This window comes from Micromonospora sp. NPDC048999, assembly GCF_040649295.1.
Lineage (GTDB): Bacteria > Actinomycetota > Actinomycetes > Mycobacteriales > Micromonosporaceae > Micromonospora.
In genome coordinates this window covers 1-56510 of record NZ_JBEZFI010000031.1, presented here as the reverse complement: position 1 = coordinate 56510, position 56510 = coordinate 1, and the positions used below count along the sequence as shown (strand labels likewise).

Here is a 56510-nt window from a genome sequence, read left to right as displayed (position 1 = left end):
GGCGCGGTCCGGCTGCGCGGCCGGGAGCTGCTCACCCTGCCCAGCAAGCAGCGCGAGCGGATCAGCGGCGAGGAGATCGGCATGGTCTTCCAGGACGCGATGGCCGCGCTCAACCCGGTCTTCACCGTCGGGAACCAGATCACCGAGGTGCTGCGAGCCCGCCGGGGGATGTCCCGGGCGGATGCCCGCCGGCGCGCCGTGGAGCTGGTGGACCGGGTCCGCATCCCGGCCGCCAAGGACCGGATCCGCGACTACCCGCACCAGTTCTCCGGCGGTATGCGCCAGCGCATCATGATCGCGCTGGCGATCGCGCTGGAGCCGGACCTGCTGATCGCCGACGAGCCGACCACCGCCCTCGACGTGACCGTGCAGGCACAGGTCATGGAGTTGCTCGCGGAGATCCAGCGGGACAGCGGGATGGGCCTGCTGCTGATCACCCACGACCTGGGGGTGGTGGCCGAGGTCGCCGACGACGTGGCCGTGATGTACGCCGGCCGGATCGTCGAGCGTGGCACGGTCGAGCAGATCTTCGACGGCCCGGCGCACCCGTACACCAGGGGGCTGCTCGCCTCGATGCCCCGGGTGGACCGACGCGACGAGGTGCTCTACGCCATCCCGGGCGCCCCGCCCAACCCGGCCCGGCTGCCCACCGGCTGCCCTTTCCACCTGCGTTGCCCCCGGGCCACCGACGAGTGCCGCGTGGCCCTGCCGCCGTTGACGGTGCTGCCCGGCGGCCGGGCCAGCGCCTGCCATCACCACGAGGAGGTGCTCGGTGCCATCAGCCGGTGACGACGTGGTGCTGCGGGTCGAGAACCTGGTCAGGCACTTCCCACTCAAGGGGCGGGTGCCGTTCACCTCCGGCGGCGTGGTCAAGGCCGTCGACGGGGTCTCCTTCGACCTGCGCCGGGGCGAGACCCTCGGCGTGGTGGGCGAGTCCGGTTGCGGCAAGAGCACGCTGGCCCGGATGCTGGTCGGGCTGGAGCAGCCGACCTCCGGCGCGGTCCGCTTCGGCGAGTCGGTGGTGCACGAGGCCAGGGGGCGCGAGCTGCGCGCCCTGCGGCGGCGGATCCAGATCGTGCTCCAGGACCCGTACACCTCGCTGAACCCGCGCCGCACCGTCCGGGAGATCCTGCTCCAGCCGTTCGAGATCCACCCGGACGTGCTGGACCGGCACCGCCGGCTGGACCGGGTCCGGGAGCTGCTGGAACTGGTCGGCCTCGACCCGAGCCTGCACCTGGACCGCTACCCGCACCAGTTCTCCGGCGGGCAGCGCCAACGCATCGGCATCGCCCGGGCGCTGGCCCTGCGGCCGGACGTGATTGTCTGCGACGAGCCGGTCTCCGCGCTGGACGTGTCGGTCCAGGCCCAGGTGGTCAACCTGTTGGAACGGCTCCAGGACGAGCTGGGCGTGGCGTACGTGTTCATCGCCCACGACCTGTCCGTGGTCCGGCACATCTCCGACCGGGTGGCCGTGATGTACCTCGGCAAGCTGGTGGAGACCGGTCCCGAGGCGAGCCTGTACGACACGCCCCGGCACCCGTACACCAGGGCGCTGCTCTCGGCCGTGCCGGTGCCCGAGCCGGCCGGCCAGGGAAAACGCAAGCGCATCCTGCTCGCCGGTGACCCACCCAGCCCGGTGAACCCGCCGTCGGGCTGCCGGTTCCGTACCCGCTGCTGGCAGGCGACCGAGACCTGCGCCACCACCGAACCGCCGCTGGCCACCGGCGAACACCCGGTTGCCTGCCACTACCCGCTGGCCGCGTGAGGCCGGCGAACGTTTCCCTAAGGAGAAGGTGTCTTGCTGCAACAACCCGCCCCCCGGTACGAGGGTCACAGGTCCTACTCGTACCTGGACCCTCACTCGGACTACCGGGTGTTCAACCTCGCGGAGGAGATCGGCCGGGTACCGGAGCACGACCTCGGCCTGTCCGACGCCCAGCGGGAGCGGGTGGCCCGGCTGCTCACCGAGCACGTCGCGATCTCGCTGCACGAGCACCCGGTGGTCCTGCCCGAGGACGTCCGCGAGCTGCGCGCCTACAACCGCACCGCCCGCCAGCGGACCGGCTACGAAGGGCTGGCCCGCTCCGGGCTGACCGTTGTGTTCGACAACTTCATGGCCGGAGCGTCCTGCGTGACCAGCGAGAACGGCTGGAAGTGGAATGACCTCATCTACGCCCTCGGGATGCGGATGAGCGACTTCTACAAGCAGGACCACGTCTTCCTGGCGACCTCGGTGGCCGACATCCACGCCGCCAAGCGGGACGGCCGGCTGGCACTGGTCGCGGGCCTGGAGTGCAGCAGCCCGATCGAGAACGAGCTGGACCGGATCGACATCCTCTACGGCTTCGGCGTACGCCAGCTCGGCATCGCGTACAGCCAGGCCAACATGCTCGGCGGCGGTCTCTCCGAGCGACACGACGGCGGCCTGACCCACTTCGGGCGGCGCGCGGTGGACCGGATGAACAAGCTCGGCATCGCCATCGACATCTCACACTCCGGTGACCAGACCTCGCTGGACGTGATCGAGGCGAGTCGGGTACCGGTGTTCATCACCCACGCCGGTGCCCGTTCGGTCTGGGACACCTCTCGGATGAAGCCGGACGAGGTGATCCGGGCCTGCGCCGAGCGGGGTGGCGTGATCGGCATCGAGGCCGCTCCGCACACCACGCTCTCGGCGGACCACCCGCACCACTCGATCGAGTCGGTGATGGACCACTTCACCCACTGCGTGGACCTGGTCGGCATCGACCATGTCAGCTTCGGGCCGGACACCATGTTCGGCGACCACGTGGGCGTGCACAACACGTACGCGGGCAACTACGCCCACGACGCCGGCAACCGGCCGGAGCACCCTCGGGTGGAGTACGTCTCCGGGCTGGAGAACCCGGGTGAGGCGTTCGGGAACATCGTCGGCTGGCTGGTCAAGCACGACTACTCCGACGACGAGATCGCCAAGGTGATCGGCGGCAACACCCTCCGGGTGCTGGAGCAGGTCTGGTAACGCCGCTCGGCCGATCGGCGTACGGAGGGAGCGAGGAACTACACTCCGTACGCCGCGGCCGGCGGCGAGAAGCGAAGAGGTGAGAGCGGATGGCTCGGCGCGAGACCGCGCTTCAGACCGCGCACGGTCGGCTGCGGGAGCTGATCGGCAGCGAGTTCCGGTCGGGTGACAAGCTGCCCAACGAGCGGGAACTCGCCGAGCGGCTGGAGGTCAGCCGGGCGACGGTGCGTGAGGTGCTCGGCCAACTCGCCGCCGAGGGGGTGGTGACCCGCACCTGGGGCATCGGCACGTTCGTGCACGACGGTGCCGAGCGGGTGCCGGTGTCAATCGGCGACGTCACCGCGCTCCGGGACCGGATCACCGCCTCCGGCCACCGGCCGACGCTGCAGGACGCCGCGGTCAGCCGGGCGAAGTGCCCGGCCGACTGCGCCACGGTGCTCGGGCTTCAGCCAGACTCGCAGGTGTGGCGGGTCGACCGGCTGTTCGCCGTGGACGGGGTCTCGGCGGCCTGGATCCGCGACCACCTGCCGCTGCGTTTCGACGGCCGGGACCTCGACCCGTCCGGCCTGGTCAGCATCGACCTGGACATGTTCGAGTTCCTGGCCGGCGCGACCGGCATGCCGGTCCGCCGGGCGGAGATCGAGTTCGCCGCCGTGCTCGCCGACGAGGAGGCCACCACCCGGCTCGGGGTGGCGGCCGGGCACCCGTTGATCACCGGGACCCAGATCGGCTACGGGGCCAACGGCGCGCCCTTGTTCCACGGGCATCTCACCGTCCGCACCGACGTGCTGACCCTGCGGATCAGCCGGGGAGAGTAGCCCCAGCCAGCGCGGTGAGCGCGGCGGCGTACCGCGGCGGGACGAAGTTCGGGCCGCCGGGGGTGAAGACGTCGGAGGTGGCCGCCGCCGACCAGGCGGCGCCCGGCAGGGCGTCCACCAGGGCGCGGACCACCGGGGCGTCGCGCCACTGCTCCTGCTGGGCGAGCAGGCTCAACGCCACCACCGACTCCTCCACCTCGCCGACGCACTCGAACGGCTTGTGCCCGTCCACGCCGAGCAGCTCCCGGTAGCCGGGGATCTGGGTGGTGTCGGCGAGCAGGTCGCCACCGAAGATGCGGGTGATCCGTTCCCGGGTCATGAACGGCGCCAGGGCCAGGAAGACGAACCGGCACTTGGGGCAGTCCCGACACCAGCGCTCGCTCGCGTCGCGCAGCTTGAACGCGGCGTTGCAGCTGGTCACCACCGCGTCGTACCGGTCGATCTCGGCGAAGAGCCGGGCAATGTGCAGCTCGGACAGCGACCGCAGCAGCGAGAAGTACGGCTCGGTGAGCCCGGCGTGCTCCGCCAGGGCCGCCCGCAGCAGCCCCTCCGCCTCGACGCCCTTGGACCACTGGTGGTTGATCTCGTGGCCGTTCCAGACCAGGTTCGGGTCGGACGCCGAGCGTTCGTTGGACATCACCACCGGGCCGAGCCCGTGCAGCACGGCGGTGGCGACCGCGATCAGCGAGTTGATCGCGGTGACCGGGATGTGCCCGTTGCGCGCGCCGGCCGCGTTGAGGTCGAACAGCACCGGGTCGATCCGCCGCCGGGCCGCGAGGGGCACCAGGTCGGACGCCTCGTTGACCGAGTCGATGACGTGGTTGGGGTTGACCGAGAAGGGCACCGGGTCGAAGCCGGCCCGGCGCAGCGCCTCCAGGCTGACGATCGAGTCCTTGCCCCCGCCGACGGCGGACAGCGGCCGGCGGTCCGAGTCGTCGTACACCCGGGGTGGGGCGACCTCGCCGGCGGGCACCTCGGGGCGCAGCTCCAGCACATGTGGGAGCTGGTTGCGGTACGCGTACTCGGCGAGGCCCTTGGTGTAAATGGCGGTGACCAGCTCGACGGCGGCCGCGTCCAGCGGCGCCGGCAGCACCAGTCGGCGCGGTGCGGCGGCCTTGTAGTAGCTGACCCCGGCGACGATGTGCAGCAGTTCGAGGACCCGGGTGACGGTGGCCGCCGTCTCGTCCGACACCGGGTCGGCCGGCAGCGGGAGGGTGATCACCTCGGTGAACCGCTGCTCGCCGTCCGGGCCGGTCAGGGCGTAGTCGAACAACACCTCGCCGGTGGCGAAGTCGATCGAGTAGGACGGGAAGGTGAAGGCGTCCATCCGCCGGAGCTGCTCGTTGGGCACGCGCAATACTAAGCCCTGGTTCGTCCGGCCGTGTCCGGCTGTGCCGGACCGTGCCCGCCGACCGCCGTAGCTACCCCTGAGGAGTGCCTGTGCGCCTGTCTGATCTGCGTGGACGTCATGTCGCCGTCTGGGGGGCCGGCCGGGAGGGCCGGGCCGCGGTGATCGCGATCGCCGCGCACGGCCCCGCCGGCCTGGTCGCCGTCGACGACAGCGCGAACTTCCTCAGCCTGCCCTGGGAGGGGCCGGTGGCCGCGGCCGCGCCGCTGGTGACCGGGGAGGACGGGTTCGCCCGGCTGGTCGCCGCCGACGTGGTGGTCCGGTCGCCGGGGGTGCCCAGCACCCACCCGTGGATGATCGAGCTGCGCCGGCGGGCCGTCCCGGTCACGCAGGGCAGCGCGCTGTGGATGGCCGACCACGGGCACCGGACGGTGGGGGTCACCGGCAGCAAGGGCAAGAGCACCACGGCCAGCCTGATCAGCCACCTGCTCGCCGCGATGGACCGGCCGAACGTCTTCGGCGGCAACATCGGCGTGCCGCTGCTCGACCTGCCCGAGGCCGAGCTGTACGTGCTGGAGCTGTCCAGCTACCAGTGCGCCGACCTGACCGAGTCGCCCCGGGTGGCGGTGGTCACCGCGCTCTTCCCCGAGCATCTCGACGCGCACGGCGGCGAGCGGGAGTACTACCGGGACAAGCTGAACCTGCTCGCGCACGGCCCGCACACGGTGGTGGTCAACGGCGCCGATCCGCGGCTCGCGGTGGAGTTGGGGGATCGGGCCGCGGTACGCGCCGGCCTGCCGGGCGCCACCCACGTCGCCTCCGGCCCGGACGGCACCCCGTGGTTCCACCTGCGGGACACGCCGCTCTTTCCGCGCGGGGTGCTGCCGCTGGTGGGCCGGCACAACGAGGGCAACCTGTGCGTGGCGCTCGCCGTGCTGGACGCGCTCGGCGTCGACGTGGTGGAGCGCAAGGACAGCCTTGCCGTGGCGGTCGCCGAGTTCCAGGGGCTGGCCCACCGGCTCACCGAGATCCCCGACCCGTCGGGTGTCACGTTCGTCGACGACACCCTCGCGACCAGCCCGTACGCGGCGATGCACGCGATCGACGCGTACGAGGGGCGGCCGCTGACCGTGATCGTCGGCGGGAACGACCGGGGGCTGGACTACACCCCGTTGCGCGAGCACCTGGCCGAGCGGGAGATCACCGTGATCGGCATCCCGGACAGCGGCCCCCGGATCGTCGAGGCGCTCGCCGGGCTGCCGGCGGTGCGCACCGAGCTCGCCGAGGACCTGGTCGCCGCGGTGGGGCTGTCCCGCAAGCTCACCCCGGCCGGCGGGGTGGTGCTGCTCTCCCCGGCCGCGCCGAGCTACGGCCGGTTCCGCAACTGGGAGCACCGCTCGGAGGTGTTCGCGCAGGCGGTCGCCGACACCGTCCGCTGAGCCCGGGCGCGGTTCCGCTGGGTCAGCGCCGGGGTGCCAGGGCAGCGATCAGGTCGGCCGCGTCGAGCGGGGTGACCCGCTCGGCGTCCAGGTCGGCCCGGTGCAGCGCGTACGCCTGCGCCCCGGCGGGCAGCGGGAGGTCGCCCCGGACCAGGGCGGCGAAGCGCGGCTGCGCGTCGGGCGGCACCTCGTCGGCCGGCCCCAACGCGGTCAGCCGTGCCGCGAAGGCCGCCGCCGACTCGCCGGCCGTGCGGCGGTAGCCGGTGAGCGCGCCGTCGCGGCCCCGGACCAGCACGGTGTCGGCCCGCCCGGCGGCGTGCCAGCAGGCCAGCTCCCACAGGCTGACCCGCCGCCCGGCGGCGAAGTGCTCGTCGGCGGCCACGGTGAGCCGCGCGAGGGTGCGCGAGTAGCGGGCCACCGAGTGCTCGCCGCCGGTGCCGGTCATGGTCGCGTCGATCCAGCGCAGCGCCCGGGAGCGCAGGTCCACCAGGAGCGGAGTGGCGACCTTGACCTGGCCGGTGAGGTCGAACCGCTGCTCGACCGCCTTCGGCTCGAACGGCGCCCCGTCGCCCGGGTCGCCCATGAACCCGGCGAAGGCGTCGGTCATCTCCTCCAACGGCACGTCGTTGTAGCTGAACACCACCATCGCCACGTACCGGATCCCGCGCCGGGTCAGGGCGGGGATGTCCAGATCGACGAATTCGCTCGCGCCCAGTGGGGCCGGCGCCGAGGTCAGGTCTCCGGAGTGGATCGCCGCCGTCCCGCCGAACCGCAGCCGGGTGTAGTCGCACCAGCCGACGAACCCACCGTCGTCGGCGATCATGGCGACCGAGAGGTCCAGGTCGACGCGGGTGCCGGCCGGTTCGGTCCAGTGCAGGAACAGCCGGACCCGTCGACCGTCCGGCAGCGGCCGGGCGCTGCCGCGCGGCAGGCGGACCAGCGCGTCCGAGGCGGTCCGCTCGGCGAACGGCGCGACCAGGTCGGCCAGCGCCGCGTCCAGCAGCGCCACGTCGACGCGGGGCAGCCGGGAGGCGCGGGCCCGCAGCTCCGTGACCAGCAGGTCCTCCAACTCGCCGCCGACGAGGGCGGGCAGCCGGGGGCGGTGATCCGGCTCGGCCCAGAGCCGGGCGCGACCGCCGCGTGGGAAGAAGAGCCGGGTGCCGGCCGGCCACGTCGCCGCGCGTACCGCGCCGAGGGCGGCGATCAGCACCCCGGGCGACACGGTACGGGCGGCCCCCGCCACCGCCGCGCGCAGTCGCTCGGGATCGCCGCCGCGGGCCGCCAGCGCGACGGTCCGGCGCAGCAGCTCACCCGGCCGGCGGGCGAGTAGTTCGACGGCGGTGTCGACGTCCCCGTCGCCCAGGGCGGCCTCGATCCGGGCGGCCGGGGAGGCGGCGACGAACCGCCCCGCCGACGGCCGGACCAGCGGCGCGTACGCGGCCACTACCTCGGCGACCACCCGCCCCAGCCGGCTGTCCGGCGCCACGGTGGTGTGGCGAAGCACAGCGAAGGCGGTGGCCGCCTCCGGGTGCCGGGCCGGCTGCTCGAACGGGTGCAGGTTCTCGGCGGTGGCGAGCCAGCGGTCCCGGTGCCGGGGCAGGTCCGCCAGCAGGGCGGGCAGCCCGAGCGCGTCCAGCCGGGCCAGCAGCGCCCGGCGCAGCGGGCGGGGAAGCGAGCCCCGCCGCTTCGGCGGCTCCACCAGCCCCGGATCGCCGCCGTCGCGGACGGCGATCAGCCGCAACACGTCGGTGGCGGTGTCCACGTACCGGTCCAGCAGGGCCGCCGCCCGGGCCGGGTCGACCGGCCCAGCCAGCAGCCGGCCCAACAGCAGCGCCCGGCTCTCCCGGACCGGCACCTCGTCGGGCAGCCAGGTCGGCTCGGCCGGGTCGGCGTGGTCGATCAGGGCCAGCAGGTCGCCCCGGTCGGTGGGGGAGAGCGGGGTACGCCGGGCCAGCAGCGCGCCGAGCGCGTGGTGCACCGCCCGGTCGATGTCGTCGGCGAGTTCCAGCAGCTCGGCCCGGCGGGGCAACGGCAGGTCACGACCGCCGCTCGGCGGCGCGACAACCGGCAGGAACGGCCCATCGCTGATCCGGCGGTGGCAGATCGGGCAGGCCGTGTAGCCCTCGTCCCAGCAGGCGACGCAGGTCAGGTGGGCGCAGGGCGACACCGGGTGCACGGTGCGGACCTGGCCGCAGAGCACGCAGGGCTGGTCCGGCTGCTGCAGGAGCAGCGCGAACATGCGCCGCACGTACAACTCCTGCGTGTCGGCGGGCACCCGGCGCGGGAAGTCCTTGAACAGCGGGACGTGCGGGGCGTCCGCGCCGACCGCCGCTTCCAGGGTGGCCAGCAGGCCGTGGCCGACCACGGCGAGCCGCTCGGTCGGCAGCGCGGTCAGCGCGGCGCGCAGCCGAGGGCCGATCAGCCAGCCGAGCGCGAGGACGTCCGCCTCCAGCGCCGTCACGCCTTCGGCGGTGCCGGCCGGCCGACGACCGGCGCGGCGGACCTTGCGGCCGCCGTGCAGCAGGCCGGTGGCGACCAGCCCGGCACGGCGGACCAGCGCCACCGCGACCGGGTGTACGCCGGAGGTCGTGGTCAGAACCGTCAGTCGCGTCATCGCCGTCACCCTCGTTGCGGAAAGCGGCGAGGACGGAGATTGGGCGCACTAGGGATCTGGAAAGGATTCAAGAAGGAAGCGCGCCCGGAGCCGTCCTCGCCGTGCCGGGAAGGCTACCCGGCCCAGAGCGCCGGACGCAGCCGGGTTTCCCGCCACCGGCTCCGCTCGGGCGGGGCCTCGCGGAGGCGGTGGAACGGGTAACTTCTGCCGGCACCAGGTCCCTCCTGATTGGAGAAACGATGCCCATCGCACGGCGACGTACCGTCCTCGCCGCCCTCGCCTCGGCGGCGGTTGCGACGCCAGCGCTGCTGGCGGCCCGGCCCACCTCGGCCCTCGCCGCCGACAGGTACGCCTCGAACACCCGGCTCTACGCCGACCCGACTCTGGTCGAGGGAACCGACTACGCCCGGCGTTACCGCCGTCAGCCCGCCTTCGACGACGCCCTCGCCACGAACACGCCCTACCCGCAGGTGGCGGTCATCGCGCCGCACGGCGGCGGGATCGAGGTCGGCACCTCCGAGCTCTGTCTCGCCATCGCCGGCTACCACCCGGCCACGCTGGCGCCCGCCACCGATGGACGGCTGTACGACTACTGGATGTTCGAGGGGCTGCGCAGCAGCGGCGGCAACGGCGAGCTGCATGTGACCTCGACCAACTGCGACGACCCGTACGCGGAGTCGACCTGCGGCGGGGCCCGGTACGCGGTCTCCCTGCACGGCTGCACGGAAGCCGACGCGGGCGTGGGGAAGGATGTCCAGGCGGTCTTGATCGGCGGTCTGGACGCAACGTTCCGGGAGCTGCTCCGTCAGGAGTACAACGAGGCGGGCATCACGCTGGCCGGGGGCGGGGGCGGCGAGATCGACGGCATCCATCCGCGCAACATCTGCAACCGGACCCTCACGGGGAAGGGAGCCCAGTTGGAGTTGACGACCGCGCTGCGCAACGCGATGTTCGGGGACAACACCCGGGCCGGCCGGAAGACCAGCACGCAGCCGATCTTCGGGGCGTTCGTCGAGGCCACTCGGAAGGCGATCGCCCGGCGCGTCGCCTGATCTGATCCGCTGCCCCGGGCCGGGAAACGACCCGGCCCGGGGCAGCTGCGTGTCCTTCATCGGCATACCTTGGTTGCCTGGCATTGGGGGCAATAGATTCGGGCGCCGCCTCGGAGCGCGACGCCCACACGGTGAAGTGCGGCTGCCCCCGTCGACCCCGGCGATCGGAGCGAACGTGTCGACCATCCCGATGGCGTTCCGCCTCGCCGTGATGCTCGTCTTCGGCGCGTTCGGCGTCGGGGCGATCGGGTGGCTGGCCGGGTTATGGCCCGGGGACGACGCCCGCGCCACCGTGGACCACTGCTACGTCACTTACGATCGGCAGGAACAGCGGCACAGCCGGTGCGTCGGCAACTGGACCCGCGGATCGCACGGCTACTCGGGGCCGGTCCACGGGGTCGCGGTGGGGGAGTCCTGGCAGGTTCTCACCGCCGAACCGAACTCGGCGTACGAGTGGGAGGTGGCCGTCCCCGCCGCGGAGCGTCAGCCACGGGTGCTCGCCGACACCACCGATGCGTGGACGTTCTCTCCGGGATCGGCCCGGTCCGCCCTGACACCGATGGCCGCCGGCGCGCTCGTCGTCGCCCTGGCCTGGGCGGTCGTTTCGGTGGTCACTGTCCCCCGGCGGGCACGGGTGGCCGAGCCGGACACGCCGGACGACGTACCGGCCCGATGAGGGCCGGCCGCCCCGCACGGGTGACCGGTCTGCTCATCGACCGCACTGACCACGGTTTGGATCCCGGCACGGGTCGCCGGTCAGCCGCGTGTGTCGAGCGGGACGTGCAGCGAGAGGTGCGGGGACAGGGCGCGGAGGAAGTCAGAGGCGTCAAAGACCGCGCCCGCGGAGGCGACGCCGGCGGTCCTGGTCCGGTGGGTGAGGATGCGGTCTACGGCCTCCACCGCGAGTGGTGCGCTGATGGCGTAGATGTCCTGACCGGTCGCGACCACGCGGCGTTCCGTGCTGCCGGAGCGGACGAGGACATCGACGACGAAGGTCTGCGCGGAGCGGCCGCGCTCGTCGACGGCGGTCGGTGCCGAGGCGTCGGGAGCGGACAGGTCCGCGGCAGCCTTGGCGGTCATGTAGGTGCGCACCTCCGGGACGGCCAGGTGGCTGGGAACGGTGACGACGTCGGCCATGGTGAACTCTCCGATGACGCTCTGGGGGCCGAGCGGTGCCGGGAAGGGCCATTCCAGGGTCGGCAGAGCGTCGTCGTGATACTCCAGCCGTCCGCCGGTGTAGCGGACACGGCGGCCACCCCGTCGCTGCCCCGAGATGGTGCCTGAAGTGAGCGTTCCGGCAGTGGGGTGCCAACTGCTCAGGCCGTAGGCGATGTGTGCCTCGTCCGCCGTCGTCCAGTCGCCCATCGCGGTGGTGACCAACAGGTCGCCGAGGCCGCCGAAGAAGGCCATCGCCGGGACCACCACGGTGCCTGCGGCGCGGGCGCGCTCCGCGAAGTGCGTGAACGTGTCAAGGTTCGCCTCGATCTCGGCCGCCACGTCGACATACGGGATGCCGGCGCGCAGCGCCGCCTCGACCAGCGGGGCGGCGGTCGTGGCGAAGGGCCCGGCGCAGTTGATGACGGCGACCGCGCCGTTCAGCGCGCGGTCGAGCGAGGCCGGGTCGTCGACCGACGCCTGCCGCGCATCCAGGCCCGGGTGGGCCAGCGCAAACGCCAACAGCTTGTCCTGGTCGCGACCGAGCAGCAGCGGGACGTATCCGCGCTCGCGCAACTCCGCGACCACGAACCGCCCGGTGTGCCCGTAGGCGCCGAACACCGCCACGTTCCGACCCGATCCCATGCCTGCTCCCGCGTGCTTGAAGTGATCCACTGCGGAAAATCCTGTCCGGGTTGGCCCATCGGTGCCAGTGTCCGAAACGACACGACGCATACAATTCCCGACATGAGCTCTGTCCCGCGCTCCGTCGCGGTCGCCGCTACCGACGGGATGCTGCACTTCGAGCTGGCCCTGGCATACGAGGTTTTCGGCTCCGCCCCGGCCACCCTGCCAGGCCCTTGGTACGACGTCAGGGTGTGCGGCACGCACGCCGTCCGGGTCGGCCGGTTCCTGCTGGAGCCGGACTGCGGGTTCGACCAGTTGGCGCACGCCGACACCGTGATCGTCCCCGCCCTGGCGGACGTCGACGAGGATCCGCCGGCCGACCTAGTCGAGGCGGTGCGCGCGGCACACGAGTCGGGCGCGCGGGTGGTCTCCTTGTGCACGGGCGTGTTCGTGCTCGCCGCCGCCGGCCTGCTGGACGGGCTGTGCGCGACCACGCACTGGGCCCACACCGAGGAACTGGCCGCGCGCTATCCCCGGGTGAAGGTCGACCCGGACGTGCTCTACGTCGACAACGGCAGCGTGCTCACGTCCGCGGGCAAGGCCGCGGCGATGGACCTGTGCCTGCATCTGGTCCGCCGCGACCACGGCTCGGTGATCGCCAACGTGGTCGCCCGCAGGCTGGTCGTGCCGCCCCACCGGGCCGGTGGCCAGGCCCAGTTCGTCACCACACCGGTGCCCGCTCAGGACAGCCATCCCCTGGCCGAGCTGTTCCCCTGGGTGATGCGGCGGCTGGATCAGCCGCTCACTGTGGAGGACCTGGCCCGCCAGGCGAACATGAGCTCCCGCCACCTGGCCCGCCACTTCCGCTCGGTGACCGGCACCACCCCGCTGCAGTGGCTGCTGACGCAGCGGATCCGCCGCGCGCAGGAGCTGCTGGAGACCACGGGCGACAGCGTCGACACCATCGCCTCGGCCGCGGGCATGGGTACGGCGACGACACTGCGCCGCCACTTCCACCGCACGATCGGCGTACCGCCGGACGCCTACCGCCGCACGTTCCGGGCGTGAGGCCGAGGTCTCGGCCGGAACTCAGCCGGCGGGCAGGGCGGCGTGCAGGGCGCGCATCGACCGGATCGCCGAGCGGATCTCCTGGAGGTAGCGGCCCGGGGTCAACGTCGGCTCGGGCACGCCGGCCAACGCGGCCGGCGCGGGGTCGACGCCGACGGTGTCGACCCCGCAGCCGTACGGCAGCGCCAGGGTGCGCAGCGCGTCGCAGTGCTGGAACGGCACGTAGATCTGCGCGGTCACCATCAGCACCGGGTCGCCGGCCCGCAGCCGGACGTGCTCGGCCCAGAATCGCTGGGTGTCGGCGGTGTGCGCCCGGCGTCGGTCGGGTTCGCTGGACGGGGCGGCGAGGACGCGGACCGGGGGCAGGCCGGCCGGGCGGTAGGTGCGCGAGGACCAGGCCGAGTGCGGGTGGTTCGCCTCCTCGCCGGTCTCTTCGCTGGGCGTGCTCACCCCGAACGCCGTGCGTACGCCCGCGTCGAGGGCGTCCACCTCGGTTGCGCAGTCGTGGACGCCGACGTCGGCGAGCGTCTGTGACTCGGCGGGGGAGAGCGTCCGGCAGCTGCCCAGCACCGCCACCTCGCCGGAGATGTCGGCGACCGTCTGCACCAGGTGCGCGGCGTACGCGGTGCGCCGCAGGCAGGCGTGCGCGAGCCCGCCGAGCACCAGCAGGTGGGTGTACCGGGGCAGGGCCGGCGGGACGGCCCGGACCAGGCCGAGCGCCGTCGCCGCGTCGCGTACCAGCCGGACCGTGGCCGGGTCGAAGGCCGGCTCCTGGGCGTCGGGGCGTTCCCGCCCTTGGCGGAAGTCCCAGTGTCGGGCGGAGAAGTCGTCCAGCGCGGCCAGCACCGTCGACAGGTCGCCGGTCGGCCAGCCGCCACCGAAGTGCCCGACCAGGCCGCGCAGCGGCGACGACTCCACCCAGGCCCGCACCCCCGCCGCGATTTGCCCGTCGATGGGTTCCGCCGCGCCGGCCGGCAGCGCCACCTCCGTCGTCCGCACCCGCCGGATGCTACCGCCCGTCGGTGCGTGCACACCGGCCGTTGTGGATCGTGGCTACCCTGTTGGGCACGACGGGATCGGAGGCAGCCGGTGACAGGTGACGTGGTGCGTCGACGGTCCAAGGGGCGAGCCGGCTCCGCGGATGGCCTTGCCCGGTTGGTCGCGCACACCGATCCGGTCGCGCTGGTCGGCATCGCGCTGTCGGTTTTCCTGTCCGTGACGCTGGACCTGACCAACGCGGCGACCGGGGTCGAGTCGCTGCTGGCCGGGCTGATGGGCATCACCATTTCGCTGGTGCTGGACTCGCTGGCCCGGGCTGAGCGCCGGTTCCACCTGCGGACGCTGCTGGACGGGCCGCCCTGGCTGGTGCGCACCACCCCGCAGGTCGCCGGCGCGGTCCGCGAGGCGGCCGAGCGGCACGCCGGCACCCGGGTAGCGGCGGAGGCGCAGCGCCGCTACGAGGAGTTTCGCCTGGAGGCCGAGCAGCTCGCCGCCGGCCGGATCGTCCGGCGTGGCGACGATGAGGAGGATCTGGTCGGTGCCACCCGGGACTGCAAGCGCGAGATGGTCGGGCTGACCAACGTGATGCCTCGGTTCAGCGGGGAGCTGAGCTGGTGGCGGGGGGACGTCGGCCGGCGTTACTGGGAGGCGAACCTGGCCGCCCTGGCGCGAGGCATCAGCATCACCCGGATCTTCCTGTACGCGACGCTCAGCGACGAACTGGCCGAGCTGGTCGAGACGCAGCGTCGGGCTGGCGTACGGGTGGGTCTGCTGCCGCACGGCGCGGTCGGCACGCACCTGCACGTCAACCTGGCGGTCTGGGACGGTTCGAGCTGCTGGGAGGCGAGGATGACCGCACACGGCGAGATCAGCGAGAATCAGTTCTCGGTCAATCGGTCGGACGTGGAGCGCCTGACCCGGATCTTCCGGCACTGCGCCGATGCCGCCACCTTCCATGGCTGAGAGTGGGCCGACCATGACGTGGAGCGCCGTGCTGCTGGTGACCGCCGTGGTCTGGGCGGTCAGCGTGATCCGTTCGGTCCGCGTGCGCGCGTTCGTCTACAGCCTGCCGCTGCCGATGACCCTAGCCCTGGTCACCACCGGCCACCGGGTGGACGGCGCGCAGCTGCTCGGGGTGGTCGGCCTCAACCTCTTCTTCGTTGCCGTCGCGGTCACCCACCGGCGGCTGCGCTGGCCGATCCTCCTCGCCGACGCGGCCGGGATCGCCGCGTACGTGGCGTTCAGCGCGGGCGTGCTGGCGGTCCGGGTGCCGTTCGAGGTGGCGGTGGTCGCCACCCTGCTGCTCTGGGCGGGGAGCATGGCGGTGCTGGCCCACCGGGCCCGTGCCCGAACCCGTAGGGCGCCCGCCCCGGCCGGGCCGCCCGAGGCGGAGCCGACGCCGGCCGCCGACGCCCGGCGGGACAGCCTGGCCCCGCCCGCCAAGCTGCTGGTGATCTTCGTCGGCGCGGTGCTCACCGGGCTCCTCGGCGAGCTGCTGCGCGGCATGGTGGTGACCTTCCCGTACGCCGGGGTGCTGGTCGCCGTGGAGGCGCGCCGCCAGCTGGTCGACTTCAGCCGGCACTTCGCCCGCAACAGCCTGGCTCTGATCGGGTTTCTCACCGGCTACCACTACCTCCAGGACGCCTCGCCGGTCGCCGCGCTGGCGGGTGGGTGGGCCGCGTTCGCGCTCGTCTCCGTCGCGCTGCACCTGCCGCGCCGTCGGCGCGCCCACCCGGCGCGGCAGCCCGGGTCGGCGGGCCGTCCGCGTCGCCCCCTCGCCGGTCCCCGGCAGCGCACGGTCACCTGACCAATGGTCCGGGCAGCGGTGGTCAGGCCGCCGCGACCAGCTCCGCGATCCGGGTGAGCGGCTCGGCGTACGCGGGCCAGTCCAGGCCGTCCACGCTCAGCTGCGCCCGACGGCGTACGCCGTCCACCGCGCCGGCTTTTTCGACGATCGCGGCCAGCACGTCGTACGACCACTCGGGGCGGAGCAGGTCGCGCAGGGCGACCACCTCGGGTCGTAGCAGCGCCAGCGCGCCGACCAGCGCGGCGGCCGCCCAGTTGGAGGTGCCGCCGACCAGCAGCGCCTCGCAGCCGACCACGCAGCGGATCCGCTCGCCCCGGTCGACCACCTGGGCCACCAGCTCGGCCGGCAGGCGGCCCATGCCCAGCTCGTTGCCGCCGTCGCCGATGCCGATCCGGAAGGCGGGACCGGCGTTGAAGAGCTGGTCGAGCGGGGCGGTGTGCGCGCCGATGTCCTCGCCGCGCATGTTCCGGGGCCGGCCGTCGGGAGCCGGGCCGACCCGCTCGCAGGCGATCACATGTGACAGTCGGGCGTACCGGGGTAGGACGTCGGCGGCCCACTGGTCGTATCCCGACAGGGGTGCCACGTCGAGCGGGACGCCGGGTGCGCCGGCGGCGATCGCGGCCGCGACCACCGGTGCGCAGGGCGCGTCGGTGGCCAGCCGGACCTGGCTGCCGAGCGCGCGTAGCGCGGCGGCGAGCTGCACCGCGCCGATCGGGCCGTCGGTTTCCGCGGCCGGTGATTCGGCGGCGGGGATGAAGAACCCGGTCAGCACAGCGGCGTCGGCCGTGGGCCGGCCGGCGAGTGACCGGGCGGCGGTGAGCAGGTCGCCCGTCGTCGGCACGGCGAGTGCCTCGCTGCCCCGGCCCGTCTCCCGCGCCGCGACCCGGGCCAGCTCGGCGACGATCTCCTCGACCCGCATTCGCGTTTCCTCCCCGACGACGGTGACCGGATCAGGGTAGGCGCGTCGGTCCACCGGGAGGGTGGTGCGGAAACCGCGGCCGGCGGTTGACGTGGTGTCAGGCGAGGGCGGGCGCTGCGCTACACAGTGACAGTTGTTCCCGTTGTCGGCGCGGTGAGAGCGTGCGAGGACCAACCGCCGCTGAAGGGTGCGACGATGACCTCCGACGACCTGCTGGCCCGGCACCGGGCCGTGCTTCCGTCCTGGATGCCGCTCTACTACGCCGAGCCGATCGAGCTGGTCTCCGGCTCCGGCCGCCGGGTGACCGACGCGCGGGGCCGCACCTACCTGGACTTTTTCGGTGGCGTGCTGACCAACATGATCGGGTACGACATCCCGGAGATCCGGGAGGCGGTCGAGCGGCAGTTGCGCACCGGGATCGTGCACAGCTCCACGCTTTATCTGATCCGGCAGCAGGTGGAGCTGGCCGAGAAGGTCGCTCGGGTCTCCGGCATCCCCGACGCGCGGGTCTTCTTCACCAACTCGGGCACGGAGGCGAACGAGGCGGCGCTGCTGGTCGCCACCAACTACCGCCGGTCCCACCAGATCCTGGCGGTGCGCAACAGCTATCACGGCCGGTCGTACGCGGCGATGGGCGTCACCGGCAACCGGGGCTGGTCGGCCAGCGCGCTCAACCCGCTGCAGGTGGCCTGGCTGCACTCCGGGGAGCGGCTGCGCGGCCTGCTGGCCCGGCTCGGCGAGGACGACCGGATCGACGCCGCGGTGGAGGACCTGCACGAGGTGCTGGCCACCCAGACCTCGGGTGACGTGGCCTGCCTGATCGCCGAGCCGATCCAGGGCGTCGGCGGGTTCGTGCACGGCCCGGACGGGCTCTTCGCGGCCTGGAAGAAGGTGCTCGACGAGCACGGCATCCTGCTGATCAGCGACGAGGTGCAGACCGGCTGGGGCCGCACCGGCGAGCACTTCTGGGGCTACCAGGCGCACGGCGTCACCCCGGACCTGCTCACCTTCGCCAAGGGCATCGGCAACGGGTTCGCCCTGGCCGGCGTCGTCGGACGCGCCGAGGTGCTGGAGTCGGTGCCGGCGATCAGCTTCTCGACCTTCGGCGGCAACCCGATCTCCACCGCCGCCGGCAGCGCCGTGCTGGACTACCTGCTCGAGCACGACCTGCAGGCCAACGCCGAACGGGTCGGGGCGATCCTCGGCGACGGCCTGCGGGCCGCGACGGCCGACCTGGACTGTGTCGCCGAGGTCCGCGGCAAGGGCCTCATGCTCGGCATCGAGTTCGTCCGTCCGGGCACCACCGAACCCGACCCGGCGCTCACCGCCCGGGTCTTCGAGGCGTGCCGGGCCGGCGGCCTGCTGGTCGGCAAGGGCGGCCTCTACGGCAACGTGGTGCGGATGGGCCCGCCGTTGACGTTGACCGAGGAGGAGGCCCGGGAGGGGTTGGCCATCCTCGTCGACGCGATCCGTTCCAGCGTGGAGGTGGCGGCGTGAGCACGATCGGGCACTTCATCGACGGCAAGCGGGTCGGTGGGGACTCCGAGCGGCGCGGCGATGTCTTCGACCCGGCCACCGGCCGGCGTACCGGGCTGGTCGAGCTGGCCTCCGCCGCCGACGTGGCCGGCGCGGTGGAGTCCGCCGAGCGGGCCGCGCGGGCCTGGCGGGACGCCTCCCTGGCCAAGCGGACGGCGGTGCTGTTCGCCTTCCGGGAGTTGGTCAACGCCCGGCGGGGCCGGCTCGCCGAGGTGATCACCGCCGAGCACGGCAAGGTGCTCGCGGACGCCGCCGGCGAGGTGCAGCGTGGCCTGGAGGTGATCGAGTACGCCTGCGGCATCCCCTCGGCGCTGCGCGGCGGGTTCAGTGAGAACGTCTCCACCGAGGTCGACTCGTACAGCCTGCGGCAGCCGCTGGGCGTGGTGGCGGTGATCTCGCCGTTCAACTTCCCGGCGATGGTGCCGCTGTGGTTCGTGCCGGTCGCCGTGGCCTGCGGCAACGCGGTGGTGCTCAAGCCGAGCGAGAAGGACCCGAGCGCGGCGCTGCTGCTGGCCGAGTGGTTCTCCGAGGCGGGCCTGCCCGACGGGGTACTCAACGTGGTCAACGGTGACAAGGAGGCGGTCGACGCGCTGCTCGACCACCCGGGCGTGAAGGCCGTGTCGTTCGTCGGCTCCACCCCGGTCGCCCGGTACGTGCACCAGCGCGGCGCGATGGCCGGCAAGCGGGTGCAGGCGTTGGGCGGGGCGAAGAACCATATGGTGGTGCTCCCCGACGCCGACCTGGACCTGGCCGCCGACGCGGCCGTGAACGCCGGTTTCGGCTCGGCGGGGGAGCGGTGCATGGCAATCTCCGCGCTGGTCGCGGTGGAGCCGGTCGCCGACGCGCTGGTCGCGAAGATCGCGCAGCGGATGGCCCGGCTGCGTACCGGCGACGGCCGGCGGGGCTGCGACATGGGGCCGTTGGTCACCGCCGCGCACGCCGAGCGGGTCCGGTCGTACGTCGAGTCCGGGATCGCGGCCGGCGCGGTGCCGGTGGTGGACGGGCGGGACGTCAACCCGGACGGGGACGCCGACGGGTTCTGGCTCGGCCCGACCCTCTTCGACCACGTCACCCCGGACATGTCGATCTACACCGACGAGATCTTCGGCCCGGTGCTGAGCGTGGTGCGGGTCGGCTCGTACGACGAGGCGGTCGAACTGGTCAACGCCAACCCGTACGGCAACGGCACGGCGATCTTCACCAACGACGGCGGGGCCGCCCGGCGGTACCAGCACGAGGTGGAGGTCGGCATGGTCGGCATCAACGTGCCGATCCCGGTGCCGATGGCGTACTACTCGTTCGGTGGCTGGAAGGCGTCACTCTTCGGGGACCTGCACGCGCACGGCGCCGACGGGGTGGCCTTCTACACCCGGGGGAAGGTGGTCACCAGCCGGTGGTTGGACCCGCGGCACGGCGGGGTCAACCTCGGTTTCCCCACCCAGACCTGAGCAGTCGCAGCACGCCCGCCCCGACCAGGTACGCCACCAGCGTCGGGGCGGGCAGCCCCAGCGGGTCGGCCGCGTTCTTCGGGGTCAGGCTGTTTATCAGCAGCCCGATGGCCACGCCCGCGTAGCCGATCGCCACCAGCGCGGTGCGGACCGGACCGCCGGTGCTCGCCCTGCCGTGCCGGCGGGTGCGGGCCTCGATCGGGCCGAACACGGCGACCAGCCCGGCCAGCACCACGGTCAGGGCGAGCAGCCAGGGCACCCGCCAGGCCCACCAGGTCGCCGAGCCGACCGGCGGGGTGGGCAGCACGCCCAGCGCGTTCAGCAGGCCGATCAGCAGGACGGCGGCGGTCAGGTGCCAGAGGAAGACGGTCAGCACCACGGCGTTCACCGCGATGACCGTCTGCCAGGGGCCGCTGCGGCGTAGCCACCGCCGGGCCGGGTTCTGCAGCAGCAGGATCAGCCCGAGCTGCGCGGTGGCCGCCGCGAGCAGCGCCACGCTGGGCGGGGCGGTGTTGTTCAGCCGCTCGCCCGGCACGTTCAGCATCGCCACCGGATACGGCCCGACGCGGGTCAACAGCACCAGCGCGACCAGCCCCGCGAGCAGCAGCACCGCCCCGGCGCGCCGCGAGGTGGGCAGCCGTCGTCGGCGTAGACCGGGACGGTCGGTGCCCTGGCCCGGCACCGTCGGGCTCGGGCCCCGGGCGTCGTACCAGGCGAAGCCGAGCTGGTGTACGGCCAGCCAGCCGAACAGGTAGTTGGCGGTGGCGAGGTTGGCCGGGCCGAGGATCCGGCCCAGATCGCCGAGGGCGACCAGCCCGAGCAGCACCAGTGGCACGACCAGCCCGACGCGGCGGTGCAGCGCGTACATGGCCGGGGTCAGCGGGACCATCACCAGGTAGGCGACGAGGAACCACAGCGGGATGGTGGCGAACCAGACCACCGTGCGGATCTCGCTGGGGTTCGCGCCCCTCAGCCAGGCGATCGCCGCGCCGATTGTGAGGATCACCAGCAGCGCGGTGGTCGGGCGGATCAGTCGGCTGCTGCGGTCGATCAGCCAGCCGGTGGCATTCCCGCCCCGGTTCCGCCAGGAGGTCAGCGCGGCGGCGTTGGCGTATCCACCGACCAGGAAGAAGACCGGCATCACCTGGGCCACCCAGGTGATCGGCCAGGCCCAGGGCAGGTAGCCCAGGGCGGACTGCCCGGTCGGTCGGCCGGCGCGGTCGTACCCGATCACGGTGATCAGCCAGTGGCCGAGGACGACCATGGTGATGGCCAACGCGCGAAGCAGGTCGGCGTAGCGCTCTCGGCTGGGCGGTGTGCGCTCGGCGAGCTGCCGGAGGCGGCGCATGGACCCACGCTATGCCAGCCGCCGCCGGCCTGTGGTGATAACGGTTCGGTTGTCGGGTCTTGTGGTCCGCGCCGCACTGCCGTAGAAATTCTTCAGCAATATCTGCATAACTGAAGACAAGCAACACCTGTGCCTCGACGCCGCGGCCGCCGTCCTTCCACCCTCGGCGGGCCGCACCGTACCCGAACCGAGGAGATGCGATGAACAGGCGTGAGATCCTCCGGCGCACCGCCGCCGCCGGTCTGCTGGCCACCCCCGCCGCCGGCCTGCTCGCCGGCTGCGCCACCCCCGGCGGCGACGACAAGGGCGACGCCGACACCTACAAGGGCACCAAGAGCGAACAGAACCCGCTCGGCGTCAAGGAGGACGCCCCGCTCGAGGTGGTGATCTTCAACGGCGGCTTCGGTGAGGAGTATGCCAAGGCCCACGAGGCCATGTACAAGGAGAAATACCCGAAGGCGGAGATCAAACACTCGGCGACGCAGGAGATCAACAAGACGCTGCAGCCGCGCTTCGTCGACGGCAACCCGCCGGACCTGGTCAACAACTCCGGCGCCGGCCAGATCGACTTCAACGGCCTGGTCAGCCAGAACGCCATCGCCGACCTGACCGAGCTGCTCGACGCGCCGAGCCTCGACATCCCCGGCAAGAAGGTGCGCGACACGCTGCTGCCGGGCGCCGTCGAGGTCGGCTCGTACGACGGGCAGTTCCTCGTTCTCAACTACACGTACACCGCGTACGGCATCTGGTACTCCACCAAACTGTTCACCGAGCGCAACTGGCAGTACGCGAAGACCTGGGACGACCACATCGCGCTCTGCAAGCAGATCAAGGCCGCGGGCATCGCGCCGTGGACGTACGCAGGCAAACACCCCCGCTACATGAGCTGGCCGCTGATCGCCACGGCGATCAAGTTCGGCGGACCGTCGGTGGCGACGGCGATCGACAACCTTGAGCCGAACGCGTGGAAATCCGACGCCATGAAGGCGGCCGCCGACGCGTGGCACCAGATCGTCAAAGACAAGTACATCCTGGACGGCTCGCCGGGCCTGGACCACGTCCAGTCGCAGACGGCCTGGTGCCAGGGCAAGGCCGCCTTCATCTCCTGCGGCTCCTGGCTGGAAAGCGAGCAGGCGAAGGTCACCCCGGACGGCTTCAACATGACCATCGCGCCCACACCCAGTCTGGGCAGCGGCGACCAACTGCCGTTCGAGGCGCTCCGGGGCACCGCAGGCGAGCCGTTCATGGTCCCGGCCAAGGCCAAGAACCTCGCCGGCGGCCTGGAGTACATGCGGGTGATGCTCTCCAAGAAGGGCGCCCAGGACTTCACCAAGAAGGTCGCCAGCCTGACCGTGGTCGCCGGCACCACCGAGGGCGTCGACCTGCCGTACGGGCTGAACACCGTGGTGCAGGCGCTGGAGGCGTCCGGCTCCAACGGCTTCAACTGGGTCTACAACAACTACTACCGCAAGCTGGAGCGCGAGCTCGTCGACGCCGCCTGCGGCGAGTTCTTCAGCGGGCGGATCGGCCCGGCCGACTTCCTCGACCAGTGCCAGAAGGGCGCCGACTCGATCGCCCAGGACAGCTCGATCAAGAAGTACAAGCGGGCTGCCTAGCACGCTGGTGGGGGCGGGCGGCCCGGCCCGCCCCCACCCCGGCCGGCTGAAGGAGGAGGATCTTCCCTCGTGCGACATGGCAAGTACCCGCTGATCATCGCGTTCCTGGTGCCGCCGCTGGCGCTCTACGTCCTGTTCGTGATCTCGCCGTACCTGCAGGCGTTCCAGATCTCGACGACGAACTGGCTCGGCTACACGCCCAAGGCCGACCCGGTCGGCCTGGCCAACTTCCGCGCCATGCTGCACGACGGGTACGTCTGGAACGCGCTCAAGAACAACGCGGTCATGCTCGCCGTGGTGCCGGTGCTGACCATCGGCCTGGGCCTGTTCTTCGCCACCATGCTGTCGATGGGCGGTCGTGGCGGCCGGGCCGGGGTGACCGGGGTCCGCGGCAGCGCCGTCTACCGGCTGGTGTACTTCTTCCCGCAGGTGCTCTCGGTGGTGATCATCGCGCTGCTCTGGCGGGAGATCTACCACCCGAACAACGGCCTGCTCAACGCCGCGCTGCGCGCCGTCGGCCTGCCCGCCCCGACCTGGCTCGGCGATCCGCGGACCGCCTTCTGGTGCATCCTGGCGGTCATGGTGTGGAGCAACGTCGGCTTCTACGTGGTGCTCTTCGGCGCCGCGATGTCCGCCATCCCGCGCGACATCTACGAGGCGGTCCTGCTCGACGGCGCGTCCCGCTGGGTCACGCTGCGCCGGATCACCGTGCCGCTGCTCTGGGACACCGTCCAGGTCGCCTGGATCTACCTGGCCATCGCCGCGATGGACGGCTTCATCCTCGTCCAGCAGATGACCAACGGCGGGCCCAACTTCTCCTCCGACGTCATCGGCCTGCGAATGTACGAGACGGCGTTCGGCAGCGAGAGCAAGTTCGGGTACGCCTCGGCGATCGGCGTGGTGATGTTCTTCCTGACCCTCACGGTGGCGGTGCTGGCGCTGCGGGCCGCCCGACGCGAACGGATCGAGTACGCGTGACCACACTCGACAGGCCCGCCACGACGGGCGCACAACCGGGCCCGACCCGCCGTGACCCGGGGCCGCGCCGCGAGTTGGGCGTGGTGAACGTCGCCTCGCACACCTTCCTGCTGGTCTGGGGCGCGCTGACCGTCCTGCCGCTGCTGTGGATGTTCCTCAGCTCGTTCAAGAGCGACGCCGAGATCCTCGCCGACCCGTGGGGGCTGCCCGGCGCGCTGCGCCTGGAAAACTGGGCCCGGGCCTGGACCGAGGCGCACATCGGCCGATACTTCCTCAACAGCGCCATCGTGGTGGCCGGTTCGCTCACGCTGACGATGCTGCTCGGCGCGACCGCGGCGTACGTCTTCGCGCGCTACGAGTTCCACGGCCGTCAACTGGCCTACTACCTGTTCGTCGGCGGCATGATGTTCCCGATCTTCCTCGCCCTCGTGCCGCTGTTCTTCGTGGTCCGCAACTCCGGACTGCTCGGCACCTGGACCGGCCTCATCCTGGTCTACGCGGCGTATTCCCTGCCGTTCACGGTGTTCTTCCTGACCGCGTTCTTCCGCACCCTGCCGACCTCCGTCGCGGAGGCGGCCCTGATCGACGGGTGCGGCCACTTCCGGCTCTTCTTCCGGGTGATGCTGCCGATGGCACGTCCAGGACTGATCAGCGTGGCGATCTTCAACTTCCTCAGCCACTGGAACCAGTTCCTCCTGCCGCAGGTGCTCATGCAGGGCGACGACTCGAAGTGGGTCCTGGCCCAGGGCCTCAGCGCGCTGGCGGTGAGCCAGGGCTACCAGGGCGACTTCAGCGGCCTGTTCGCCGGCCTGACCATCGCCACGCTGCCCGTGTTGGTGGTCTATGTGACGTTCCAGCGGCAGATCCAGACCGGCCTCACCGCCGGCCAGCTCAAATGACCTCCATGCCTTTGCACCCGCCGGGCCTGCCCCCATTGTCTTCGCGGCTGCTCAGCCGATCGTTGCCTTGAGGTGGCCACCGCCGCAACTGGCGCTGATGACGTCGATGGATCCCCTGGCCCGGCCATTGGCGATCGTGACCTTCATCGATCAGCTCTGGACCATGTACGGGCACGCGAGGATACCGTTGGAATCGGTGAACAAGCTCATCCCGGTCGATTCCATCATCGGGTCCGCCGTGACGGTGATGGTCGAGCCGGAAACCTTCGCCGTCCCCGTGTCGAAGTGGTTGCTGACGCCGGGCTCGCACACCGTGTTGCTAACGAATCGGATGGCGCCCACCTCGGGTGCGCCGAGCGGAAAGCCGGAGATCAGGCACACGTCGATCGGATTCCCGCCGGCCGATTTCGCCACGTACACGGTGCCGGACCGGTTGAAGCTGACGCCGTTGACGTCGCCTTGGACGGTGACGGAGTACGACCCGGGCTGCGGGCCGGTGTAGTGCGGTCGGATCTTGGGACCGGGCCTGGCCCTGGACCACCGAGTTGCTTCCCCCGCCCATCGGCTGGCCGTTGGGGACGGCCGCCTCGAACGCGTTGCTCTCCAGGACGAAGCTCACCTCGGCCGTCATCAGAATTGCGGCGTGGAAACCCGGCCGTTTACGGCCGGGAGGAAACGCCGCTCCCTCCTCTCCCTGACCGTCTTCTATGGACTGATGGTAGTCTGTATTACGTGGGTGAGGTGGTGAAGCGGGCGTACAAGTACCGTTTCTACCCGTCTCCTGAGCAGGCTGGGCTGCTGGAGCGCACCTTTGGGTGTGTGCGTCTGGTGTACAACCGGGCGTTGGAGGCGCGTACTCGGGCGTGGGCGTTTGATCGTCAGCACACCTCGTACGTGCAGTCTTCGGCGTGGCTGACCGAGTGGAAACGCACCGAGGAGTTGGCGTTTCTGAACGAGGTGTCCTCGGTTCCGCTTCAGCAGACGCTGCGGCACCTTCAGGCCGGTTTCGTGGCGTTCTGGGACAAGCGGTCCCGGTACCCGCGGTTCAAGTCCAAGCGCAAGTCGCGGGCGTCGGCCGAATACACCCGCTCGGCGTTCCGCTGGCGTGACGGTCAACTCACTCTGGCCAAGATGACCAGCCCGCTGGACATCGTGTGGTCGCGGCCCCTGCCGGAAGGGGCCGTACCGTCCACGGTGACGGTGTCCCGGGACGCTGCCGGTCGTTGGTTCGTGTCTCTGCTGGTGGAGGACCCGGCCGTGGGGCCGTTGCCGCCGGTTACGGGGGAGGTGGGGGTGGATGCGGGTATCACCAGTCTGCTTACCCTGTCCCGCCCGATCCCGGGGGTGAGCGACGAGCAGGGCAAGGTGGCCAACCCGCGTTACGGACAGGCCGACCGGCGCAAGCTCGCCAAAGCCCAGCGGAACCTGGCCCGCAAACAGAAAGACTCCGCCAACCGGGCCAAGGCCCGGCTCAGGGTGGCCCGGATTCATGCCCGGATCGCCGACCGGCGTCGGGATCACCTGCACAAGCTGACCACTCGACTCGTCCGTGAGACTCAAACGGTCGTGATCGAAGACCTCAGCGTGCGTAACATGCTGCGCAACCGTCGCCTGGCCCGCGTCATCTCCGACGCCGGCTGGAGTCAGTTCCGCACCATGCTGGAGTACAAGGCCACCTGGTACGGGCGGGAGGTGATCCCCGTCGACCGGTGGTACCCGTCGTCCAAGACCTGCTCGACGTGCGGACAGGTCAACACCACTCTCGCCCTCAACGACCGCGTCTGGACGTGCCCCGGCTGCGCGACCGAGCACGATCGGGACATCAACGCTGCCAGGAACATCCTCGCCGCTGGGCTGGCGGAGAGGTAAAACGCCTGCGGAGCTGGTGTAAGACCTCAAGGGAAGAAGTCCTCCCGGACGGGCAGTCGGCGATGAAACAGGAAACCTCACGGGCGACCGTGAGAATCCCGGTCCCTTCAGGGCCGGGAGGATGTCAAGGCATCAGGCCGCCGCAAGGATCCATGTCGGTGTCGTCGCGCCCTGGTCCGGTCACCTGCCTCCGGCGGGGTGAACCATCCGGGCGTGTAGGGCCGCCGGGTCGGTCGCCTCGGGCAGGTCGTGTGCGGCGAGCCAGGCCGCCCCGGCCGCCCCGTCCCCGGCGGTCTGCAGCGGCGCGTCCGGCCAGCGTCGGGTCAGTTCGGCGCGGACTGCGTCGGCGAGTGGGGTGTCGCCGGTGAGCAGTCCGCCGCCGAGCACGACCGGGTCGGCCGCACCGGCCGGCCGGATCCGGGTGACGCTATCGGCGAGCAGCGCGGCGGCGTCCCGGATCAGTGCCAGGGCGGTCGGTTCCGCCTCCCGGGCCGCGGTCACGACCAGCGGGGCGAGGCGGGCCAGCTCGACCGGCGGGCGCCGGGTGACCGCCTGCACCACCGCCTCGGCCGTCGCCCGTGGGCGGGTCGCCACGTCGGGCGAGTCGGTCAGCTCGGCGAGGACGCGGCGGCCCAGCTCGTCCGGCGGGTCGGCGCGGTCCAGGCCGGACAGGAGTCGACGGACCGCTTCCCGACCCAGCCAGAATCCGGAGCCGGCGTCGCCGAGCAGCCAGCCGTGTCCGTCGGCGGTGCGGTCCAGGCGCAGGTCGTGGACCTGGGCGGCGATCGCGCCGGTGCCGGCGATGAGGACCGTGCCGTTCGGGGCCGCGGTGCCCGAGGCGTACGCGACCAGGGCGTCGCCGTGCACGGTGTATGGGCAGCGCAGGCCCGCGTCGGCCCAGGCGCGGTCGAAGGCGGCCCGCCCGTGCGGGTCGGCGAGGAGTCGGCCGGCCCCGGCGAGCCCGATGACACCGGAGCGTACCTGGGTGGGGTCGATGTCGGCGAGGGCGGCGCGCAGCGCGGCGAGCAGTTCGGCGGCGGCCGGTTCGGCGCCGTGGCTGGTCGGGTTGCCGCCGCCGGCCCGGCCGGTGCCGAGGTGTACGCCGTCGAGGTTGAGGGCGGTGGCGCGGGTGGACGTGCCCCCGACATCGAGGCCGACCACGACGGTGTCGGACATCCGGTGGGCCTTCCCGTGTGCGGGCCTGGTGGCCTTCATGCTGGTCGGCCCGGCGGCCGGAAGCAAGATCCACAGTCGACTCTCCGACAGTGTCCCAGGTAACAGTTTGAAAACTTCGCCCACAGCCTTGACACGGAGGGTCGTTCAGTAAGAACTTTTACCACTAACAGTTAACACTCTTTTCCGAAAGGCGTCCCATGGTTGATCACGAGGTGAACACCGCCGCGGAAACCGCGGTGGTCGACGCCGACGCGGTCGACCGGCGGGGTTCGGTGGGGGTTTCCTCCGGCGGCGTGCTGGCCCGGGTACGAGCCGGGGCGGGGGAGCTGACCGGGGCGTTGCGTCGGGTCGCCGAGCACGTGCTCAGCGACCCGGAGGCGGCGGCCCGGGCCACCATTGTGGAGTTGGCCGAGCGCAGCGGCACCTCACCGGCGACCATCACCCGGTTCTGCCGGGCGATGGGCTTCGAGGGCTACGCCGACCTGCGGCTCGGCATGGCGGCGGAGACCGGCCGGGTGCGCTCGGCGGGCTGGACCGTCGACATCGGCCGGGAGATCCAACCCAGCGATCCGCTGCCTCGGGTCCTCGACCAGATCATGGCCGCCGACACTCGGGCCATGCACGACACGGCCGCGCTGCTCGACCTCGCCGAGGTGGAGCGGGCGGCGGTGGCCATCGCCGGCGCGAGCCGGGTGAACATCTTCGGCGCCAGCGGCAGCGCCCTGGTCGGCGCGGAGATGCAGTTCAGCCTGCACCGCATCGGGGTGGCCGCCTGGGCGTGGAGCGATGTGCACGAGGGGCTGGCCAGCGCCGCGCTGCTCGGCGTCGGTGACGTCGCACTCGGCGTCTCGCACACCGGGCAGACCCGGGAGACCATCGAGATGCTCGCCGAGGCCGACAGCCGGGGCGCCACCACGGTCGCGCTGACCGGCTTCCCCCGATCGCCGCTGGCCGAGCTGGCCGACATCGTGCTGGTCACCGCCAGCCAGGCCACCACCTTTCGACCGGACGCGCTCTCTGCCCGGCACCCGCAGCTCGTCGTGCTCGACCTGCTCTACATCGCGGTGGCCCAGCGCACCCACGACCGCGCCCACGCGGCCTTCCGGCGCACCGCGCAGGCCGTCCACGGGCACAAGGACGCGAAGGGGGCCGTCTCATGATCCGGGCGGGGAGGTACCCCCTGTCTACCTCTTCGCCAACGTCCCCGGTGGGGACGAGCACCACCTCGCCCTCGAGTCGCGGTACGCCGGGCGCCTCCGGCGCATCACCTGACCCGACACCACAAGGAGAGACGAAGATGTCCGTTACTCCCGACAACCTCGGCGACCTCAGCCGCCGGTCCCTGCTGCAGCGGGCCGCCGCGGCCGGCCTGCTCGCCACCCCGACGGTGGGCCTGCTCAGCGCCTGCGCCGGCAGCGAGCCGAAGAAGTCCGACGACACCGGCGACACGAAGAGCAAGGACAACCCGTTCGGCGTGAAGGACGACAGCGCCGTCAAGGTGGTGATCTTCAACGGTGGCCTCGGTGACCAGTGGGCGAAGGAAGACAAGGTCATCTTCAGCGCCAAGCACCCGAAGATCACGGTCAACATGAGCTCCACCCAGAAGATCAAGACCGAAGAGCAGCCGAAGATGGCGACGCAGCCGAGCGACCTGGTCATGAACTCGGGTTCGGACATGATGGACCGCGCCACGCTGATCAACGAGGGCGCCATCGAGCCGCTGGACGACCTGCTCGCCGCCCCCGCCTGGGACAGCGAGGGCACCGTGGCCGACACACTGCTCCCCGGCACGGTCAGCGACGGCAGCCAGAACGGCAAGTTCTACGTCGTGAACGTGGCGTTCACGGTCTGGGGCAACTGGTACAACGGCGCCCTGTTCCAGAAGGAGGGCTGGCAGGCGCCGACCACCTGGGCCGAGTTCTTCGAGCTTGCCCCGAAGATCAAGGCCAAGGGCATGTCGCCGTACGTCTACGACGCGATCCACGGCTACTACCCCCGGTGGGCGCTCATGGCGAGCATCTGGAAGACCGCGGGTAAGCAGGCGATCGTCGACATCGACAACCTCAAGGAGAACGCCTGGAAGGCCGACGACGTCGTCAAGGCGCTGCAGCCGTGGGAGAAGCTGGTTAAGGACAAGCTGATCCTTCCCGGCAAGCTCGACCACACCCAGTCGCAGCAGGCCTGGCTCGACGGCAAGGCGGCGTTCATCCAGGTCGGCACCTGGCTGAAGAACGAGATGTCGGCGACCATCCCGCCGGGCTTCGATATGACGCTCTCCGACTACTGGTCCAACGCGGACGACAAGGCGCCGAAGGACGTGTTCGCCGCCGCCGGCGAAGGCTTCGTCGTGCCGAGCAAGGCCCCCAACAAGGCGGCCGCCAAGGAGTTCCTGCGGGCGATTCTGTCGAAGGAGGGCTCGGCCAAGTTCGCCGAGCTGACCAAGTCGCTGGCCTCCACCACGGGATCCGGCGACAACGTGCAGGACTCCGCGCTCGCCAGCGCGAACGCCCTCATGAAGAACGGCGGCAGCGAACTCATCTCCGTCAAGTACCAGGACTTCTACGCCGACCTGGACAAGGAGAGCCAGAACCTGTCCGAGGAGCTGATGGCCGGCCGGCTCACCGCGCAGCAGTTCGTCGACAAGATGCAGGCGGCGGCTGACAAGGTCGCCAAGGACTCGTCGATCCCGAAGCAGACCCGCACCGCCTGATCCGAACGAGAGAGTGAGTGACCATGCGGCACGGTGTTGCGCGTTTCGTCACGGGCTTCCTGGCCCTGCCCGTCGCGCTGTACCTCTTCTATGTGGTGTGGCCCTTCGCCCAGGCGGCCGGATACTCGCTGACCAACTGGGGTGGCTACTCCGACAAGCAGGAGTTCGTCGGGCTTGACAACTACGTTCGGCTGCTCTCCGACGAGCTGGTCAGGATGGCGTTCTGGCACAACGTCTTCTTCCTGGTCACCGTGCCGCTGTTCACCATCGCGTTGGCCCTGTTCCTCGCGTTCCTGCTCAACGTGGGCGGACGCGAGGACAGGGCCGGCATCCGCGGGGTGTTCGGCTCCGGGTTCTACAAGATCGTGTTCTTCTTCCCGCAGGTGCTGTCGCTGGTGCTCATCGCCGTCATGTGGAATTCGATCTACCGCACCGACGGCCAAGGTCTGATCAACGGCCTGCTCATCAAGATCGGGCTGGTCGACGCGGACAACCCGATCGCGTTCACCGCCGATCCGGAGCCCTTCCTCGGTGTGCCGGCGGTGCTGTGGTGGCTGCTGTTCATCGCGGTCTGGAGCGGGGCCGGTTTCTACATGGTGCTCTTCTCCGCAGCGATGCAGTCGATCCCGAAGGAGATCTACGAGGCGGCGATCCTCGACGGCGCCGGACGCTTCCACACCTTCTTCCGGGTCACCCTGCCGCTGCTGCGGGACACCGTCTCGGTGGCCTGGGTCTACCTGGGTTTCATCGCGCTGGACATGTACGCCCTGGTCTTCGTCATGACCCCGAGCCAGGGCGGCCCGAACCACGCCAGCGAGATCTTCGCGTCGGTGCTCAACTTCACCGCGTTCCAGAAGGGCCAGTACGGCTACGCCTGCGCGATGGGTGTCGCGCTGGCCATCTTCACGATCCTGCTCGCCGCGGTGCAGCTGAGGATCACCCGTCGTGACCGTATCGAGTACTGAAGGAGCCGCGACGATGAGCACGGCGACACCCGGTCTCGGCCGGGCCGACCAGGCCAGCCCGTCCCGCCCGGAACCCGTACGGCGGGCGCGAGCCCCACGGGTAGCCGTGGGCGCCCGGATCTTCAACGGCTTTTCCCACCTGTTCCTGGTGGTCTGGGCGCTGATGGTGATCTACCCGCTGGTGTGGGTGGTGATGTCCTCGTTCAAGAGCGACTCGGAGGTCATCCGCGAGCCGCTGTCCCTGATCCCGAGCAAGCTGCACTGGGACAACTTCTCCCGCGCCTGGGTCGGTGGGCACCTCGGGTCGTTCTTCCTCAACACGGTGCTGGTGCTGGTCGGCAGCGTCACCCTGACCATGCTGCTCGGCTCGATGGCCGCGTACGCGCTGGCCCGCTACGAGTTCCGCGGCAACCGGCTGATCTACTACATGTTCCTGTCCGGCCTGACCCTGCCGGTCTACCTGGCCGCGGTGCCGCTGTTCAAGGGCGTCTACAACATGGGCGTCACCTTCCCGCTCCTCGGGCCCAACAAGCACCTCATGCTGATGGTGGTCTACGTCGCCTGGTCGATGTCGTTCACGGTCTTCTTCATGCACTCGTTCTTCCGGACCCTGCCCGACTCGATCGCCGAGGCGGCCATGGTCGACGGGGCCTCGCATACCCGGACGTTCTTCAACGTCATGCTGCCGATGGCCAAGCCGGGCCTGATCAGCATCGGCATCTTCAACGTGCTCGGCCAGTGGAACCAGTGGTACCTGCCGACCCTGCTCATGCAGTCGGTGGGAGGCGAGCCGAAGCACCAGGTGATCTCCCAGGGGCTGATCGAACTGTCGGTCAACCAGGGCTACAAGTCCGACTGGTCCGGCCTCTTCGCCGGCGTCACCATGGCCACGCTCCCGGTCCTGATCGTGTACATCGTCTTCCAACGCCAGGTCCAGTCCGGCCTCACCGCCGGCGTCGGCAAGTAACGCTCGCCCTGCTGGTTAGGAAGGGGCCCCTGTTATCGCCTGGCGTTAACAGGGGCCCCCTCCTCACGCCGTAGTGTCGGACCGGCGAGGCAGAATCGCGTTCGTGCTGGTGGCGATGGTGTCGGACGAGCGGGGCGGGGGAGTGCTGCAACCCCTCGACCCCGCCGGCCGACCCACCGCTCCGGCCGAGCCGACGGCCGACCTGGCCGCCGCGGTGGCCGTACGGGAGGCCGCCGATCACCCCCGCTGGGTCTGGGCCACCGGCACCACCGGCTATCCGGCGTTGCTGCGCGCCGGCGTACGACTCGACCGTTGCCACGACGTCGAACTGACCGAGGCGCTGCTGCTCGGCCACGCCGGCCGGTGGGGCGAGCCCCGCTCGCTCCCCGCCGCCTGGGCCCGCCTGACCGGCGCGCCGGTGCCGCCCGACCCGGCGCCCCGCCCGCCGGAGCCGCCCGGCCACGGCCAGGGCGCGCTCTTCGACGCGCCGTCTGGCCCACCCGGCCCGGGCATCGAGGCGTTGACCCGGGTGTACGCCGACCAGCTCGCCCGGGTCGCGGCCACCGCGCACCCCGGCCGGTTCCGGTTGCTGGTCGCCGCCGAGTCGGCCGGCGCGTTGATCGCCGCCGAGATGGGCGCCGCCGGCCTGCCGTGGCGTGCCGACGTGCACGACGCGACCCTGGCCGACCTGCTCGGCGAGGCGTCGCCGGTCGGCGGGCCGCCCCGCCGGCTGGCCGAGCTGGCCGCCCGGATCGCCGACGCGTTCGGCGTACGCCAGTTGCACGCCGACTCCCCGGCGGAGCTGCGCACCGCGTTCGCCCGGGCCGGCGTGGAGCTGCCGAACACCCGGGCCTGGGTGCTGCGCGGAGTGGAGCACCCGGCCGTGCCGCTGGTCCTGGAATACAAGGAGCTCTACCGGATCTGGACGGCGCACGGCTGGGCGTGGCGGGACGCCTGGGTCGCCGGCGGCCGGTTCCACCCCGAGTACGTGCCGGGTGGGGTGGTCTCCGGCCGGTGGGCCACCCGGGGCGGTGGGGCGCTGCAGATCCCGAAGGTGATCCGGCGCGCGGTGGTGGCCGACCCCGGCTGGACGTTCGTGGTGGCCGACGCGGGGCAGCTCGAACCGCGGGTGCTCGCCGCGGTCTCCGGCGACGAGCGGCTCGCCGCCGCCGGTGGCGCCGGAGACCTCTACGCCGCCCTGGCCCGGGACGCCTTCGGCGGTGACCGGGCTCGCGCCAAGGTGGCCCTGCTCGGCGCCATGTACGGGCAGACCGGCGGCGCCGCGCTGCCCGCCCTCGCGGTGCTCAAGCGCAACTATCCGATCGCGTTCGGATACGTCGAGGCGGCGGCGCGCACCGGCGAGGCGGGCGGGCTGGTGCGCTCGTGGTTGGGGCGTACCTGCCCGCCGGGGTCGGTGGGCTTCGCCGACGGAGAGGACGCGGACCCGGACGCGGATCCGCAGAGTCCACGGGCCCGGGCGGCCCGGTCCCGGGGCCGGTTCACCCGCAACTTCGTCATCCAGGCCACCGCCGCCGAGTGGGCCTCCACCCTGCTGGCCGGGCTCCGGACGGCCCTTGCGGGCACCGGGGCCGAGCTGGTGTTCTTCCAGCACGACGAGGTGATCGTGCACTGCCCGGCCGAGCGGGCCGACGCGGTCGCGGCGGCGGTCACCGCCGCCGGGGGCCAGGCCACCCGGCTGCTGTTCGGCGACACTCCGGTCCGGTTCCCGCTCGACCTGTCCGTCGTCGACTGCTACGCCGACGCGGCATAGTCCCGCAATTTTCCGTTTTGCCCCGCTACCTCCGCGCGAGGGCGCTCGTTGGTCCGGTGTGCGTACGACGGGACGGACCGGGCGCGGCTGCGCCGGTCCGTCCCCCTGGTCGAGGGGGCACAACTGAACCGGATCGCAGGAATGATCATCGCTGCCGGTGGGGGCCGTCGGATCGGCGGACCCGAGGCGCTGCTGCACCAGGGGGAGAAGCCCCTGATCAGCCAGATGATCGAGACACTGGGCGAGGCGGGCTGCGAGCAGGTCGTGGTCGTGCTGGGCGCGGCGGCCGACCAGGTCCGCGAGACGGCGGACCTGGCCGAGGCCACCGTGGTGGTCAACAAGGCGTGGGGGACCGGGGTGGGGTCCTCGATCCGGGCCGGCCTGGCCGCGCTGACCGATGACGGGATCGAAGCGGTCGTCGTGGTGCCCGTCGACATGCCCGGGCTCACCGTCGCCGCGGTTCGGCGGGTGGCCGCCCTGCCGTACCCGGACGTGCTGGTCTGCGCCACCTACGACGGGCTGCGCGGCTACCCGATGCTGTTCGGCCGCCGACACTGGTCCGGCATCGCGACCCTGGCCAGCGCCGACGTCGGCGCCCGGCCCTACCTGCTGGCGCACAAGGACCAGATCGTCGACATCTCCTGCGATTCGGTGGCCGACGGCAGCCGGATCGACAGCCCCGAGCTGATGGCCCTCTACGGCCTCTCCATCCCCGAGCAACGCGTCGGCGTATAAACCGGCCCCGCTGCGAGCTCGTCGGCATCGACCTGCCCACCGGCACGGTCCCGTCGGCCGCACGAGCGAGCCGAGCGCAGCCCGCAGACTCGCCGCGATGACCTTCGCCGCCGGCTGCGTGCGAACGCGGCTGCAGTCGCGCGGATCGTACTGTCGATCTCCAGTCGGAAGAGTCGTCCGACGGCCGCCGGCACTCCGATCAAGGCTTGCGGCGCTGATCGGCGTAACGCCCCGGGCACTTCCACCTCGACGAGAGCGGAGGAGGCCAGCGGCACGTCGTCGTGGGTGTTGAGCCGGGAGACCAGGTCAGCGCTGCACGCTTCCTGCCGCACCAGCTTGACGACGGCGGCGGAATCGAGGTAGATCACCAGAGCTCCTCGTCTCGCATTTCGGCGAGCGTGGCGGCCACGTCCACATCCTCGTTTCCGAGCTTGGGTGGAAGCGGAACGGGACCGCCGCCGGTCGGAGCAACGGCCCGTCCCGCAGCTACCAGCTTGGCCAGCGTCGACCTGTCGTCGCCTACCGGAACGAGTCGGGCGACCGGGTGCCCGCGATCGGTGATCTCGATGGTCTCGCCGCCGCTCACCCGAGCCAACACCTGGCTCGTGTTCTGGTTCAGCTCCCGGACACCGATGCGTTCCATGGACAAGAGTGTCGAACCAAATGTTCTACCTTGCCAGTTGTTCGCGTAACTAGGGCTACCTCCTCGGCAGCGTGGCGTGCCGGCCAGCTCGCACGGTGCCTTGTCGCGGTGGCGGCGGCTGGTGATCAGACCGGATTCACGGAGCACGGTCGCGTGCTGGCTGGCACCACCGGGTGAGATGTTCAGGCGTCGGGCCAGCTCGGAGATGGTGCAGCTGTCGGCTGCCAGGCGCAGCGCGGTGACACCAGCGTGGTCACCGTTGCTCTGGCTTGCTGCGCGATCGTATTCACCAGCGACCCGGAGGATATCGCGCACCTGTCGGCCGCCTCGGGGGTCAAGCCAGGGCTGGTCATCCGCCGTCTCTGATAGTGGCGGCAACCTCCCGGTGACCATGGCGACCGGTCGCGTCAGGCGTCCCGCCGGACGGGGTACGACCGCGCCGGGACCGGGCCGATAATCGTTGCCATGCGTCGATTCGCCGCCGTCCTGTTGTGCCTCGGCATGCTCGTGGGCTGCGCCCAGCCGGGGGCGGTGCCCTCGCCGGCCGGCTCCGCCGAAGACACCAGTTGGGCCACCTTCCAGGCCGACGTCACCGCGGTACGCGTCAGCGACGACCCGCGCTCGCTCGTGCTGACCGTGGCGCTGCTCGGCGACGCCGACGGTTGCTCGCGCGATCCGCGCATCACCTACTTCGTGGAGGAGAACAACCGCATCTTCGCCAACGTGGTCCAGGATTCGCGCCTGTCGGGGGTGGTCGGGGCCTGCCCCACCCACACGCCGGGCGAGGTGACGCTGACCGCGCCCGGGCCGATCGACGGCCGGATCGTCGTGCTGAACCAACAGCCGTGGAAACCCGACGGTGACGAGTACCGCCGCTGCGACGCGACGTTCGGCTGCGACCCGATGCCGGCGGACCACTGCGATCATGCCTGGATCGATGTCACGGTGCAGGGCATGGACGTGTCCCGGCACTCCACCGGCTCGGTCGAGGGCTGCGATGGCACGTGGCTGGTGATGACCGTGCCGTTCGATCCGGTGCCGTGCGGTGTCGAGGCGAGGGAGGACTGCATTCCGTCGGTCAACGTGCGCCGCTACTTCCTGCGCTGGTCCGGCCAGGGCGGCTGGGCCATGATCGCCAGCTCGACGAAGGCCGGATGCGGAAGCGTTCTCACCGGGGAGCCCGCCTTCCCGCGCCGGTTGTGCGCCAAGCTGCCCAAGCCGTGACAGGACGGGGCTGCCCGCCCGGCGGACGGGCAGCCCCGCAGCGCGTCAGGCGTCCGGCAGCCGGTTGGTGGTGGCCAGCCGGCGGTACCAGTGGGCGCTGTCCTTCCAGGTGCGCGCCTGCGTGTCGTAGTCGACGCGGATGATGCCGAACCGCCGGTCGTACCCGTACCCCCACTCGAAGTTGTCCAGCAGCGACCAGACGAAATACCCCCGCACGTCGGCCCCGCCCGCGATCGCGTCGCCGACCGCGGCGACGTGCCGGCGCAGGTAGTCCACCCGCCGGTCGTCGTGGACCGCGCCGTCGGGTGCGACGACGTCGTCGAACGCGGCGCCGTTCTCGGTGATCATCAACGCCTGGTCGGGGTACTCCCGGTGTAGTCGCAGCAGCAGTTCGGTCATCCCGCCCGGGTCGATGTTCCAGCCCATCGCGGTGTGCGGACCGGGCTGGGGCAGGAACTCGACGTCGGCGGCGCCCACCCAAGGGGTGTGGGCCGAGTTGCCGTGCCCGTCCGCCTCCGACCGGGGCGACGCCCCGTCCCAGGCCCGAACGAGGGTGGTGGCGTAGTAGTTGACGCCGAGCACGTCCAGCGGCACGGCCGCGGTCCGCTCGTCGCCGTCGCGCACGAACGACCAGTCGGTCACGGTCGCGGTGTCGGCGAGCAGGTCCGCCGGGTACGCGCCGTCCAGCATCGGTCCGAGGAACGCCCGGTTGGCGAGCGCGTCGATCCGGCGTACCGCGTCGCGGTCGGCCGCCGAGTCGGACGCCGGTCGGATCACGTGCAGGTTCAGCGTGACCGAGAGCCGGGCGGCCGGGGCGAGGTCCCGGATAACCCGGCCGGCGAGGCCGTGCGCCAGGTTCAGGTGATGCACGGCGGCCAGCGCGGCGGCCGGTTCGGCACGTCCCGGCGCGTGTACGCCGGAGGCGTAGCCGAGGTACGCCGAGCACCACGGCTCGTTGAACGTCGTCCAGGTGTGCACCCGGTCGCCGAGCGCCCCGACGATGCCGGCGGTGTAGTCGGCGAACCGGGCGGCGGTGTCCCGCGCCGGCCAGCCGCCGGCGTCCTCCAGTTCCTGCGGCAGGTCCCAGTGGTAGAGCGTCGCCACCGGCTGGATGTCGAGCTCGAGCAGCCGGTCCACCAGCCGCGAGTAGAAGTCCACCCCGGCGGAATTGAGCGCCCCCGAGCCGCCCGGCTGCACGCGCGGCCAGGAGACCGAGAACCGGTACGCCCCGAGCCCGAGCGCGGCGAGCTGGTCCAGGTCTTCGGCCCAGCGGTGGTAGTGGTCGGCCGCCACGTCGCCGGTGTCGCCGTTGAGTGTGCGGCCCGGGGTGTGGCTGTAGGTGTCCCAGATGGACGGGCCCCGGCCGTCCTCCCGGGCCGCACCCTCGATCTGGTAGGCCGCCGTGGCGGAACCCCAGACGAAGCCCTCGGGAAATGCGAATCCGTTCATGCCGCCACCTCCACCTGGTATCCCGACGAATCGCCTGCCACCAGCTCCACGCCGGCCTCACCGTTCTCGTACCGCACCTCGAACTCGGCTCCGGTGCCGCCGTCCGGCGCGGGTACCCGGACCCGGGTCCGCTGCCCGTCGACCGGCGCGTGGAGCCGCAGCCGTACGTCGTCGGCCCAGGCGTAGTCGGGCCGGTCGTCGACCGCGCCGAAGGGGATGACCGCGCCGGGCCGGGCGAGCACCGGCACGCTGTCGAAGTCGTGCTTCTCGGTGATCCAGCCGGGGCCGGTGACCTGTGCGCCGGTGACCAGGTGGGTCCAGGTGCCGGCCGGCAGGTAGTAGGTGACCTGCCCGTCGGCGTTCAGCACCGGCGCCACCAGCAGGTCCGGGCCGAGCATGTACTGCCGGTCCAGGTAGGCAGACGTCGGGTCGTCCGGGAACTCCAGGATCATCGGCCGCATCACCGGGACCCCGTCGGAGTGCGCCTCTTCGGCCGCCGCGGCGAGGTAGGGCATCAGGCGCAGCTTGAGCCGGGTGAAGTGGCGCAGCACGTCGACCGCCTCGTCGTCGTACGCCCACGGCACCCGGTACGAGCCGGACCCGTGCAGCCGGGAGTGCGAGGAGAGCAGGCCGAAGGCGATCCACCGCTTGAACACCGCCGGGTCGGGTGTGCCCTCGAAGCCGCCGATGTCGTGGCTCCAGTAGCCGAACCCGGACGCCGCCAGCGACAGCCCGCCGCGCAGCGACTCGGCCATCGCGACGAAGGTGGACTCGCAGTCGCCGCCCCAGTGCACCGGGAACTGCTGCCCGCCGGCCGTCGCCGACCGGGCGAACAGCACCGCCTCGCCCGTGCCGCGCTCGGCTTCCAGCAGTTCGAACACCGCCCGGTTGTAGAGGTAGGAATAGTAGTTGTGCATCCGCTGCGGGTCGGCGCCGTCGTGCCACACCACGTCGGTGGGGATGCGTTCGCCGAAGTCGGTCTTGAAGCAGTCGACTCCCATGTCGAGCAGCGCCTTGAGCTTGCCGGCGTACCAGCGGGCCGCGTCCGGGTTGGTGAAGTCGACCAGCGCCATGCCGGCCTGCCACTTGTCCCACTGCCAGACCGAGCCGTCCGGGTTGCGGACCAGGTAGCCGGCCTGCCGGCCCTCCTCGAACAGGTACGACCGCTGGGCGATGTACGGGTTGATCCAGACGCAGACCTTCAAGCCCCGCTCGTGCAGCCGCCGTAGCATGCCTTCGGGGTCGGGGAAGGTCTGCGGGTCCCAGATGAAGTCGACCCAGTGGAACTGCCGCATCCAGAAGCAGTCGAAGTGGAACACCGACAGCGGCAGGTCCCGCTCGGCCATCCCGTCGATGAACTCGGTCACCGTCTTCTCGTCGTACTGGGTGGTGAACGAGGTGGACAGCCACAGCCCGTACGACCAGGCCGGCACCCGCGCCGGCCGGCCGGTCAACGCCGTGTACCGGCGCAGCACGTCCTTCGGGGTCGGGCCGTCGATCACGTGGTAGGTCAGCGACTGCCCCGCCACGCTGAACTGGGTCTGCGCCGCCACCTCGGAGCCGACCTCGAAGGAGACCAGCTCCGGGTGGTCCACGAACACCCCGTAACCGGCGCTGCTGAGGTAGAACGGCACGTTCTTGTACGCCTGCTCACTGGCGGTGCCGCCGTCGGCGTTCCAGATGTCCACGCTCTGGCCGTTCTTGACGTACGGGCCGAACCGCTCGCCGAGGCCGTGGATCGTCTCGCCGACCCCCAGCGCCAGCCGATCGTGCACGTACTTGCGGCCCTCGGCGTCGGTCACGACGCCGATGCTGCGCTCGGTGGAGGAGGTGACCAGCCGGTCCCCGCGTAGGAAGTCGACCCGCCACGGGCCGACCCGCGCGACCCGCGCGGTCAGCCCGCCGGTGGTCAACGCCGCGGCGAGATCGGTGACCTCCACCCGCACGGGATGGTCGGTACGCTCGGCCAGGGCGAACCGGGGTTCGCGGGGCAGCCCACCGGAGTGGTGGCCGATGGTCACCCCGATCACGCCCGGCGCGGGGGAGAAGAACCGTACGGTGACCACCGGGCGGTTGAGGGTGTCGCCGCGTCCGGTGATCCGGCCGGTGGGCGCGAACACGGTGAACCCGCGCTCGTCCGGCTCCACCGATTCCACTGTGCCGGGGCGCAGCACGCTGACGCCGGGACGCAGTTGCCAGTATCCATCGGTGAACTTCACCTCTTGGCCGCCTTCTTCGTGCGCGGTGGGCCACTCGACCCACGGACTTCCAGCGTGCAGGGCAGCAGTTGCTGGTGGATCTCGCCGCTGCCGGTGTCGAGGTGCCGCAGCAGCGCCTCGACCGCGATCCGGCCCAGCGCCGAACCGGGCGAGGTCATCGCGGTCAGCGCCGGGGTCGCCAACTCGGCGACCTGGGGTGAGGTGACCATCGAGACGACCGAGACGTCGTCGGGCACGCTCAGGCCCCGGCCGGCCAACGCGCCGAGGATGCCGAAGACCGCGCTCTCGTTCATCGCGAGGACCGCCGTCAGATCGGGCGCCCGGGCGAAGGCGGCACCGAGCGCCGTGCGCCCGCCGGCGGCGCTGTCCTCGGCCGGGATCATCACCGGCTCCAGTCCGTACCCGGCCATCGCCGCGGTGAACGCGTCCCGGGTGCGCAGCGCCGGGCCGTAGCCGTGGGCGAGGGCCGCGGCGGAGTGATTGACGTAGACGATGCGGCGGTGGCCGAGACCGACCAGGTGGTCGACCGCGTCGCGCACCGTGTGGTCGAAGTCGATGTCGACGTACGACAGGCCGGTCGGGTTTTCGGTGCGGCCGATGAGCACCAGCGGCACGCCGACCTCCTGGAGGACGGCCACTCGAGGATCGGCCAGCTGCACCTCCATCAGCAGCGCGCCGTCGAGCATCCGCTGGCTGGCCAGCCGGCGTAGCTCGTCCAGGTCGTTGACGCCGACGGGGGAGAGGACCAGGTGGTAGCCGGCGGTGCTGGCCGCGGCGGCCGCGCCGGTGACGAACGCGGTCTCGGTGGCGCCGAGGCCGCGCTCGTCGACCGGCAACAGCAGGCCGATGATGTGGCTGCGCCGGCTGGCCAGGCCTCGGGCCATGGCGTTGGGCTGGTAATCCAGCTCGGCCATGGCCGCGAGCACCTTCTGCCGGGTCGCTTGGGAAATCGGCCGGGCGCCGGTGAGCGCGTACGACACGGTGCTGACCGACACCCGGGCGAGGCGGGCGACGTCCTGCATGGTGGCCATCGCACCTCCTCCGGCGGCGGTTCCCGGTCGACGCCCGGAAATTCATCGAAGCGCTTCGACTGAGCGTTTCGACAGACGGTAGGTCATGCGTTAGATGCTCGTCAATAGCATGGACGACGGCTGTCTATCCGTGGCGTGGACGTGGTGGGGCGGTGTCGGGTGAGGCCGATTCGGGCCTGGTGTGGAGGACTTCGCGGGCCTGGTCGGCGGCGCGGGTGATGCTCTCGCTGATGAAGTCGAGGAAGCGGGCGATGTTCTCCAGGCGGGTGGCGGCGGGGGTGTGGGGGCCGAGGATGGCGACGCCTTGGCGTGCGGTTTCGACGAGCTGGTCGTTGGAGCGGGCGCTGGCGATCGTCGCCTGGTAGAAGAGTTCGTCGTCGACGATGTAGCGGTCGCGGCGGCGTTCGTCGCGTTCCCGGCGGACGAGGCTCTGGCTCTCCAAAAAGGCGATCGCCTTGGAGACGGACGCCGGGCTGACCTGGAGGCGCTGGGCGAGTTGGGACGCGGTGAGGCTGCCCGCGTCGGTGGTGAACAGGCAGGTCAGCACCCGGGCCGTCATCTTGGGTAGGCCCGAAGCCATGAGGACGGTGGTGAGCGTCTCCTCGTACTCGGTCACCGCGTCGGCGTCGCGTCCGTGCGGCTGGGGGACTGACGTCGCCCCTTGAGGGGAAGCGGGCCTGCGCCGGTGGGCGCGGCGTTCGGTGGCGCGGTGGGCCAGGTCTGCGCGGTAGGCGGTGGGGCCGCCGTTGCGCATCACCTCACGGGTGATCGTCGAGGTCGGACGGTCAAGGCGTCGGGCGATCTCGGCGTAGGGGAGGCTGTCCGTCAGCCCCAGCGCGATCTGCTGGCGTTCCTGTTGGGTGAGCCTGCCTCCCGGCATCGCGATCTCCTTGGTGATCCTTCGTGGCTGATGCCCCCACCATAGCGTTCACCTCTCAGCCATTGCAATGACTGGGATGGCCACCGTTGCAATCATCCCAGGGCTGTTGCAACAGTTTCCTAGCTTCTACCTGGGCAAATGCCGATCAGCTGCAACAAGGAGATTGCTCGACTTTGGAAAGCAACGTAGCGTTTCCGGCATCAGAAACAACGAACCAACACGGGAGAGCACGATGCAGAAGTTCAACACCCCCGCCCCGATCTCCGCCGTCCTGGACATCCCCGCCGGACGCATCCAGTTCATCGCCGCCGACCGCGCCGACACCACCGTCGAGGTCCGGCCCGCCAACCCCGCCAAGAGCCGCGACACCCAGACCGCCGAGCAGACCACCGTCGCCTACGCCGACGGCGTCCTGCGGATCCACACCCCCGAGCCCAAGAACCAGCTCTTCGGCTCCGCCGGATCCCTGGAGGTCACCGTCCAGCTGCCCGCCGGCTCCCGCATCGAGGCCAAGGCCGCCAGCGCCGAACTCCGCGGCGTCGGACGCCTCGGCGACGTCGCCTTCGACGGCGCGTACCGCCAGATCAAGATCGACGAGGCCGCGAGCGTCCGCCTCACCGCGATCGACGGCGACGTCGAGGTCGGCCGGCTCAACGGCCCCGCCGAGATCAGCACCGCACGGGGCGACATCCGGATCACCGAGGCCGTGCGCGGCACGGTCGTGCTCCGCACCCAGTCCGGCGACATCTCGGTCGTCGCCGCCGCCGGCGTCTCGGCCGCCCTGGACGCCGGCACCGGCTACGGCCGCATCAGCAACACCCTCAAGAACGACGGCACCGCCGAACTCGACATCCACGCCACCACCTCCCACGGCGACATCACCGCCCGTAGCCTCTGAAAGAGCAGAAACATGACGCAGAACAGCACTTCCCCGCCCAGTTCGAAGTGGACCGGCATGCTGCCGGTCGACGACACCGCGCTGGCCGTCACCGACACCGGCGGTCCCGGTATCCCCGTGGTCTACCTCAACGGCCAGTTCGCCACCCAGGGCTACTGGCGGCGGGTCATCGCTGAACTCGGCCCCGACTATCGGCACATCACCTACGACGAGCGGGCTCGCGGCAAGTCGAAGCGTTCGGCGGAGTACTCCTTCGAGGCAGCCGTCCGGGATGTCGATGCCGTTCTCGCGGCCAGGGGCGTGGATCGAGCGCTCGTGGTGGGCTGGTCCTACGGGGCGTTCGTCGGAGCGCACTGGGCCAGCCGGAACCCGGACCGTGCCCTGGGCGCGGTCCTGGTCGACGGCGCGCAACCGTACGACTGGCTCGACGAGGCCATGGAACAGCGGATCCGGAAGCTGTTCCGGCGGATGAGCTGGTTCCTGCCGCTGCTACGCCCGACGGGCCTGGCCCCACGGATGACCGCCGCCCAGCAGGCCGACAGCAACATCGAACTCGGCAAGCTCGCTCGCGAGCGCGAGCTGGGCCCGGTGCTGGACCACATCACCGTCCCGGCGCGGTACGTGGTCGCCTCGGGCACGTCGTTCGGAAGCCGCGGCGATGAGCAGGAACGGATCCGCGCCGGCCTCGACGCGGTGTGCGCCCGCAACCCGAACATCCAGATCAGCGCGAAGGTCGCCAGCAACCACGGTGCGATCCTCAGCAAGGACTCCCCGGCCATCGCCGAGGCCGTACGCGAGGTCGCCGCCCTCGACCGCGAGGGGGCACTGAAGACACGACCAGCGGACTGACCTAGGCCTGGCGGCCGTAGGTGATGGTTTCCCGAACGAGCCGAGGCGCCCTCTCGGCAAGCTGGGGATCGGGCCGTGCTCCCAGCGCATCGTTGATGGTGGATAACGCCAGCCGGAACGCGATCCAGGTCGTCGCCTCGAAGATCTCCTGGTCATTGAGGCCCGCGTCGCGTAAACGCTCCACGTGGGCCTCGGTTGTGGCATTCGGATCCTGGACGACCTGGCGGGACCAACCGGCGAGTGCGGCCTCCCGCTCGGGCAGGTCACTGTCCACGCCTTGCAGCACCCTTGCGGCGGTCGCCTCGTCACTGAGCTCGGCCAGCCTGGATCCCCATGCCAGCGCACAGTAGGCGTCGCCGCGGGCAGCGGCGGTGGCGGTAACCATCACGGCTACTTCCCTCGGCGACAGGCCTGATCCGGACAGGAGATCAGCACGCAGGGCCTGGAAGGACACCAGGACGTCAGGACGCCAGCACCAGACACGAGTGAGGTTGTTGACGTAGCCGTCCGAGGTGACATCGGCCTCGTAAGCGGCAGCCACCGCCGGGCTCTTCGGCGGGTCAGCGGGGATCACCGAGCGGTGGCTGGTCACGCTGCGGACCGCCGGGCTTCCGTTGGGCCGAGCGATGGACGTGGTCAACGTCATCGCTACTTTCACCATCGGGCACACCCTCGCCGAGGTGGGCCAGACGCCGGGCCATGAGGGCTCCGAGCCGGACCTCGACCAGCAGGCCGATCAGCTCGATCCGGATGAGTTTCCGAACCTGAGCGAGATCGTCGCCACCCGGGCCGGACTCGACTTCGACCACCGGTTTGGTCAGGCCATCGACATCCTGCTTGCCGGCTACGTCGCGTTGGGACGTGACTGACGCCGCGCGCGTGGGCCATCGGCTTTTCAACGGGCCTTGGGTGGCCGATAATCGGCACATGTGGGCCCGATGGCTGGCGTTGACGGCAACGGTCTGGACAGGCGCCTACGCCGTGGCGTACGTGATGGTGGTGCGCCACGACGGTAACTCGCCGGCCTGGTGGTACGTCGGGCTCATCGCGCTCAGCGTGCTGCCGTTGATAGCGGCGGTAGCCGGCCGGCTGTCCCGGCCGGCGTTGGTCGCAAGCGCCGTCGTGCTTGCGCTCGTAGCGCTGCTGGGGTTGCTCTCGATCGGGGTCTTGCTGTTGCCGTCCGTCATCTGCGTGATCGTGGCGGCGATCGTCATGAAGTCCGCGTCCGGCGCCGCCCGGGGACTTCGATAGAAGCCGGTGGAGGCGGTCACCTTCGTGATGAGCTCGACGACGTTCCTGCTGGAGTGCCTGCTCCGGGCCGGGATGCGCGATGTCGTCACCGTGGAGCCGGCGACGGGTGGGGTCGCGGCGCTCGCGGGCATAGCCACCCGCCGGGACGCGCCGTCGGTGTTCGTCAAGGCCTTCGCCGACACGCCGACCGACGACGTCTTCGTCGCGGAGGCCGAAGGGCTGGCCGCCCTGCGCGAGCTCGGCGGCGTGGCGACACCCGAGGTGATCCTGGCAGACCGAGAGTTGCTGGTGTTGTCGGTGCTGCGGCCGAGGCCGCGCAGCGAGCCCTTCTGGGAGCAGTTCGCGCACGCGCTCGCCCGCCTGCACACGAGCACGACCCATCCTCGCTTCGGATGGCACCGCGACAACTGGCTGGGCCGCCGCCGGCAGGTCAATACCTGGGATGACGACGGTTTCGCATTCTTCGCACAGCACCGGCTGCTTCGGTGGCTCGGGCAGCCCCGTGTCGAGGCGGCCCTCGACCCCGGTGACCGGGCGGCGCTGGAGCGGCTGTGTCATCGGCTGCCCGACCTGCTGCCGGACCGGCCGGCGTGCCTGACGCACGGCGACCTGTGGGCACAAAACGTGCTGGCCACCCCGGACGGCCAGCCCGCGCTGATCGACCCGGCCGTGTCCTACATGTGGGCCGAGGTCGACCTCGCCCATGTGTGGTCCACCTCGCCCCCGCCCGAGGCGCAACGGTTCTTCCAGGTCTATGCGGAGCTGACCGCTCTCGATGACGACTGGCGGTCCCGCATGCCGATTGTCCAGCTGCGACAGCATCTCGCCGTGTTGGCCCAGTTCGACGACGACTGGGGCGCGGGCGATCAGGTCCGCGCCACTCTTGCCCCGTTCCGGACGCGAGCCTGACCGGAGGCCGGACGGTTGACCACGGCTACGAAGGTGTCACGGTCACGACTACTCAGGCGAGACAGAACTCGTTGCCCTCGATGTCCTGCATCACGAGGCACGACTCGTTTTCGCCATCGGCAGGCAGCAGCCGCACGCGTACCGCGCCGAGCGCGACCAGTCGTGCGCATTCGGCCTCAAGTGCGGCCAGGCGCTCTTCACCCACGAGCCCGGTGCCGATCCGCACGTCAAGGTGCAGCCGGTTCTTGACGACCTTGCCTTCGGGAACGCGCTGGAAGTACAGGCGCGGGCCCACGCCTGAGGGATCAAGGCAGGCGAACGCCGAGCCCTGACGCTCGGGCGGCAGCGCGCGACTGAAATCGTCCCAAGAAGCGAACCCCTCCGGTGGCGGCGGTACGACGTACCCCAACACCTCGCACCAGAAACGTGCGACCCGCTCAGGTTCTGTGCAATCGAAGGTGACCTGGATCTGCTTGACCGACGCCATCGGGCCACCATAGAGGCGGGTGTTTCGTCGCCTCCACGGGGCCCGTGCGGTCACGCCCCGTTGTTGAACCGCTGCAGTACCGAGGGTGCGACCAGCCCCACTGCGGCGAGCACCGCGATGATGGTCATCGCGGTCCGCAGCACGACTGTCTCGGTCTTGCTGCCGGTGCGCAGCGCGATGCTGTGGGGCACCCCGAACGGTGTCCACATCCGCCGCTTGATCGGGATCGGCCAGAGGATCGGCACCCCGGCTCGGGTGATCATGTCGCCGAGGACGTGCACGATGCAGCCCACTCCGACCGCGGTGCCGATGAGCGGATAACCCCGGTCGCCGGGGAGGTTGGCGAAGGTGAACCAGGCGGCGGCCGCCGAGACGAGGGTGACGACCAACCAGCCGGCCCGCGCCGCCCACTTCTCGAAGAGCCCGCGCAGCGCCAGCCCGATCATGAAGAAGAGGACGCCGACCACCGCCCACTTGCCATAATGGGCGCACAATTCGGTGGTGCCCCAGCCGACCAGGGCCGCGAACGGGATGGTGTGGGTCAGCGTCCGGTGCCCGTTGTTGCGGCGTGGATCCTTGCTGAGCTTGGTGGCGTAGTAGACGCCCAGCGAGATCTTCTCGACCACCTCGGCGAGGAAGAGGGTGGCCACACCGAAGGTGTGCGCCACGGTGGCGCCGCCCTGGTTGCGGGTCACCTTGCCGGAGAGGTCGAGGTCGGGCAGGAGTGCCCCACCCGCGCAGACCGCGGTGCCCACCGCCAGCGCCAGCGGTGCCTGGTGGTAGTCGGCGAACTGGCCCAGCGCCCAGGAGCCGGTCAGCCACACCGCCGCGCCGGACAGCGCGTGGGACGGTCCCATCATGTCGGTTCGCCCTCTCCGAAAACTTGATCGACAAGACGACGCCACTGTAGTCAGACCGGCCGGGTGGAGGGGATCACCCGGACGGTCCACTGGGGAGGATGGCCGCAGCCGGGTCGGGAAGTCCGCGGCGGCGCGGCTCAGCTCGCGGCGCCGGTCAGCAGGTTTCCGTCGGGGACGGTGATGGCGGCTCGGGCGGTAGTCGGCAGGGCGGTGGCCCGGCGGGCCTGGAAGGCGTCGTGTTCCCGGCCGGCGACGGCGTAGCTGCCGGCGGTGCGGGCGGCGACGGTTTCCCAGCCGTAGCGCTGGGTGACCATGGTGCGGGCGCGGCGGGCCACCCGGCGGGCGAAGACCTCGTCGCCGAGGAGTCGGTGCACCGCGCCGGCGAGGGCGTCGGGGTCGCTGTGCGGAAAGGTGACCCCGGTGATCCCGGGCTCGACGATCTCGGCCAGCCCGCCGGTGTGCGCCACGGCGAGCGGCGCCCCGGCGGCGGCCGCCTCCAGGGCGATCATGCCGAACGGCTCGTAGAGGCTGGGGACGACGGTCGCGTCGGTGGCGGCGAGCACCGCCGGGAGCTGGGTGGAGTCCAGGAAGCCGGCGAACCGGACCGTGTCGTCCAGGTGCAGCCGCTGCGCCTGGTCGACCAGCTCCGGCTGGTACGGGCCGTCGCCGGCGATCACCACGCGCAGCCCGGGGTGCCGGTCCCGCAGGTACGGCACCGCGTGCACCAGGTGCTGCACGCCCTTTTCGTAGACCAGCCGGCCGGCGTACCCGATCAGGGGGCCGTCGCCGGCGAAGCGGGCGCGGGCGGCGGCGACCGCGCGAGGGCGGGCACGCCAGGCCCGGTCGTTCACGCCGTTGGGGACGACGTCGACGCGTCCGCTGGGCACGTCGAAGAGCCGGGTCACCTGGTCGCGCATGTAGCCGGAGCAGGTGATCACCCGGGTGGAGGCGTTGCTGAGCCAGTGTTCGACGCCGTGGATGGTGCGGTTCATCTCCTCGGGCAGCCAGCCCTGGTGCCGGCCGGCTTCGGTGGCGTGGATGGTGGTGATCAGGGGCCGGGCGAGGTGCTCGGCCAGGGTGACCGCGGTGTGGGCGACGAGCCAGTCGTGGGCGTGGATGACGTCGTACGCGCCGGTGTCGGCGGCGCGTAGGGCGGCCCGGGTGAGCGTGTGGTTGAACGCCATGGTCCAGGCGAGTAGGGAGTCCGTGGCGAGTGGGAAGCGGACCGGGTCTTCGGCGGCGCGGATGATCCGGACGCCGTCGGCGTACTCCTCCAGTGGGGCGCCCTCGGCGTGCCGGGTGACGACGGTGACCTCGTGGCCGGCGGCGGCCAGGGCGACGGAGAGGGCGTGCACGTGGCGGCCGAGGCCACCGACGAGCACGGGTGGGTATTCCCAGGAGAGCATCAGCACCCGCAGGTTTCGGGCGGGCTGGATGTCGATCACGTCGGCGTCAGCGGACATGCGGCCCCCTTTGAGTTGTGGCTCCCGCGCCGCGTCGGCGGCCCACCTCGCCGGGGGCCGCCGCCTGTGCCGGGGTCGCTACCCATCCTGCCGAGTGGTCGATAACCAGGGGATACGCGCTGGTTTCCGGGATGTGACGGGTGGTCAGCGGGCCCGGCGTACGCGCAGCAACTCGGCGACCGACCAGGCCTGGAACGGGCAGCCGGTGGCGGCGTACGGGGCGGATCCGTCGGCCGTCTCGCTGACCGAACCCACGCCGAACTCCACCAGATGCCCCTCGAGCCCCACCAGCAGGTCGTCGGTGGGCATTCCGGCCCGGCGGTACGCGTCGACGAACGGCCCGATCAGCCACGGCCAGACCGTGCCCTGGTGGTAGGCGGAGTCCCGCTCGGCCGGCCCGCCCCGGTGCCGGCCCACGAAACCGGGGGAGCCGGGGGCGAGGCTGCGCGGCCCGAGCGGGGTCAGCAGCCCCTCGGCGATCCGGCGCAGTGTCGGCTCGTCCGGTTCGAGCGGGGCGTACGGCAGCGACCAGGCGAGTAGCTGGTTGGGGCGCAGCAGGTCGTCGTCGTGGTGCGGCGCGGCACCGAGGGGGTACGCGTGCGCGGGGGCGTCCACCACGTCGTGCAGCCAGCCGGCCGGTGCCGGGAACCGGGCCCGGAACGCGGCCGACGCCTTCGTGTGCAGCCCCCACAGCGCGGTGGCGTCCCGCCCGAGCAACGCGGTCAGCTCGGCGAGCCCGGCCAGCCCGTTGACCCAGAGCGCGTTCACCTCCACCGGTTTGCCGGTGCGCGGGGTCACCGGCACGCCGTGCACCCGGGCGTCCATCCAGGTCAGGGCGGTGTCCGGGGTGCCCCCCTGGGTGATGAGCCCGTCGGCCGGGTCGGCCTTGATCCCGTAGCGGGTGCCGGCCAGGTGCGCCTGCACCACGGCGTGCAGCGCGGGCAGCAGCTCGTCGGCGAGGTCGGTGTCCCCGGTGGCGGTGACGTGCCGGTTCACCGCGTGCAGGAACCACAGCGTCGCGTCGACCGTGTTGTACTCCACCCGCCCGGTGTCGGCGGTGTTGGACAGCATCCCCTCCGACAGCGTCGCCGCGTACGCGCGCAGCAGCTCCCGGCCCTCGTCGGCCCGGTTGGTGCACAGGAACAGCCCCTCGTAGGAGGTCATCGTGTCCCGCGACCAGGCGCCGAACCACGGGTAGCCGGCCACCACGTCCGGCCCCGCGCCGCTGCGGACCACGAACGCGTCGGCGGCCAGGGCGAGGGTGCCCTCGACCGGGTCGTGCGGTTTCGCGGCGGCCACCACCGCCCGATTGCGGCGCCGGGCCGCCTCGACCAGCGCGGTCGCCGGCGGCGGCTCCTCGGCCAGGTCGCCGGCCCAGGCCAGCACCGACACCGTTGCCCCCGGCTCGTCGAGCGGGCCGGAGAACCGGCCCGCGTACCAGAGGTCCTCGTCCGGGTGCAAACCGCGCGCGGCCTCCTCCCGGTGGTGCACGCCCAGCCACCACTGTCCCTCGGGCGTCCAGTCGGGGCCGGCCAGCCGGAACGCGCCCTCGACCACCGCCCCGCCGGCCACCGGCGCCAGCCGCGGCGCCGGCCCGTAAGCGTGGCGCTCGCCGTGCGCGTCCCGCCAGGTGCACACCGCGGCCAGGTCCAGCCGGACCGGGCCGCCGGAGACCAGCCGGTGCACCACCGCCACGCAGGGCCGCCCGTACGCCATGGCGATCTCGCGTTCGATCACCACCTCGCCGATCCGCCACCGCCAGCGCGGCACGCCGTCGGTCAGGTCGAAGCGTTCCAGCAGTTCGAAGCCGCGCGGGTCGACCGTCCCGGAGGACCACTCGTGGGCGCCCAGCCGGACCCGTTCGCCGCAGGGCAGGGTCACCGTCGGGTCCAGGCTGACCAGGCCCACCCGGCGGGACGCGGCGGTCTCGCCGGCCACCACCAGCAGTCCGTGGTAGCGGCGGGTGCGCAGCCCGCTGACCGTGCCCATGGCGTAGCCGCCCCGGCCGTCGGTGGCCAGCCACTCGCGGGTCGAGGAGGCGGACAGGTCCCCGCAGAGCTGCGGGCCGAAACGAATATTGATCAAGTTTCCTCCACCGGCGGCGAGGTGTGACGCGCCACGACGACAATGGTCCCTGTGGTGGTGTACCCCGGCGGCGTCGAAAATGTGCAGGTGATCACTGAGCGCCCGCTTCCCGTGAACCCCGACCCCGAGCGACTGCGGCTCGCCCAGGCCGACGCCGGGGCGCAGGACTGGCGTGCATGGGGTCCCTATCTGTCCGAGCGGGCGTGGGGGACGGTACGGGAGGACTACAGCGAACACGGCACGGCGTGGGACTACTTTCCCCACGATCACGCGCGGTCCCGAGCCTACCGGTGGAACGAGGACGGCATGGCCGGCGTCTGCGACGACCGGCAGACGTTCTGCTTCGCGCTCGCGCTGTGGAACGGGCGGGACCCGATCCTCAAGGAGCGGATGTTCGGCCTCGGCGGCGACGGCGGCAACCACGGGGAGGACGTCAAGGAGTACTGGTGGTACGAGGATTCCACCCCCACCCACTCGTACATGCGCTGGCGCTACCACTACCCGCAGGCCGCCTTCCCGTACGACGAGCTGGTCGCGGTGAACGCGCTGCGCGGCCGGGACGACACCGAGTACGAGCTGGTCGACACCGGGATCTTCGACGACGACCGGTACTGGGCGGTGACCGTCGACTACGCCAAGGCGTCCCCGACCGACCTGTGCGTCCTGGTGACCGTCGCGAACCGGGGTGACCAGGACGCCACCCTGCACGTGCTGCCCACCCTGTGGTTCCGCAACACCTGGGCGTGGGGGCTGCCCGGCGGCGACCGGCTGCCGACGATCGTCGGCACCACGGCCGGTCCCGCCGCCGGCGCCCGCCTGCTGGGTGAGCACTGGGTGCTCGGGCAACTGCTGCTGGAGGGCGACGGGGAGCCCACCCCGCTGCTGTGCGACAACGACTCCAACGCCGAGCGGCTGTGGGGGCTGCCCGGGCGGTCGCCGTACCCGAAGGACGGGATCAACGACCACGTGGTGGCCGGTGCGGCCACGGTCAACCCGGACCGGAAGGGCACCAAGGGCGCCCTGCACTACGTCCTCGACGTGCCGGCCGGCGGGCAGCGGCAGATCCGGCTGCGGCTGACCCGGACCGCCCCGCCGCCGCCGGCGAGCGCGCCGCCGCCCCCGGCCGAACTCGGCGACGACTTCGACGGCGTGCTGCGGGCGCGGCGCGCCGAGGCCGACCGGTTCTTCGCCGGTGTCATCCCGGCCGGGGCCAGCGAGGACGAGGCCCTGGTGGCGCGGCAGGCGATCGCCGGGCTGATGTGGGGCAAGCAGTTCTACCACTTCGACGTCAAGCGGTGGTTGGAGGGCGATCCCGGCTCCGCGCCGCCGCCGGCCGGGCGCCGCCAGGGGCGCAACAGCCACTGGTGGCACATGACCAGCTTCGACGTGATCTCCATGCCCGACCCCTGGGAGTATCCCTGGTACGCGGCCTGGGACCTGGCCTTCCACTGCGTCACCATCGCCCGGGTCGACCCCGGCTTCGCCAAGGACCAGCTGCTGCTCCTGCTGCGCGAGTGGTACCTGCACCCCAACGGGCAGATCCCGGCGTACGAGTGGGCGTTCGGGGACGTGAACCCGCCGGTGCACGCCTGGGCCGCGCTGAAGGTGTACGAGATCGACGGCGGCCGGGACCACGAGTTCCTCGCCCGGATCATGCACAAGCTGCTGCTCAACTTCACCTGGTGGGTCAACCGGAAGGACACCGGCGGCAACAACGTCTTCGAGGGCGGCTTCCTCGGGCTGGACAACGTCGGCCCGTTCGACCGCTCGGCCGCCCTGCCGGTCGCCGGGATCCTCGAGCAGTCCGACGGCACCGGCTGGATGGCCATGTACGCGTTGAACCTGCTCGACATGGCGATCGTGCTCGCCGAGCACGACCGGGCGTACGTGGACATCGCCACGAAGTTCTTCGAGCACTTCGCGTACATCGCCGCCGCCGCGTACGAGCAGGGGCTCTGGGACGACGAGGACGCCTTCTTCTACGACGTGCTGCGGCGGGCCGACGGCACGACGGTGCCGCTGAAGGTCCGCTCGGTGGTGGGGCTGCTGCCGCTCGCGGCGACCACCCGGCTCACCGCGCAGGCCCTGCACCGGCTGCCCGAGCTGGGCGCCCGGCTGCGCTGGTTCCTCACCAACCGCCCCGAGTACGCCGAGGTGATCGGCGCCCGCCGGATCGGCCCCGACGGCCGGCAGCAGCGACTGCTGTCCATGGTCGGACCCGACCAGGTGGTCCGGCTGCTGGCCCGGATGCTCGACCCCGACGAGTTCCTCTCCGACTACGGCCTGCGTACGCTCTCCCGCGCCCACCTGGACAAGCCGTTCACGGTGACCCTCGGCGGACAGGAGTTCAGCGTCGGCTACGAGCCGGCCGAGTCGACCAGCGGGCTGTTCGGCGGGAACTCCAACTGGCGCGGCCCGATCTGGATGCCGACCAACTTCCTGCTGATCAGCGCGCTACGCGACTACGCCGCCTTCTTCGGCGACGACCTGCAGGTGGAGTACCCGACCCGCTCCGGTCAGAAGCGGACCCTGGATGAGGTCGCCGACGACCTGTCCGCCCGGCTGATCTCGCTGTTCACCCGGGACGACTGGGGCCGGCGGCCCATCTACGGCGCGGCCCAGCTGTTCCAGACCCACCCGGACTGGCGCGATCTGCTCTGCTTCCCCGAGTACTTCCACGGTGACAACGGCGCCGGGCTCGGGGCGTGGCACCAGACCGGGTGGACCGCGCTGGTCGCCGACCTGATCCTCACCCGGCGCCGGTGACCCGACTCGGCGTCACCGCCCCGGGCCTGATGAATTCCACGGCCGCGTTGATCACCTCCGGCTGGCCCAGAATCCCGCGATGCCCGAGGTCACGGGTGACGACAAGCCGGGCCTTGTGAGCGGCCGTGATCCGGTGGGCGTGCTCCAGCGGCACCCAGTCGTCACCTTCGTCGTGGACGACAAGAACAGGGATGTCGAGGCTGGTCGGCCGGTAGACCGAGGAGAACCGCTCCCAGATCTCCGTCTCGTGCGGGAACAGATCTTCCTCGATCCGGCGTCGTAGCTCCTGCTGCACCCGCCCGGAGAGGCCGAGTTGCCGGCTGAACTCGTCAACCAGGAATCCGAATTCGGCTACGCCGCTGACAGCCACCAGCCGCCCCGCCCCGACGCCGTTGCGGAGGGCGTGGAAGACGCAGGGGACCCCGAAGGAATGGGCGATGACGGCCTCGAAGCAGCCGTAACGGCCCTGCAGGTGGCGGATCACCTCCTCGTATTCGAGGATCGTCATGGACGTACCGCCGGAATCCCCGTGCCCGGGGGCGTCGAAGGTGATGGGGCTGAATCCCAGGTCTCGCAGCACGGGGACGAATCCCGCGTACCGGGACCCACGCGACTGCCAGCCGTGCACCATCAACACCGGCTTCTCACCGTCGCCCCAGCGGTAGGTCACCACATCCTTCCCGTTGACAGCGAGCCGTTCAGCGACGGCCGCATCGTGCGTCTCACGCTCGATGGTCCGCACCGTGCCGCGCCGCATCGGGCGGCGCCACAGCGCGAGGGCGGCTTTGCCGGCCGTCCGAGGGGACAGCAGGGACGCGGCGTTCAGGGCCGATCCGACCAGCGACACGGCGATCTTCATCTTTTTCCTCATCAAGGGCCGAGGCGTGGGGGCATCGGCGCGGGCCGACGGGTGGTTCACGGGCCGACGCCGACTCATTTTCCGCACGAACGTTCGTGCTAGGCCGTGAATGTAGCAGCCCTACAAGCAGTTCGTGGAGTACCGTTACCGAACGTTCGTACGCGAAGGGGTGGGCATGGTCGGGCGACCGCGAGACGAGCAGGCGCGAAATGTGATCCTGCGCAGGGCGGCGGACATCGCGTCACGCAACGGCTTGGCGGGCCTGTCCATCGGCGGGCTCTCCGGCGAACTGGGCCTCAGCAAGAGCGGGCTGTTCGGCTACTTCGGCTCCAAGGAGGAGCTTCAGCTCGCCACCGTCCGAGCCGCCGCCCAGATCTTCATCACCGAGGTCGTCCAACCCGCGCTGAGCGCCCCGCCCGGGCTCGGGCGGGTGTGGCGGCTGTGCGAGAGCTGGTTGACCTATTCGCAGCGGCGGGTCTTCCCGGGCGGCTGCTTCTTCTTCACGGTCGCTGTCGAGTTCGAAGGTCGCCCCGGCCGAGTCCGGGACGCCGTTGCCGCCGCCAGCCTGGACTGGCGACGCCTTGTTGTCCGCACCATCGAAGACGCCCGTCAACTCGACCAGCTCATCGGAAGCACCGACGCGGAGCAGCTCGCCTTCGAGCTGATCGCCCTCATGGAGACCGCCAACAGTGTCTCGCTGCTCCACGACGAGGTCATCGCCTACCAGCGGGCATGCACCGCCATCCAGGAGCGCTTGCGGCCCCTCGCCACCGACCACACCGCACTGCCCTGGGCCCCGTCATGAGGCGGCCGCCGCGTTAACCTGAACGGCCTCCCGACGCGTTCACCGGTCGGGAGGTACACGTGCGACAACACCAGCAACCGGCGCCGCCGGACGGCTTCGCCGAGTCCGTCACGGCGCGTTCCGACGCGCTGCTGCGCTCGGCCTGGCTGCTGACCGGGGACGCCGTTCGAGCCGAGGACCTGTTGCAGACGGTCCTGGCGGGTGCCTGGCGCCGCTGGGCCTCGATCACCGCCGTGGCAGGAACTCGGCGACGACGTCCCGGTCAAGCGGGAGATCATCCGCCTCATCGCCGACATCAAACTCCTGCGCGCCGGGTTCAAGGGCGAACGCCGCACCTTCGGCCGCCACCGCCTCGACTGGAAGTGGAACTTCGGCCCGCAAGACCAGCAGGCAGCGTAAAGAGCGCGGTGCCGCCGGGTGACGGTGGCAGGGCAGACTTGACCTTCGGGAAGAGGTGAGCGTCGATCACGCCGCGTGACCTGCGCCCGCCCCGTCAAGGGGCGGGCGCAGCCGCTGGACGAGACCGCAAGCCGAACCCGGCGGGCGGGGGAACCGTAGTCCGCATTGAAGCGAGCAGCGCGAGATGTGACGCCGTTGGAAGACGGGCCTCGCCGCTGCGAGCACGCCTATGACCTGCCCGCAGAGCTGCGCGAGGGCGAGGATCTCACCGGAATAGCTCCACCCTCGGGGACCGATATCACACGGTGTCGAGGTCGCCTTCGCCCTGCACGTTCCGGCGGTGACGTACTGCGCGGGCCGCTTGATGCTAAGTGCTGATCGATCGCTCGTATACGGCGCGGTGTTTCCCTGGCCCCTTGTAGTCGTAGTTCACGGATACGCCCTGCTCCTCGGTGTCTCCCGGAACGTTGCTAGAGCAATAGTCAAGAGTTGTGGATGAGAAATCTTGATTAGGCAGCCGTGGCCGTGCTCGTGACGGGCTCGGCGGTGGGTCGTTCGACGAGTTTGC

At 71.3% G+C, this 56510-nt stretch carries 50 protein-coding genes and 4 pseudogenes (1 of these 54 running past the window's edge); 33 read left to right on the top strand and 21 right to left on the bottom strand.

Going from position 1 to position 56510, the window contains the following annotated elements; all coding sequences use genetic code 11:
* The 4 genes from AB0C02_RS25110 to AB0C02_RS25095 form a co-directional block, all read left to right on the top strand.
* Positions 1 to 789, top strand: partial view of an ABC transporter ATP-binding protein gene (locus AB0C02_RS25110; protein WP_357551268.1) — the 3' portion only. Its footprint begins 195 nt before the window's first position; 789 of the gene's 984 nt are visible here — the last part of the coding sequence; the start codon falls outside the window, past its left edge; the stop codon is at positions 787 to 789.
* Positions 773 to 1765 carry a dipeptide ABC transporter ATP-binding protein gene (locus AB0C02_RS25105; protein WP_357551267.1) on the top strand — a complete coding sequence of 331 codons (993 nt, stop codon included), beginning with the start codon at positions 773 to 775 and terminating at the stop codon, positions 1763 to 1765. Before AB0C02_RS25110 ends, AB0C02_RS25105 begins: the two co-directional genes overlap by 17 nt.
* A gap of 33 nt (positions 1766 to 1798) precedes the next feature.
* The gene (locus tag AB0C02_RS25100) at positions 1799 to 3001 is read left to right on the top strand and encodes a membrane dipeptidase (RefSeq protein WP_357551266.1); all 1203 of its coding nucleotides are present in this window, start codon (positions 1799 to 1801) and stop codon (positions 2999 to 3001) included.
* An 89-nt stretch (positions 3002 to 3090) separates the two neighbouring features.
* Positions 3091 to 3819: a GntR family transcriptional regulator gene (locus AB0C02_RS25095; protein WP_357551264.1), complete on the top strand. Its 729-nt coding sequence runs from the start codon at positions 3091 to 3093 to the stop codon at positions 3817 to 3819.
* Here the strand turns inward: AB0C02_RS25095 and AB0C02_RS25090 are convergent.
* Positions 3803 to 5170, bottom strand: a complete 1368-nt coding sequence (locus AB0C02_RS25090) for a hypothetical protein (protein WP_357551262.1) — start codon at positions 5168 to 5170, stop codon at positions 3803 to 3805. The genes AB0C02_RS25095 and AB0C02_RS25090 overlap by 17 nt on opposite strands.
* Positions 5171 to 5259: 89 nt before the next feature.
* Between AB0C02_RS25090 and murD the strand changes: the two genes are divergently transcribed.
* The gene (gene murD, locus AB0C02_RS25085) at positions 5260 to 6606 is read left to right on the top strand and encodes a UDP-N-acetylmuramoyl-L-alanine--D-glutamate ligase (protein WP_357551261.1); all 1347 of its coding nucleotides are present in this window, start codon (positions 5260 to 5262) and stop codon (positions 6604 to 6606) included.
* Between the two features lie 22 nt (positions 6607 to 6628).
* Here the strand turns inward: murD and AB0C02_RS25080 are convergent, their stop codons facing one another.
* Positions 6629 to 9220 carry an MXAN_6230/SCO0854 family RING domain-containing protein gene (locus AB0C02_RS25080; protein WP_357551259.1) on the bottom strand — a complete coding sequence of 864 codons (2592 nt, stop codon included), beginning with the start codon at positions 9218 to 9220 and terminating at the stop codon, positions 6629 to 6631.
* A 239-nt stretch (positions 9221 to 9459) separates the two neighbouring features.
* On the opposite strand from AB0C02_RS25080, the gene AB0C02_RS25075 reads away from it, so the two are divergent.
* Both AB0C02_RS25075 and AB0C02_RS25070 read left to right on the top strand, forming a co-directional pair.
* Positions 9460 to 10272, top strand: coding sequence for a poly-gamma-glutamate hydrolase family protein (locus AB0C02_RS25075; RefSeq protein WP_357551258.1), 813 nt, complete (start codon positions 9460 to 9462; stop codon positions 10270 to 10272).
* A gap of 175 nt (positions 10273 to 10447) precedes the next feature.
* A complete protein-coding gene (locus AB0C02_RS25070; RefSeq protein WP_357551257.1) occupies positions 10448 to 10948 on the top strand; it encodes a hypothetical protein in 501 nt (166 codons plus the stop codon).
* 80 nt (positions 10949 to 11028) lie between these two features.
* On the opposite strand, the gene AB0C02_RS25065 is transcribed toward AB0C02_RS25070, so the two are convergent.
* On the bottom strand, positions 11029 to 12072 hold the full coding sequence (locus AB0C02_RS25065) for a saccharopine dehydrogenase NADP-binding domain-containing protein (protein ID WP_357551254.1): 1044 nt from the start codon (positions 12070 to 12072) through the stop codon (positions 11029 to 11031).
* 102 nt (positions 12073 to 12174) lie between these two features.
* On the opposite strand from AB0C02_RS25065, the gene AB0C02_RS25060 reads away from it, so the two are divergent.
* Positions 12175 to 13122: a helix-turn-helix domain-containing protein gene (locus AB0C02_RS25060; RefSeq protein WP_357551252.1), complete on the top strand. Its 948-nt coding sequence runs from the start codon at positions 12175 to 12177 to the stop codon at positions 13120 to 13122.
* 21 nt (positions 13123 to 13143) lie between these two features.
* On the opposite strand, the gene AB0C02_RS25055 is transcribed toward AB0C02_RS25060, so the two are convergent.
* Entirely contained in the window at positions 13144 to 14121 is a 978-nt protein-coding gene (locus AB0C02_RS25055; RefSeq protein ID WP_357551251.1) for a hypothetical protein, read from the bottom strand.
* Positions 14122 to 14226: 105 nt separating this feature from the next.
* On the opposite strand from AB0C02_RS25055, the gene AB0C02_RS25050 reads away from it, so the two are divergent.
* Together AB0C02_RS25050 and AB0C02_RS25045 are read left to right on the top strand one after the other, a co-directional pair.
* Positions 14227 to 15084 (top strand): hypothetical protein, encoded by an 858-nt coding sequence (locus AB0C02_RS25050; protein ID WP_357551250.1) that lies wholly within the window; start codon positions 14227 to 14229, stop codon positions 15082 to 15084.
* A gap of 13 nt (positions 15085 to 15097) precedes the next feature.
* Positions 15098 to 15928 carry a hypothetical protein gene (locus AB0C02_RS25045; RefSeq protein ID WP_357551249.1) on the top strand — a complete coding sequence of 277 codons (831 nt, stop codon included), beginning with the start codon at positions 15098 to 15100 and terminating at the stop codon, positions 15926 to 15928.
* Between the two features lie 22 nt (positions 15929 to 15950).
* Here AB0C02_RS25045 and AB0C02_RS25040 read toward each other — a convergent pair whose 3' ends face one another.
* On the bottom strand, positions 15951 to 16901 hold the full coding sequence (locus tag AB0C02_RS25040) for a glutamate cyclase domain-containing protein (protein ID WP_357551246.1): 951 nt from the start codon (positions 16899 to 16901) through the stop codon (positions 15951 to 15953).
* A 141-nt stretch (positions 16902 to 17042) separates the two neighbouring features.
* Between AB0C02_RS25040 and AB0C02_RS25035 the strand changes: the two genes are divergently transcribed.
* Together AB0C02_RS25035 and AB0C02_RS25030 are read left to right on the top strand one after the other, a co-directional pair.
* Positions 17043 to 18344 carry an aspartate aminotransferase family protein gene (locus tag AB0C02_RS25035; RefSeq protein WP_357551245.1) on the top strand — a complete coding sequence of 434 codons (1302 nt, stop codon included), beginning with the start codon at positions 17043 to 17045 and terminating at the stop codon, positions 18342 to 18344.
* Positions 18341 to 19831, top strand: coding sequence for a CoA-acylating methylmalonate-semialdehyde dehydrogenase (locus AB0C02_RS25030; RefSeq protein ID WP_357551243.1), 1491 nt, complete (start codon positions 18341 to 18343; stop codon positions 19829 to 19831). Before AB0C02_RS25035 ends, AB0C02_RS25030 begins: the two co-directional genes overlap by 4 nt.
* Here the strand turns inward: AB0C02_RS25030 and AB0C02_RS25025 are convergent.
* Entirely contained in the window at positions 19803 to 21179 is a 1377-nt protein-coding gene (locus tag AB0C02_RS25025; protein ID WP_357551242.1) for an acyltransferase, read from the bottom strand. The two genes, AB0C02_RS25030 and AB0C02_RS25025, sit on opposite strands and share 29 nt — an antisense overlap.
* 200 nt (positions 21180 to 21379) lie before the next feature.
* Between AB0C02_RS25025 and ngcE (AB0C02_RS25020) the strand changes: the two genes are divergently transcribed.
* The 5 genes from ngcE (AB0C02_RS25020) to AB0C02_RS25000 all read left to right on the top strand — a co-directional run bounded on the left by ngcE (AB0C02_RS25020) (position 21380) and on the right by AB0C02_RS25000 (position 26541).
* Positions 21380 to 22795: an N-acetylglucosamine/diacetylchitobiose ABC transporter substrate-binding protein gene (gene ngcE, locus AB0C02_RS25020; protein WP_357551241.1), complete on the top strand. Its 1416-nt coding sequence runs from the start codon at positions 21380 to 21382 to the stop codon at positions 22793 to 22795.
* Positions 22796 to 22864: 69 nt separating this feature from the next.
* Entirely contained in the window at positions 22865 to 23773 is a 909-nt protein-coding gene (locus AB0C02_RS25015; protein ID WP_357551240.1) for a sugar ABC transporter permease, read from the top strand.
* 149 nt (positions 23774 to 23922) lie between these two features.
* Positions 23923 to 24672, top strand: a complete 750-nt coding sequence (locus AB0C02_RS25010) for a carbohydrate ABC transporter permease (protein WP_357551286.1) — start codon at positions 23923 to 23925, stop codon at positions 24670 to 24672.
* Between the two features lie 106 nt (positions 24673 to 24778).
* Positions 24779 to 25174 (top strand): hypothetical protein, encoded by a 396-nt coding sequence (locus AB0C02_RS25005; protein WP_357551238.1) that lies wholly within the window; start codon positions 24779 to 24781, stop codon positions 25172 to 25174.
* Between the two features lie 230 nt (positions 25175 to 25404).
* Positions 25405 to 26541 (top strand): RNA-guided endonuclease TnpB family protein, encoded by a 1137-nt coding sequence (locus tag AB0C02_RS25000; RefSeq protein WP_357551237.1) that lies wholly within the window; start codon positions 25405 to 25407, stop codon positions 26539 to 26541.
* A gap of 180 nt (positions 26542 to 26721) precedes the next feature.
* Here AB0C02_RS25000 and AB0C02_RS24995 read toward each other — a convergent pair whose 3' ends face one another.
* Entirely contained in the window at positions 26722 to 27717 is a 996-nt protein-coding gene (locus AB0C02_RS24995; RefSeq protein WP_357551236.1) for a BadF/BadG/BcrA/BcrD ATPase family protein, read from the bottom strand.
* 197 nt (positions 27718 to 27914) lie between these two features.
* Here AB0C02_RS24995 and AB0C02_RS24990 point away from each other — a divergent pair, with 197 nt between their 5' ends.
* The 7 genes and pseudogenes from AB0C02_RS24990 to AB0C02_RS24960 all read left to right on the top strand — a co-directional run bounded on the left by AB0C02_RS24990 (position 27915) and on the right by AB0C02_RS24960 (position 34865).
* Positions 27915 to 28877: a MurR/RpiR family transcriptional regulator gene (locus tag AB0C02_RS24990; protein WP_357551235.1), complete on the top strand. Its 963-nt coding sequence runs from the start codon at positions 27915 to 27917 to the stop codon at positions 28875 to 28877.
* 7 nt (positions 28878 to 28884) lie between these two features.
* Positions 28885 to 28989 (top strand): annotated as a pseudogene (locus tag AB0C02_RS24985) (sugar isomerase); the annotation flags it as partial.
* 25 nt (positions 28990 to 29014) lie between these two features.
* Positions 29015 to 30427 (top strand): N-acetylglucosamine/diacetylchitobiose ABC transporter substrate-binding protein, encoded by a 1413-nt coding sequence (ngcE, locus tag AB0C02_RS24980; RefSeq protein ID WP_357551233.1) that lies wholly within the window; start codon positions 29015 to 29017, stop codon positions 30425 to 30427.
* 23 nt (positions 30428 to 30450) lie between these two features.
* Positions 30451 to 31392, top strand: a complete 942-nt coding sequence (locus AB0C02_RS24975) for a sugar ABC transporter permease (protein ID WP_357551231.1) — start codon at positions 30451 to 30453, stop codon at positions 31390 to 31392.
* Between the two features lie 163 nt (positions 31393 to 31555).
* Positions 31556 to 32359: a carbohydrate ABC transporter permease gene (locus AB0C02_RS24970; protein ID WP_357551285.1), complete on the top strand. Its 804-nt coding sequence runs from the start codon at positions 31556 to 31558 to the stop codon at positions 32357 to 32359.
* 73 nt (positions 32360 to 32432) lie between these two features.
* Positions 32433 to 34130, top strand: coding sequence for a bifunctional 3'-5' exonuclease/DNA polymerase (locus tag AB0C02_RS24965; RefSeq protein ID WP_357551229.1), 1698 nt, complete (start codon positions 32433 to 32435; stop codon positions 34128 to 34130).
* A 141-nt stretch (positions 34131 to 34271) separates the two neighbouring features.
* Positions 34272 to 34865, top strand: coding sequence for a nucleotidyltransferase family protein (locus AB0C02_RS24960; protein ID WP_357551228.1), 594 nt, complete (start codon positions 34272 to 34274; stop codon positions 34863 to 34865).
* Here AB0C02_RS24960 and AB0C02_RS24955 read toward each other — a convergent pair.
* On the bottom strand, positions 34826 to 35233 hold the full coding sequence (locus AB0C02_RS24955) for a hypothetical protein (RefSeq protein ID WP_357551226.1): 408 nt from the start codon (positions 35231 to 35233) through the stop codon (positions 34826 to 34828). The genes AB0C02_RS24960 and AB0C02_RS24955 overlap by 40 nt on opposite strands.
* Positions 35230 to 35823, bottom strand: a complete 594-nt coding sequence (locus AB0C02_RS24950) for a type II toxin-antitoxin system prevent-host-death family antitoxin (protein WP_357551224.1) — start codon at positions 35821 to 35823, stop codon at positions 35230 to 35232. The genes AB0C02_RS24955 and AB0C02_RS24950 overlap by 4 nt, the downstream gene beginning before the upstream one ends.
* Before the next feature lie 150 nt (positions 35824 to 35973).
* On the opposite strand from AB0C02_RS24950, the gene AB0C02_RS24945 reads away from it, so the two are divergent.
* Complete coding sequence (locus tag AB0C02_RS24945) at positions 35974 to 36732, top strand: hypothetical protein (RefSeq protein WP_357551223.1); 759 nt, start codon at positions 35974 to 35976, stop codon at positions 36730 to 36732.
* Positions 36733 to 36777: 45 nt separating this feature from the next.
* Here the strand turns inward: AB0C02_RS24945 and AB0C02_RS24940 are convergent, their stop codons facing one another.
* The 6 genes and pseudogenes from AB0C02_RS24940 to AB0C02_RS24915 form a co-directional block, all read right to left on the bottom strand.
* Positions 36778 to 38181 (bottom strand): GH1 family beta-glucosidase, encoded by a 1404-nt coding sequence (locus AB0C02_RS24940; RefSeq protein ID WP_357551222.1) that lies wholly within the window; start codon positions 38179 to 38181, stop codon positions 36778 to 36780.
* Positions 38178 to 40400: an alpha-xylosidase gene (gene yicI, locus AB0C02_RS24935; RefSeq protein WP_357551221.1), complete on the bottom strand. Its 2223-nt coding sequence runs from the start codon at positions 40398 to 40400 to the stop codon at positions 38178 to 38180. Before yicI ends, AB0C02_RS24940 begins: the two co-directional genes overlap by 4 nt.
* Positions 40397 to 41431, bottom strand: coding sequence for a LacI family DNA-binding transcriptional regulator (locus tag AB0C02_RS24930; RefSeq protein WP_357551220.1), 1035 nt, complete (start codon positions 41429 to 41431; stop codon positions 40397 to 40399). The genes yicI and AB0C02_RS24930 overlap by 4 nt, the downstream gene beginning before the upstream one ends.
* A gap of 124 nt (positions 41432 to 41555) precedes the next feature.
* Positions 41556 to 41927, bottom strand: a pseudogene (locus AB0C02_RS24925) (MarR family transcriptional regulator); the annotation flags it as partial.
* 177 nt (positions 41928 to 42104) lie between these two features.
* Positions 42105 to 42233 (bottom strand): annotated as a pseudogene (locus AB0C02_RS24920) (helix-turn-helix domain-containing protein); the annotation flags it as partial.
* Positions 42234 to 42311, bottom strand: a pseudogene (locus AB0C02_RS24915) (MarR family transcriptional regulator); the annotation flags it as partial.
* A gap of 232 nt (positions 42312 to 42543) precedes the next feature.
* Here AB0C02_RS24915 and AB0C02_RS24910 point away from each other — a divergent pair.
* The gene (locus AB0C02_RS24910; RefSeq protein WP_357551219.1) at positions 42544 to 43209 is read left to right on the top strand and encodes a DUF4097 family beta strand repeat-containing protein; all 666 of its coding nucleotides are present in this window, start codon (positions 42544 to 42546) and stop codon (positions 43207 to 43209) included.
* Between the two features lie 12 nt (positions 43210 to 43221).
* Positions 43222 to 44058 carry an alpha/beta hydrolase gene (locus AB0C02_RS24905; protein WP_357551218.1) on the top strand — a complete coding sequence of 279 codons (837 nt, stop codon included), beginning with the start codon at positions 43222 to 43224 and terminating at the stop codon, positions 44056 to 44058.
* A gap of 1 nt (position 44059) precedes the next feature.
* On the opposite strand, the gene AB0C02_RS24900 is transcribed toward AB0C02_RS24905, so the two are convergent.
* Positions 44060 to 44650: a hypothetical protein gene (locus AB0C02_RS24900; protein ID WP_357551217.1), complete on the bottom strand. Its 591-nt coding sequence runs from the start codon at positions 44648 to 44650 to the stop codon at positions 44060 to 44062.
* 34 nt (positions 44651 to 44684) lie between these two features.
* On the opposite strand from AB0C02_RS24900, the gene AB0C02_RS24895 reads away from it, so the two are divergent.
* The 3 genes from AB0C02_RS24895 to AB0C02_RS24885 are packed head-to-tail and all read left to right on the top strand — an operon-like array spanning position 44685 to position 46218.
* Positions 44685 to 44927 carry a TetR/AcrR family transcriptional regulator C-terminal domain-containing protein gene (locus AB0C02_RS24895; protein WP_357551216.1) on the top strand — a complete coding sequence of 81 codons (243 nt, stop codon included), beginning with the start codon at positions 44685 to 44687 and terminating at the stop codon, positions 44925 to 44927.
* A 58-nt stretch (positions 44928 to 44985) separates the two neighbouring features.
* Positions 44986 to 45309, top strand: coding sequence for a hypothetical protein (locus tag AB0C02_RS24890; RefSeq protein ID WP_357551215.1), 324 nt, complete (start codon positions 44986 to 44988; stop codon positions 45307 to 45309).
* Positions 45310 to 45315: 6 nt separating this feature from the next.
* Entirely contained in the window at positions 45316 to 46218 is a 903-nt protein-coding gene (locus AB0C02_RS24885) for a fructosamine kinase family protein (RefSeq protein WP_357551214.1), read from the top strand.
* Between the two features lie 52 nt (positions 46219 to 46270).
* On the opposite strand, the gene AB0C02_RS24880 is transcribed toward AB0C02_RS24885, so the two are convergent.
* The 4 genes from AB0C02_RS24880 to AB0C02_RS24865 all read right to left on the bottom strand — a co-directional run bounded on the left by AB0C02_RS24880 (position 46271) and on the right by AB0C02_RS24865 (position 51113).
* Complete coding sequence (locus AB0C02_RS24880; protein WP_357551213.1) at positions 46271 to 46705, bottom strand: VOC family protein; 435 nt, start codon at positions 46703 to 46705, stop codon at positions 46271 to 46273.
* Positions 46706 to 46755: 50 nt separating this feature from the next.
* On the bottom strand, positions 46756 to 47565 hold the full coding sequence (locus AB0C02_RS24875; RefSeq protein ID WP_357551212.1) for a metal-dependent hydrolase: 810 nt from the start codon (positions 47563 to 47565) through the stop codon (positions 46756 to 46758).
* A gap of 137 nt (positions 47566 to 47702) precedes the next feature.
* On the bottom strand, positions 47703 to 49028 hold the full coding sequence (locus AB0C02_RS24870) for a glycosyltransferase family 4 protein (protein ID WP_357551211.1): 1326 nt from the start codon (positions 49026 to 49028) through the stop codon (positions 47703 to 47705).
* A 144-nt stretch (positions 49029 to 49172) separates the two neighbouring features.
* On the bottom strand, positions 49173 to 51113 hold the full coding sequence (locus tag AB0C02_RS24865; protein ID WP_357551210.1) for an amylo-alpha-1,6-glucosidase: 1941 nt from the start codon (positions 51111 to 51113) through the stop codon (positions 49173 to 49175).
* A 42-nt stretch (positions 51114 to 51155) separates the two neighbouring features.
* Between AB0C02_RS24865 and AB0C02_RS24860 the strand changes: the two genes are divergently transcribed.
* A complete protein-coding gene (locus tag AB0C02_RS24860; protein ID WP_357551209.1) occupies positions 51156 to 53879 on the top strand; it encodes a glucosidase in 2724 nt (907 codons plus the stop codon).
* On the opposite strand, the gene AB0C02_RS24855 is transcribed toward AB0C02_RS24860, so the two are convergent.
* On the bottom strand, positions 53863 to 54738 hold the full coding sequence (locus AB0C02_RS24855; protein ID WP_357551208.1) for an alpha/beta hydrolase: 876 nt from the start codon (positions 54736 to 54738) through the stop codon (positions 53863 to 53865). The two genes, AB0C02_RS24860 and AB0C02_RS24855, sit on opposite strands and share 17 nt — an antisense overlap.
* 133 nt (positions 54739 to 54871) lie before the next feature.
* On the opposite strand from AB0C02_RS24855, the gene AB0C02_RS24850 reads away from it, so the two are divergent.
* Positions 54872 to 55543, top strand: coding sequence for a TetR/AcrR family transcriptional regulator (locus AB0C02_RS24850; RefSeq protein WP_357551207.1), 672 nt, complete (start codon positions 54872 to 54874; stop codon positions 55541 to 55543).
* Between the two features lie 201 nt (positions 55544 to 55744).
* On the top strand, positions 55745 to 55942 hold the full coding sequence (locus tag AB0C02_RS24845) for a hypothetical protein (protein ID WP_357551206.1): 198 nt from the start codon (positions 55745 to 55747) through the stop codon (positions 55940 to 55942).
* The last annotated feature ends 568 nt before the right edge of the window (positions 55943 to 56510 follow it).

What these genes read in the sequence shown, in the direction of transcription:
- AB0C02_RS25045 (WP_357551249.1), top strand. Translation starts at nt 15,098, where the DNA reads ATGACGTGGAGCGCCGTGCTGCTGGTGACCGCCGTGGTCTGGGCGGTC.
- AB0C02_RS25075 (WP_357551258.1), top strand. Translation starts at nt 9,460, where the DNA reads ATGCCCATCGCACGGCGACGTACCGTCCTCGCCGCCCTCGCCTCGGCG.
- AB0C02_RS24905 (WP_357551218.1), top strand. Translation starts at nt 43,222, where the DNA reads ATGACGCAGAACAGCACTTCCCCGCCCAGTTCGAAGTGGACCGGCATG.
- AB0C02_RS24940 (WP_357551222.1), bottom strand. Translation starts at nt 38,181, where the DNA reads ATGAACGGATTCGCATTTCCCGAGGGCTTCGTCTGGGGTTCCGCCACG.
- AB0C02_RS25060 (WP_357551252.1), top strand. Translation starts at nt 12,175, where the DNA reads ATGAGCTCTGTCCCGCGCTCCGTCGCGGTCGCCGCTACCGACGGGATG.
- AB0C02_RS25065 (WP_357551254.1), bottom strand. Translation starts at nt 12,072, where the DNA reads ATGGGATCGGGTCGGAACGTGGCGGTGTTCGGCGCCTACGGGCACACC.
- AB0C02_RS24895 (WP_357551216.1), top strand. Translation starts at nt 44,685, where the DNA reads ATGGACGTGGTCAACGTCATCGCTACTTTCACCATCGGGCACACCCTC.
- AB0C02_RS24860 (WP_357551209.1), top strand. Translation starts at nt 51,156, where the DNA reads ATGGTCCCTGTGGTGGTGTACCCCGGCGGCGTCGAAAATGTGCAGGTG.
- AB0C02_RS25095 (WP_357551264.1), top strand. Translation starts at nt 3,091, where the DNA reads ATGGCTCGGCGCGAGACCGCGCTTCAGACCGCGCACGGTCGGCTGCGG.
- AB0C02_RS24990 (WP_357551235.1), top strand. Translation starts at nt 27,915, where the DNA reads ATGGTTGATCACGAGGTGAACACCGCCGCGGAAACCGCGGTGGTCGAC.
- ngcE (WP_357551233.1), top strand. Translation starts at nt 29,015, where the DNA reads ATGTCCGTTACTCCCGACAACCTCGGCGACCTCAGCCGCCGGTCCCTG.
- AB0C02_RS25035 (WP_357551245.1), top strand. Translation starts at nt 17,043, where the DNA reads ATGACCTCCGACGACCTGCTGGCCCGGCACCGGGCCGTGCTTCCGTCC.
- AB0C02_RS24910 (WP_357551219.1), top strand. Translation starts at nt 42,544, where the DNA reads ATGCAGAAGTTCAACACCCCCGCCCCGATCTCCGCCGTCCTGGACATC.
- AB0C02_RS24870 (WP_357551211.1), bottom strand. Translation starts at nt 49,028, where the DNA reads ATGTCCGCTGACGCCGACGTGATCGACATCCAGCCCGCCCGAAACCTG.
- AB0C02_RS24945 (WP_357551223.1), top strand. Translation starts at nt 35,974, where the DNA reads ATGCGTCGATTCGCCGCCGTCCTGTTGTGCCTCGGCATGCTCGTGGGC.
- AB0C02_RS24995 (WP_357551236.1), bottom strand. Translation starts at nt 27,717, where the DNA reads ATGTCCGACACCGTCGTGGTCGGCCTCGATGTCGGGGGCACGTCCACC.
- AB0C02_RS24970 (WP_357551285.1), top strand. Translation starts at nt 31,556, where the DNA reads ATGGTGATCTACCCGCTGGTGTGGGTGGTGATGTCCTCGTTCAAGAGC.
- AB0C02_RS24975 (WP_357551231.1), top strand. Translation starts at nt 30,451, where the DNA reads ATGCGGCACGGTGTTGCGCGTTTCGTCACGGGCTTCCTGGCCCTGCCC.
- AB0C02_RS25010 (WP_357551286.1), top strand. Translation starts at nt 23,923, where the DNA reads ATGTTCCTCAGCTCGTTCAAGAGCGACGCCGAGATCCTCGCCGACCCG.
- AB0C02_RS24880 (WP_357551213.1), bottom strand. Translation starts at nt 46,705, where the DNA reads ATGGCGTCGGTCAAGCAGATCCAGGTCACCTTCGATTGCACAGAACCT.
- AB0C02_RS25025 (WP_357551242.1), bottom strand. Translation starts at nt 21,179, where the DNA reads ATGCGCCGCCTCCGGCAGCTCGCCGAGCGCACACCGCCCAGCCGAGAG.
- AB0C02_RS24855 (WP_357551208.1), bottom strand. Translation starts at nt 54,738, where the DNA reads ATGAAGATCGCCGTGTCGCTGGTCGGATCGGCCCTGAACGCCGCGTCC.
- ngcE (WP_357551241.1), top strand. Translation starts at nt 21,380, where the DNA reads ATGAACAGGCGTGAGATCCTCCGGCGCACCGCCGCCGCCGGTCTGCTG.
- AB0C02_RS24875 (WP_357551212.1), bottom strand. Translation starts at nt 47,565, where the DNA reads ATGATGGGACCGTCCCACGCGCTGTCCGGCGCGGCGGTGTGGCTGACC.
- AB0C02_RS25080 (WP_357551259.1), bottom strand. Translation starts at nt 9,220, where the DNA reads ATGACGCGACTGACGGTTCTGACCACGACCTCCGGCGTACACCCGGTC.
- AB0C02_RS24930 (WP_357551220.1), bottom strand. Translation starts at nt 41,431, where the DNA reads ATGGCCACCATGCAGGACGTCGCCCGCCTCGCCCGGGTGTCGGTCAGC.
- AB0C02_RS25005 (WP_357551238.1), top strand. Translation starts at nt 24,779, where the DNA reads ATGGATCCCCTGGCCCGGCCATTGGCGATCGTGACCTTCATCGATCAG.
- AB0C02_RS24960 (WP_357551228.1), top strand. Translation starts at nt 34,272, where the DNA reads ATGATCATCGCTGCCGGTGGGGGCCGTCGGATCGGCGGACCCGAGGCG.
- AB0C02_RS24890 (WP_357551215.1), top strand. Translation starts at nt 44,986, where the DNA reads ATGTGGGCCCGATGGCTGGCGTTGACGGCAACGGTCTGGACAGGCGCC.